This window comes from Alteromonas sp. KUL49 (assembly GCF_006538345.1).
Taxonomy (GTDB): domain Bacteria; phylum Pseudomonadota; class Gammaproteobacteria; order Enterobacterales; family Alteromonadaceae; genus Alteromonas.
Genome location: NZ_BJKL01000009.1, coordinates 1 through 57,671 on the forward strand (window position 1 = coordinate 1; position 57,671 = coordinate 57,671).

The window sequence follows — 57,671 nt, forward strand, 5'->3', positions numbered from 1 at the left end:
GGTGTTTTTTGAAAACCTCGCCATTATTGACCTATAAGGTTAGTAATGACTAGCTTTGCCAGGGAAGTTGTTTTGCTTTCCTGTCGAAGCGGATGCGCATTTTAGGGATTTAAACGGCCACGTCAACACTTATTTGAAAAAATACACAGGAATTGAACCAAACGTCTATTTAACGCTCAAATGTGATAAATAGTAGACAACCGATGGGTATTGCTACTAGGATGGCTGTCTAGTTTAGGAACGAACGTCTGTATAAATACCTCAGCTAACCATCATTATTATGAGTAGCTGAAATAATAAATAAGATAAAAGGTGAGTCCGATGTCTAAACAAGCTTTAACGGTATCGCGTAATAAAGTACTTTTCACAGCAGCAGTTTTCCTACTGTTGCCGTGTTCCTTTTCCTCTCATGCCATTTCCAATGAAGCTAGTGCGATAGACGAATCCAAAGACTCACAAATGGAAGCGTCGTTCCTTAAAAGACAAGTTGACCAGAACATGTCTATCAGCCGAGCCATTCGTTCCATCGCAAGCCATTATCCCGAAAACGTTGTTCCACTAGTCGATCTTGCACTAGATACCTACCCAGATAAATATCGCGAGATTATATTCGCTGCGATCTCAGCACAGCCAGCGTCAACTGAGGAAATAGTTCAACTGGCGATTGAGAAAGAAGTTAGTTCGTGCCCTAGTATTGTTGAATTAGCTATTGCAGCGGAACCAACCTACGTTGATTTCGTTGTAAAGGCAGCTGCATTGTCTACACCTGAAGAGCTTGATGAGATCGTTCGCGTGGCAGTACTCACCCAACCAGACTCTGCGGATACGATTGTTCAGACATTGTCACAGGAACATCCAAATAAGCTTGTTGATATCATGACTACGGCACTGAATACCGTTCCGTTTGTTGGAGAGTATGTAGTTGACGCTTTGTTAGCGGTATTCCCAAACCAAGCCGACGAAGTTGTCGAAACCGCAGTCAGAGAATCTTCTCAAAGAGAACATGTAGCAAGAATCCTGTCTACAGCGATGCACGCTGGTGTACCTCATGAAAAACTTAAAGAATACGCATTAAGTGCGGGCTTCTCTGAAGCTGAGTTTCAAGACGCTCTAGAAAATTAGTTGTCACTGATTAGACGCACTTAAAGTTCGACGAAATATTAACTAACACTCACTGTTTTTTAAGGTAATAGTTATGTAGGCTATTGCTGTATAAGGGACGTTTTCTACATTTTGAGGGACTATGAGCTCAACTATCGACTATTCTAACTACTCTATCGAAGAACTATTACAAGCGCAGGAAGCCATTAATAGAGACGCATTTCCAGACAGAGCTGCTGAAATTGATGCACGCATAGAAGCTCTTGTGAAAGCCTCGCCTGAATCAAACGAAAATCAAGTAATCAGAGAAGCTAATGTAAACTTTACAGGTAAAGCTGGAGAGTTCTTTTCTATTTGGATTGTTAATCTGCTACTAAGTATCGTGACACTGGGGATATACTCTGCATGGGCAAAAGTACGAACGCATCGCTACTTTTATGGCAATACAGAGATTGACGGACATCACTTTTCATATTTAGCAGACCCAATCGCAATTTTGAAAGGGCGTATTATCGCAGCGATACTGTTCGGTGCTTACTTTGCAACGTCAGCACTATACCCAGTTGTTTCGCTATTCCTGTTGTTGATAATTTTTATTTTGACCCCCTTCTTCGTGGTTCTCAGCTTGAGGTTCAATATGAAAATGACGGCCTATCGAAATGTTAGGTTTTCATTTAGAGGCAACTTTGGTGATGCATTCGTTTATTTTGTACTGCTGCCATTTGCCAGTGTATTCACTCTTTATTTACTAATGCCATTTGCACTTAAAAAAATGGATGAGTTTTTAGTTGACGAAATGAATTTCGGAAACGCAAAGTTTCGCTCAGACTTGTCGGCTGGTAGTTATTATATAGCTGCTATTGGTGCGACCTTTTTAGCCTTTGTTATTTTTGGCGTAGGTATCGCAGGGCTCGGTAGTTACATTTCTTTTGGTGAACAGCAAGCGGCGAGTCCACTAGCCACCGTTGTATTCATGGCACTTTATTTAGTCGTATTTGCTGTCTCATCATCGTTTTATACCTACAAGATTAGAAATCATATCTACAACACTAGCTCGCTACCTAACGTGGCGACTTTCACCTCTGATGTTAACTTTGGTGATTTATTAATACTCAGAGTGACTAACCTACTTGCTATAGTGTTTAGTCTTGGCTTGGCTATTCCATGGGTTAAAGTTCGTACTGCAAAGTTTTTTGCTGATGCGACTAGAGTACAGATAATGGCTGGTGCAGACGACGTAGTTGCGGGTGAAAGTGGTGATACCAACGCCATTGCGGAAGAAGCCTCGACCTTGTTCGATGTGGACGTTGCATTGGGTTAATAATTAAAAATGAGTAAAGGAACACTCTATTACAATGGCGGCGTCAAAAGCACTTCTGCCAATTACCATGTGGATGGTGAGCTGTTAATTTTGGAGTATGATGACGGCCAAAAGGTAGAGCGTCTTCATTCTGAATTAAATATAAAGCCAAAATTAGGACAGTTACATCGAGAAATACTCATCGCAGATATTGGCTTGTTGGTCTGTCCACCCACGCCTGCATTCGATCAATGGCTAGATCGTACAGATGGCACATTGGTCTTTGACATGGAGTCAAAAAAGCGATGGGTGTTAGCTAGCATCGTTTTAGTTCCATTACTGATCTATGGATTATTTGCTCATTTGCTTCCTTTCACTGCAATACATCTTGCAGAGTACGTTCCAGCGCCAATTAAGCAAGCAGCCTCACAACAAACACTGGCAGCGTTGGATTACGCGCTACTCTCTGAGAGTGAGCTAAGTAAAAAACAACAAGACACGATATCGCAGAGCTTTCGAGAAATCATAAGACAAATTGAAACGGATGAATTGTCGATAAATGTTCAATTTAGATCTTCGGAAGAGATTGGACCCAACGCTTTTGCGCTGCCAGATGGTACCATTGTCTTTACTGACCAAATAATCGAATTGATGGACTACGACCAGCAGTTGTTAGATGCAATACTGCTCCACGAGATTGGTCACGTTAAACACAACCACTCTATGAGAATGGTAGCTGAGTCAATGTTCGCCACCATGGCAATCACTTACTTTTTCGGTGATCTTAGTGGTGCAATCGAGGCCTTCTTTGGTATTGGCACTACCGTTGTGCAAAATTCGTTTTCTCAAGCTCATGAATGGGAAGCGGATAACTTCGCTCTTTCACACCTTAGTCATGTAAATCGTTCACCTGAAGACTTTGCACAAGCCATGGAGAAGCTCGCTACAATTTTAGGCGACACAGAAAGTGAGCAGAGTTGGCTTAGCTCGCACCCCATGATACGAGCTCGTATTGAGAATGCCGAAAACTATACCGAAAAGGACTGAATATTAAGCCTGATCTGCTTGTTGCAGTTGCGCTGTGATTTTAAACAACGCTAACTCTGCGCGATACACATCTACTTGAGATTCTATGGCTTTCATTCGAGCTTGAATCTCTTTGGTAACTCGCGCGTTAACGACGAACATATCCACATCACCTGCAACAAAACGGCGCCTTTCCACCATAGCTAACTCACCGGCGACTCGTGCAGTTTCCTCTAACAACGCGGCTACCTTGGTTGCTTGCTGCCAATTCACAACTGCTTGCTCAAACTCTTGAATTAACCGTTCTTGTGCTACTTGCGCGGTTAGTTCAACTTCATTCTGTTGAGACTGATTACGTCGGACCTCCGCTTCCGCTTTTCTATTACCAAGAGTGTAGGAGAATGTGAGGCCTACTTTACTCTCTGTACCTTCCAGTGAGAGAGGGCCCGAGCCAATATCTCTTGATAGCGAAACTTTGGCATCTAGCATAGGAAGTAGTTCACTTTGTACCAATGCCCCTTTATTCTCTAGCTCCGATTGCTTGATTCTTAGAGAGAGCAATGATGGGTGTGTCTCTAATGAACGCTTTAGTTCGGCCACTGCGATATTATTTACCGCGTAAGGCCAATCTATATCTGCGATAAAATCAGGGTCAAAGTCGAGAGCTCTCCCTTGTGAATCTCGCCAGAAGAAAGACAATGCACGAGCAGATGTTAACTTCTTTTGCTCAAGCTTGGCGAGCAGTGCGGTTTGCTCTAGTAGCGTAGATTGAAACTCGACAAGCGCGACTTCAGCCAGATCGCCGGATCTAACGCGAGTTGCTAGCGCTATTTCTTGTTCTCTAATTACCGCGATTTGAGAACGCAACGCTCTCTCTTGCGCAGCACTCTCATACCAAGCAAGGTAGTTGTATAGCCCCTCTGATAAGAAACTGTTCATTGAATATTGAATGTAGGCACCCGCCTGAGCACGTTCTAACTCAGCATTCAATAAACCAGTGCGTCGCTTATCAGCCTCACGATTTCGCAGTAGTGCGAACGACATGCCCACACTTGCCTCTCCACCGCTCAGCGTTCGATATTGCTCTTCGTAAACAGGGAAATCGCCCTCGGAAATTCGATATGACGAGAACACCTTGGCATTCATCGTACTTAAGGGCTGAACGTAACGTTGCTCTAAGCTTGCTCCGTCATAGTATCCGCTTACCCTTGCTCCAAAATCTTGCTCTATCGTCGGGTCAAAGGCACTTTGTGCTATATCTAACGAAGAATCGGCTTGAACGACTTTCTCTTCCAACGCAAAAACATAAGGGTGATGTCTTGTCATTGAATTAACGAGTTCTGATACCGTCGGGGCTGAGTGAGCAGGTTGACACAAGCATGCTAACCCACTCAAAACAATGATTAAACACGTCTTATTTGTCACTTTTGCTCCACCGATGCAAGTGTAGATGACTCGTCTGTAAGTGATAGCGCCGCCGTGCTCTTCGGTGGGAAATTATTTAATTGACGCCAAAGCTCATATCCCAATCTGACTTCCTCGAGTAGAATCCACGCTTTTACGCGGCTTCCGAGCCTTGCTACAGACTCAGCGGGCCAAGGAATATCGTCACTATCAGGCTTCAACCACACCGTAAATGCACCTGACGCTGCCGCAACAGGTTCTACGTAGACCACTTCCGCGCCGAACGTTCCTATTGAGCTTCCAGGCCAACCACTAAACTGAAACACCGGCCAGCCTTCGAATTGCAGCCTAGCTTTGGCTCCCGGCTTAACTAATGGTGCGTCTAAACCACTAATTGTCACTTGTACATGTCTTTGAACGCCACTTGGAATGAACTGCGCTAGCTCTGTTCCCGCTTTTACAAAGGTTGACATTCCACTCGAAAAAAGTCGAACCACTGTACCGTCGACCGGAGCGACCTTAGTTTGAGTTGATTGACGAGACAAAGACATACTTACTTCGTTGATATCAGAAACCGCACTGGCGACTTTCGCTTTCAACTCCTGCACTTTTATCTGAGCATCTTCCACCTGTTTACGTGAAACTAGGCCCTCTTGCTGTAACGCCATTTGTCGATTTAGGTTGTTCTCTGCATTTTGAAGCGCAACCTCGTTGGCTTCTCTCAACTGTCTTGCCGCAGATAGCTGAGACTCTAACTTTTCCAATCTCTCACTATCAACGTCGATCAGAGTAACAATTGGGTCTCCTTGACGCACCATCATCCCCTCTCTGACATGCCACGTTTTTATCTGTCCATCCAGAAGGGCCGAAATGGCTTGTGTACGGTCTAATGGATCAAGTGAATTGACCTTTCCAGCGCCCTGAGCAGTTTGAACCCAAGGGGTAAACCAAAGCGTCAGACCAGCCGCTAAAATCAAAACAGTAATAAGCCAACATATTACCAGGTGTAGTTTGGGCATAGGCTGTGAATTCAGCGTAGTTACCTTTGCCATAAATTTACGTTCAGCACTATTCACTGTTCGCTCTCCCTCTTTGATATCTCAGTGGTATCGTGCAGTCGAATGATCCCGTCTAGGCATTCATTATCTGGCGTATTCGAAAAATACAGAATAGTAAAGGGTACTGCTTCTAGTCGCTTCATTAGTGTTATACGAAGCTTATAGGGAATTGCATCAAAATGTTGATTGATTAACAGGACTTTTGGTTTTGCCAAAATTGCCGCCGCCAATTTGAGCAGTAAGAATTCCAAAGGTTGAAGTGGAGAACCCAGGACCGAGATTTTAGTGTTGAGATGCTCAGGTAAACTGTCTACTACACCATGTAGCTCAACAAGGCTCAGAGCTTCTCTTATTTCTGTATGGGTAGCTTTTGGCGCAGCCAATCGCAAGTAAGACTCGATACTTACCTCAACAACAAGTGATCTATCTAAGGTTGTTATTACTTGACGTAAATCATGAGTTTCGTAGTCGTAAAGGTTTAAATCGCCTAGCAGTATCTCTCCTTGTTTCGGCTTCTCATAGCGTTTAAGTAGACCCACCAGCTGTTTTTGAATCCAACTTTTCTCCGTAAGGACAAAGTACTTACTTCCTGAGGCTAGTGTTAAGTCCAATGAGCAACTGTCGCTCATATGGGTCATGTTGATATTTTTGAACTCCAAGGTTGAAGACTCTGGCACTTGTGAAGTTGTGACTTGATCTTCTTCTTCTTGAGGGATTACCATCGCGGATCCGATTTTGTCTGCCGCACCATACAATTCGTAATACAGCTTTAGGTATTGACTAAATCGGGACAACCCCCAGAAAACCGCTGACATAATGAGCTCAGCTGCGACAAGCTGGCCAATAGACAACTGACCTTGAACAACCAATACACCACCAATCCCAAGTAGAGCGGCACTTGCAACAGCATAAAGAAGTAAAAACATCACCGCTTGCGAAAAAGTGTACTTGAAATGGTTTCGATGCTTTTTAAGGTATGTGGCAATAAACTCGTCAGTGCTTCGACCTGCATACTCCATGTGACTCGAAGACTTAAAAAATTCATGAGCAGCCGCAATATCATTCAACCATTTTGCAGTGTTGTATTTCGCATGGGAAAGCTCGATGGCAGAGCGCTTAGCGCCCCTACCCCAAATTTTCCAAATGCCATACATAACTAAAATAATAACTAGGTTAAAAGCAAACAGTGCTGGGTGATAAAAAGAAACGAGCGTAAAGCCAACCAATAGCTGAAGAACCACTGCAAAACCGTCAACCATGAGTGCTGGAATATTTTTCTGTAACGTCATGATATCGAAATAGCGCTGAGTAATAGTGGTGTTTCGGCGACCTTCAAAGAAACTATGTGGAGCCATAATTGTTTTGAGACTGAACCCCGCCGTTAAGCGCGCATAGACTTTTCTCTCGTAGTGCTCCATCACCCTCATACGCAATGCACTAAAAATCCCTGAGAGAAATAGCGTTCCGAACAACACTACCGACAGTATGATAACCGCTCGCGTAGAACCAATGTTGGCAATACTATTAATCAAGGTTTGTACCGCGATAGGTACAGCCAAAGTAAGTAAGCTAATTGCCAAACCGTAGGCAATTGCAACAGTGAAGAAACCTGTTTCCGGTTTTAGTAGGCCAAGAAGGGTTTTCTTGGCGGCAACCAAATCAATCGTTTTTTCCATATCTTGCTAGTCTCTGCCCGAAAAGGTTTAAAAAAAGAACGCATATAAGGTACACAACAAATAACAACGATAAAATCTGTTATTATCTTATCTAACACTCGAAAAAAACTTATTTATGCATCATTTAAACTACCACCATCTTTACTACTTTTATCTCGTAGCTAGAGAAGGAAGTATAGCGAAGGCAGCATCTTTACTACACGTAACCCCTCAAACCGTCAGCGGTCAGCTTGCTAAGTTTGAGGAAAACCTAGGTTATTCTTTATTTGACCGAATAAACAAGCGATTGTTTTTAAATAGCAAAGGCAAACTTGCATATCAACATGCTACAGAGATTTTCCACAAAGGGAATCAACTATCTGAATTATTACGTACAGAACATGAACATACCTCAAGAGAATTTGTTATTGGCATAACGAATGGTATCCCCAAGGTACTTTTCTACGACTTTGTGCACAGTACCATGCGGAAACACCGCAACGTTAAATACGTCATAAAAGAAGGTAGCTTCGACTCACTATTGAAGGAACTCGCCATAAATGCATTAGATTTCATCATTTCTGACTGTGGTATCGCACCAGGAAAGCACATCAGTGCTAACAGTTATTTTTTGGGTGAATCACACATCAGCTTCTTTGCAAAAAATAAGCTCGGTGAAGCTCAAGCGTTTCCGGAATGCTTAAATGAGATGGCGCTACTCTTTCCGGGCGACACCTCAGGTATTCACCGCGGACTCCTTAGTTGGCTAGAAGCGGAACAGCTATACCCAACAATACTTGCAGAATTTGACGACAGTGCCTTACTCAAACTGTTCGGAAGCGAAGATTTTGGTGTATTTTGTGCGCCCTCAGCGATTGCTGAACACGTAGAGGCGCAATATCAGGTGCATTGTATTGGCCAAGTGACGAGTGTCAGCGAAAGATACTATGCGATAACAGGAAAAAGTAGAGCAGCTTATTCAGTGGGAGAAGAAATTATTGAAGCGTCTAGGAAAGTGTTGAGTTAGTACTCAACACTTTCCCTTTGGATCTTATAACTAAGAATCGGCACCGAACAAATCACGGCTATACACTTTGTCTAAAACATCTTCGATGTCTTCTGTTACACGATTTGCGACGATAACATCAGAAACCGACTTAAAGGCTTCGAGATCATTAATCACTTTTGAATTAAAGAAATCATCTTCTTTAAGTACCGGCTCATAAACGACAACCTCTATCCCTTTGGCCTTAATGCGTTTCATGATCCCTTGAATAGCGCTCGCTCTGAAATTGTCAGAACCAGATTTCATGATTAAACGATAAATACCAACGACTTTTGGGCTTCTGCTTACAATAGAATCTGCTATAAAGTCTTTTCGTGTACGGTTGGCATCAACAATAGCCTGAATCATATTGTTTGGAACTTCGCTGTAGTTTGCCAGCAACTGCTTAGTATCTTTAGGTAAGCAATAACCGCCGTAACCAAAACTCGGATTGTTGTAGTGCTTTCCAATTCGAGGGTCTAGTCCAACACCTTCAATAATCTGCTTTGAATCTAGCCCATGGCGCTCTGCATAACTGTCTAACTCATTAAAATAAGCTACGCGCATTGCTAAATACGTGTTAGCAAACAGTTTAATCGCTTCGGCTTCCGTACTATCAGTAAAGAGAACATCTATTTCCTCCTTAATGGCGCCTTGTTGCAATAGCTTTGCAAAGTTTTCTGCACGCTCGCTCTTTTCACCCACGATAATTCGACTCGGATACAAGTTATCGTAAAGCGCTTTACCTTCTCTCAAGAACTCAGGTGAGAAAATAATATTCTCAGATCCATGTCGCTGCTTCGCTTCTGCTGTAAATCCAACAGGCACGGTAGACTTGATGATCATCGCAGCATTTGGGTTGATTTTCATAACAGTACTAATGACTGCATCTACGCTGCTTGTATTGAAGTAATTAGTTTGCGGGTCGTAATCTGTAGGCGTTGCGATAACAACAAAATCAGCATCTTTATAGGCGTACTCAGCATCAAGCGTAGCCTCTAAATCTAACTCCTTTGAGGATAGATACTCTGAGATTTCCTTGTCTTCTATGGGAGATTTTTTGTTATTGAGTAAATCAACTTTCTCAGCGACCAGGTCAACTGCTTTAACTTCATTGTTTTGTGCCAATAGCACCGCATTTGAAAGTCCAACATAGCCTGTACCTGCAACGGCTATTTTGAACTTTTTGTTAGCGCCTTCCATTTAATTATTCTCCGATATAGTTGAACTCAAATACTGTTTTTATTGATACCCGAACTAGCGCTAAATAAGCATACTCTTGCGATATTTCGTTAACGTAGTACAACAATTCCTTTAATTAAGAATACTCTCTCGCATGCTTCACTGAGAAATTTTCGCTTCTTAATGTTAAATTTGGATTATATGCTGGATCACGTTTTATGATATCAGACCACGACTTTTGTAAATATTCAAGCTCACGATTAAACCGTGCAGCTTTTTCTGGTGACGTATCCAAGCCTCTGCTTACAGACTCATGATGAAAGAGCTCTGCTTCAGCACAATATAGGTTTCTGACACCTAACTTCCGAACCCTCAAACAAAAATCTACATCATTAAATGCTACTGACAAGTCTTCTTCATTTAATCCTTTGACCGATTCGAAATGAGATTTTTTAACCAAAAGACACGCTGCAGTTACAGCGCAGTAATTCTGTGTCGATACAAGCCGTTTTAGATAACCCTGGTGGTAGCGAGGAAAATATTTGTGCGCATGACCAGCCCCACCACCATAGCCAAGTACGACACCAGCATGTTGCACTCTACCGTCAGAATACAGAAGTTTTGCACCAACACACCCTATATCCTCACGCAACGCATGTCCTACCATGTGAGTTAACCAGTCCCCATCAATAACCTCAATATCGTTATTAACTAGTCCAATAATCTCGCCATTGGCTTCACGTACACCAAAATTATTTATTGCAGAGTAATTGAAAACCCCCGGATATCGCAAAACTCGAATCTGCTTGTGCTTTTCTAACGCCTTAAAATACTGCAGACTTTCTTTATCAGTGGAATCATTGTCTATTAGAATTATCTCGAAGTTTTTATAACTTGTTTTTTCAAGGATACTCTCTACACACGCTTGAACTAAATTTTTCGCATCTTTCGTTGGAATAATAAGTGATACCAGCGGTGAATCATCTGACGGCCAAATGAGTTTATTAATTGAGTCATCATTATTGGTGATTACTTTTGCTCGTGTAGAGCGACTAATTTCAGTAGCGAGACACTTAAGCTCGAATGCCGACAAGTCAGTTCTTTTCTTTGGTTTGTGGACTAATGTATATGGCTCGTGTCCCACAGAGTTTACGTACCTCTGAATCCATAAACGCGCTGTCATTTGAGAGATAGTTTTGACACCGTTGGCAATATCATCTTTTTTGATACGTGTGACTGTGCCTCCGCTCAATGCAACACCTGTATTTATATAACCGCTTGAGAAATGAAGATCCGGATTCCAATCGGGATAAAATTCGGGCTCTACTAGGCTCCCGTTTACATCTACGAGATCTGTATCACAATATACGATGTCATTTTGACTAAGAGCGTTGCTTAATACTATCGAGGCTTTTTCGTGTAATTTATCACCGCTGTTTATCATTATAACAGCGCGATTTGCCGAAACACTTTTGAATGCATCTTGTAAATTACTATAGCAATTGATAACTCTATCGTACTGACCACATTGGCTGTCAGAGATTTGGCCAATAACATGAACTTCAGAAATATCTGCTTTTTCAGTGATCGATAAAATAGTTTTCTCTAAATTTGAATTTCCCAGAATAATCAAATCGAGGTCTAGTCTGTCAGTGTTCACAATTGTAAGAGCACCAAGTTCGTCGTATTGACGTTCCAAATATTGTGTATACAACACCATGCGCTTTTTTTTGCTGGGAAAACCATAGAATAAGCCTGAGCGTTGCAAAGAACGGCTATAAAATTCTGTCAATTTGCCGTTTTTCTTCAGCTGACGCTTAATCCCAATGGGTAGAAGCCCTATGACACCCTTTATGACGAGCATTAAATACTTTTTCATACTATTACCAGAATACACGAGCCTACAACGGCGCACCTTCACAAAGCTCTATTGCTACACGCTTCCTGAACTCTTTTATATTTCGGTTCCTAGACGCTGCCCTTGGTAGGTTCCATCTAAAACTGCTCTCCACCAACCCTCATTGGCAAGGTACCACTCTATCGTTTTTCTAATACCGCTCTCAAACGTTTCCTCCGGAGTCCATCCAAGTTGACGTTTAATTTTGGATGCGTCTATGGCATAACGCATGTCATGCCCTGGGCGATCTTGAACATAGGTAATTTGCGCTGCGTACGACGTCTCTCTAGGTACAATTTCATCCAATATCTCACAAATTACCTTAACCACTTCGATGTTCTGTTTTTCATTATGCCCACCGATGTTGTAGGTTTCACCAATCTCACCGTTTAATGCTACAACAACGAGAGCTCGAGCGTGATCCTCCACATACAACCAGTCTCGGATTTGATTTCCTTTCCCATAAATAGGGAGCGGTTTTCCCGCTAGTGCATTCAGTATTACCAACGGAATAAGCTTTTCAGGAAAGTGATATGGGCCATAATTGTTTGAACAGTTTGTCACCAACGTAGGTAACTTGTAGGTGCGTAACCACGAACGCACAAGCTGATCTGAACTTGCTTTACTAGCAGAGTAAGGAGAACTGGGCGCATACGGGGTAGTTTCAGTGAACAATGGCAATTCAGTGCCAGGAGCCACCTCGTCTGGGTGAAGTAAATCTCCGTAGACTTCGTCGGTTGAAATATGATGAAATTTAAAGCCTGCTTTCTTATTTTCATCCAACATAGACCAATATGCCCGAGCCTGTTCTAATAGAACGTAGGTGCCTACCACATTGGTTTGAATAAATTCACCTGGACCATCGATGGAACGGTCCACATGAGACTCTGCCGCAAGGTGCATGATAATGTCGGGCTGATGGGTATTTAACACTCGCTTAACCTCATCGGCATCACAAATATCCACCTGCTCAAAACTGTAGCGAGAATTAGAAGATACACTCGTCAGTGATTCCAAGTTTCCCGCATAAGTCAGTTTGTCGAGGTTTACCACGGCGTGGTCAGTGTCGTTGATTAAGTGGCGCACCACAGCAGAGCCGATAAAGCCCGCACCGCCAGTAACTACTATTGTCTTGCTCATATTCTTATACCAATAACTGTATGGTGTTTTTATTGTTGGGCTTTTAATTCATCTAGCATAGATGAAAGCTGCTTGCGCCAGTGTGTTGGATTGAGAGAAGCGAAGGCTATTCGTGCTGATGATTTATCTAACACGCTATAATGAGGGCGCCTTGCGGGTGTAGGGTACTGACTACTCGGTATGGGCAAGACAGGAATTGACTGACTAAGTAACCCCTTCTCTATACCCAACTCTTGAATGGCTAAAGCAAAGTCATACCAACTCGCTACCCCCTCATCAGTCCAATGATAAACTCCCGCCGTTTTTTGCTGTGCCGCGCTAACACAGGCTTCGGCTAGTCCTTTTGCCCAAGTAGGCGTGCCAATTTGGTCATCAATAACTGTTAGTTGTGGTTTTTCTGCCATTAAACGCAGCATAGTTTTAACAAAGTTATTACCATAGGCAGAATACACCCATGCTGTGCGTATTAAACAACTGGCCTCGGGTAATATGTCGAATAAAGCTTTCTCACCATCTGCTTTGGTTTGACCATAAACACCTTGTGGCTCAATAGGGTCATCGGGTAAGTAAGGAGACCCTTTATGCCCATTAAAGACATAGTCGGTAGATACATGAACTAAAAATGCGCCAGCCGCTTTGCAGTACCTCGCAAGATTTTTGACTGCCGTTGCATTAATGGCGTGACATAAGACTTGGTCGTCCTCTGCTTTGTCTACCGCAGTATAGGCAGCAGCGTTAATCACGACCTCAGGAGCAAGTGATGACAATGTGGCCGACAGCACAGCTCCATCAGTAATATCGGTATCTTCTGGACCTAAGCAGACGATATCTTCACCTAATATACGAACTAATTCGTATGATAGTTGCCCTGCATTTCCAATAACTACAATTTTCATCATACTTTCTCTGCTAAAATGTGGGGGCATCAACGAAGGCAAGACCGTCTTCATCTTTGGCTGACAAGGATGGCTTTTCACCATTAACCAACGGCCATTGGATAGCTAAGATTGGATCGTCATACTTAACAGATACTTCCGATGCTGGATGATAATAATCGGTACACTTGTACACAAATTCAGCAGATTCACTCGTCACATAAAATCCATGAGCAAAACCTGCAGGTACCCACAACTGACGTTTGTTCTCTGCTGACAGTACAACACCTACCCACTTACCATAAGTCATGGAGTCTTTACGCATATCAACAGCGACATCATAGACTTCACCACTGACCACACGCACTAATTTGCCTTGGGTTTGCTCCAACTGATAGTGCAAACCACGAAGAATACCTTGGCTAGATTTAGAATGATTGTCTTGCACAAAATCAACATCAGCACATTTTTGTTTAAACCAATCTGTACGGAAAGTTTCGAGAAAAAAACCGCGTTCATCGCCAAAGACTTTTGGCTCAATAATTTTTACGTCAGGTATATTTGTGCTAATTACTTGCATGAAAAAATAGTTTCCACTTTTTACTTCACCCGGTCATTGATGACTTTTAGAAGATAGCTACCATAGCCGCTTTTCTTCAGTGGTGCTGCTAACTTCTCGAGTTGCTCGGCATCAATGTAACCCATACGGTAGGCTACTTCTTCCGGACAACAGACTTTTAATCCTTGGCGCTTTTCAATGGCTGCGACAAAATTAGCCGCATCCAATAGAGAATCTAATGTACCGGTGTCTAACCAAGCAGAACCACGGCCCATGAGTTCTACTTTCAAACTACCGTCTTGCAAGTACATATTATTGAGATCAGTGATTTCTAACTCACCGCGAGGCGATGGTTTAACTTCCTTTGCAAAATCAACAACCCGATTGTCGTAATAGTAAAGGCCAGTAACGGCGTAGTTTGATTTAGGGGCAATCGGCTTTTCTTCAATTGACAAAGCATTCCATTCGTCGTCAAACTCCACAACTCCATAGCGCTCTGGGTCATTAACATGATAACCAAATACCGTAGCACCATGAGGTTGCTGGCAAGCTCTTTGAAGTGAAAAGGTTAGGTCGTGACCATAGTAAATGTTATCGCCCAGTACTAAAGAGCATGCGTTATTACCAATAAATTGCTCGCCAATAAGAAAGGCTTGAGCTAAACCATCTGGAGATGGCTGAACCCCATACTGAATATTCATCCCCAAGGATGACCCATCACCAATTAAATCAAAAAAGCGTTGTTGCTCATCTGGAGTAGTGATAATGAGTATGTCACGAATACCCGACATCATCAGAGTTGTTAACGGATAGAAAATCATCGGTTTGTCATAAACCGGCATCAACTGTTTACTCACAACTTTAGTCAGCGGGTGCAAACGCGTGCCAGAGCCACCGGCTAAAATTATACCTTTTCGCATTTCAACCACCTGCTTATTTGTCTATCGCCGCCATCGAGTTCAAAATTACTCTCTAAATAACGTCTACTATTTTCTGTTATCAAGTTTATGGCTTTGTTTCCTCTTTGAGTAAAAACGTCGCGCATTTTTTTCGCAGCCGAACACTCGGAAGCGTAAGCCCATTGTAAACCACCACAGAACGGATACATTCCTTCTCCGATATCTTTCATTTCATAATCAACCAACCATGGATAATCATCAGGGAACATATCCATACTACCGGAAAAAGCAGTTGAAATAACGGGAATCTCTCTTTGTATGGCTTCCGCAATAGTTCTACCAAAACCTTCACTACAATGCAGTGAAACATAACAGTCTATCGACTGCCAAAAGAATTCTAGCTCTTCGCGTGTATACAACTTACTAATAATCTTTATTCTTCTGTCTGACTTGCCGACTCGACAAACTTCATCCCAATACACGCTACTACGTATATTCGAAGCCTTTACTACAAGCTCTACGGCTTGATTACTATGAAAAGCTGATTGAAATGATCTTATGACCGCCAACGGGTTTTTTCTAGCTTCGTAAGAGCCCGCGTCAAAAATAAATGCAAACCTAAAAAGACTGTCCCTAGATTTTGTTAAACGAGACCGATCTGACAAAGGTAAAACAACCGGAGCACTGTATTTGACATTCGGACAAACGTTCTTCAACGCACTTGTTGTAAATCTTGAAATACCCCAAACTTCCTCAAACTGGGAAAGCGTTGATTTCCATTCTATAGGTGCTTCACTTAATTCCCAGGGAGGGATAGCCACTGAACGCCCAAAACTTTTTGTAATGTCTCCGTAAGTACTTACAAACTTGGAAAGCTCTATAGCGTTCAGAAAAAATATCGACCTATCATACTTGATCTTATCTTCTTTAGGATGGTTGTAACTAATAGGGTCATCAGTTGGGTGACCAATATGGTAAACAGTATAGTTGACCTTTAACGAATCAAGAAGAGAGGCATAACCTCTGAGGTCCTCGCCTAGGCCCAACCTTCCTCGACTATAGCCAACTAAATTTACACCACCTGGAACAAGTTTCGGTTCATCACAGTGTCGACCTGCCAACACATCTTCCAAAAGGTCAATGTTGTATATGCTTCTACCGTAATCATCAAACCAACTAATCAACTCACATCGCTTTCGGAATGTAGAAAAGTCAGCTTTACGATTAATTTTCCCGTAGAGCAGAACCATTAAGTTAGTAATGGGCACGTTCTGGTCCTGTATAATATTTACACAAGGAGCCAGTAACTCTTTCCACAGCGAAGGCGATATTTGCTGAACTCGTTTTTTTGTCCATGGCAGGTAATGATTGAACACTTCCATATTTTGCCGCCTCTAGCGCTACGCTTTATTCAATATATCTCTTAACCGATGCACTAACTTTTTAGAGAGAGGAAGAGCATTTGCAACAATATCAAGTCTTTCTGGATACCGTTCAATAGATTGGTATTTCCATTCTCTCTCATATGCTGTGAGCATTTTTTTCTGAATACCAGGTAGCTCCAGAAACTTCTCCAGCATAGCCTGAAACTCATCGTTACTAATAGACTGATGAACTTTTGGTTTTTGGATCAATTCGTTACAAAGCTGTAAGAAATGTTCGCGATTAGTTACCTGGTGACTGTTACAAAATAGCGTCATTTGCTCGACAAATGCGCTCTTAAATATCTTAAAGACGGATGGAGGGATAAGCGAATAATTGGTTGTTCCAGACTGTTCACTCTGGAGGAAACGGTCCATATCACTTTGTACGGAATCTAAGTTTAACTGGTTAAACCATCTCTTAAACTCCAACCCCTCCAACGTATATGAAGGGTTTATTTTACGTGGTTCGATGTCATTAACCACAATATCGAAGTTAGTTAGAAAATCAGCAACCAAGTTACCCCCTTCAAAACACTCTTCGTGATATGGGCGTAGTATAAAATGCTCTCTACCGACTTTTTTAATCAAGCTGTCAAGAATCTCCAATTGGTAAGCTCGAGGCGTATTTGGAAGACCAAAGGCATGAATCTGTGCATGCCTTTTGACACCTTGATTATAAGAGGACTCTGCAACTTCCAATGGAAATCGCAAATATCCGATAAATGTTGCCTCGGGGAAGACATCAGACAACTGCTCTGCACGCTTGAAAAAGAATTCAGACGATAGCAAAAGTCGGGTAGCACCTGAGCGTGAAAACTCCTCTAAAAGAGACTTACACTTCTTTTTATCGACAACAAAGTCATCTTCACTACGAGAAAAAATGGTCAACAAGTTACCAGAGCTTACACCATTTTCATCGGTCGTATGCTCCGGATAATATATATTGTTTTCAACAAGGAATTGTCTATTTTCACTAAGCCACTTTTGTATGGCTGAGGTGCCTGACTTTGGCGGCCCAATATGGATAAAAATATTGTTCATATACTGCTTCTAGAGTCTGATGCTTACAGCAACACAGTGATTACCATATTTTTTATCCACATTACTAAAAGTCTTTGAAGGTTTCATGAAACTCAAATCTTTTTCAAGCAGTACGCAGCAATTGGCTCTCAGAAGCACGACTACTTTCGCTCCCCAACAGAAGATGCCAAATGCAATACGATATCAAGAGTAGAATGAAGAGATTTTTCTAGCTCTTTTATTTTATCAGCATTTAACCCCGACAAAGACTGCTTTACCTCTGTTGTAGAAATGTCTTTCGTTCTATCTAAGTATACAACTTCACAATTGTGTTTAAGTTCGTCGAATTTTCCTGTCCAATCGCTTCCCATTCCAAAAATGTCGACATTGTATTTTTTTACATCATCAACCTTCTGTTCCCAATTATTTTCGGGAATCACCTCGTCTACATATTGGGAAGCTAATAGTATATTTTTTCTCTCTTCGTAGGAGTAAAACGACTTTTTACCCTTTATTGCATTAAATTCATCACTTGATAATCCGACTATCAAACGATCACCTAAAGCTCGCAAGCGACGAAGAAGATTCACATGACCAACGTGGAACAAATCAAATGTGCCATAGGTCAAAACAGTCTTTGGCTTAATTGTTGGTTTCTCGAGCAGTTCATCCATGTTGACTTCGTGGCGATAGCGCAAATACTTTTCATCACGAATAGGGTAATCACCCTGCACCTTTAATTGCTCAATCTCAGGGAGAAAATGGTCAAAATTCATATGGCGCATGACAATTGCTTCATCGGTACGAAAGCCACTTCGTGAAAAATACCCACTATAGTCCCGAATACCTTTAACCGTAAAAGGACCAAAATCATAGTTTTTAAGTGGGTAGAGGCTATCAATTTCTATGTAGCGGTTGGGAAAACATTCACGGAAGTATTTAGACTGATAATGCAGTACCGTTTGATTTTTTAACTGTACTCGCTCACCAAGAAAAACGTCTATTTGCAGGTATATCTCTTGCCTAACAATATCTGATGAAGTGAAGTGTGTGCAGTAGAACTGCAAAATCCCTGGCGTATCTCGCTCTTTTAAAAGAATTCCTTTTGCCGCTAGTTCAGGTACGACAAGCTCCAACTTACTTTCAAAAAACTCTTCAACCATAACATCGATATCATCATCCCAAGGAATTAGTCCCTTATGACGAACCGCTCCTAGCATAGTTCCAGAGTGCATAAAAAACCTCAATATTGTTACTATCAAGTACTTCTTTGAATACTTTAAACATACGATAGTAACTTTCGACGTATCCCTTACTTAAGATAACGCGACTGAAAAAATCACTCAATGTCACCGACTGGCTTTTCATTGCTTCCATCTCGTCCTCGAACAACTGGCATTCCGCTTTCTGCGGCTTCTACATATCCCGGTAATATTAGTGTAACACTTTGAGCGTAGTGACACTATATCTTGTACCGTGAAGTCAGTTACATAGAAAACAATTAGTAAGCTATGTTTCTCTTTTCAAGAAACTTTTTATACGCGTTCCTGAGGAATTCTGGCTCTAACGAACGTAATACCTTAGCGTGGCCTTCATAATAGGTTTGTAAGTCAATGTCTTGCTGACGTAGGGCTAGTGTCCACTCTATGTCACCAAGTAAAACATCTTTAACACTTTGGTAAACTGGCAATCTCGTATTATCTAAATGTTCATAGTCCCCTCTCACGTCAGTGGAACTTTGACCAATTCTAGAAAGAACTTGGGAAGCAATATGATTCAGTACTTTTCGTTTTGGATGATTCATTGAAAAGAAAAGTATTTCTTCTCTCCAGTGCTTTTCAATGTAATCACTCACCGTTACATCACAACTCAACTCTCGGTTTTTCAGTTCCTCTAAGCTGTTTTTGGCATTCTCTATTACAAAATCTCTAGAGTAGGTGTTTGTATCGTTGGCAGCGTTTACAGCTTTGTTCACTGCATTAACCGGATCTTCCATGAAGAACGATAGAAACTTCTCGTCATGATAGTCACAAAATTTCGTCACATGAGGTTCACCATCTCGAAAATAGACAACCTCTGGCATATAACCTGAAAAATACGCATTAGGTATCCTAATGACCGTAGAACTAGGTTTCAGTAATTTTGCAAGATTATCTGAAGCAAAAACGCCATGGCTATCACCAACATTCTGAGTAACGAATAAGTCTAATTGCCCCACTAATTTTTCAATTTCTGGCAAATCGTTTTTACGTAGCTCGAAAGAGGGCTTGGGAAATTGAACAAACTCCCATTGCTCGTTGAAGTCGGGATTCGTCCGTAAAATATTCCCCAATGGATCGGCCTGGCAATTACCGTAAACGCTATACTTTTTTTTAACCACTGGTTCCGAATCAGACACCCTTACCACTCCTTTTTTAAAAAAAACATTCAACTTCTTGACTACATTAGTGGAAAACATTTTAGACAAACCACCGGAAATAACTTTTTTCAACACCCTCAACCATTCGACTATAACGTTTAACGGCATATGATACCATGCTATTCGATTCCAACATTAAAGGCTATTGCCACGCTTCACCTAGATTGGATTTTAGTTGCTGTATTTTTGTCAACTCACTCGCTGACAAAAAAGAGCTGACTTCAATTCTATTATGCTGTGGTGCAGAATTGAGAAGAGGATCCCATAACTGTGCAGGCCGGTCCTTATCAAAAACAACTTCCTCTCGTAGTTGCTCCACTTCAACATACTCAAATATACTCTGCATTGTTTCATCCGCAAACTCAGTTATCTGGCGATAGGGCACCACGAGTAATGAACATCTCCTAACGAGGTGATAGTGAATAATTTCATCAATTTCTGACAAATAGGCAGTAATCTCATGGAACGGACGATTTAACCATTGAACCTCTGGTGCTTCCTCACATACACCAAGGCTTACTTCTCTAGCAAAGCGTTTCCGGTGAGAAGCAACAATTTCACTTGGCTCACGAGTACAAACCAAAACTTTAGCTTTAGGAAACACCCTATATATTTCCGGTAAACTGCGCACATGCGCGGGTGTCTTTTCAACTAAACGCTTACTTCCCAAGTTCTGACACGAAAAATAAAAGAAAATCTTAAGTAGTTCTCCATATTTGCGTGCTTCCCATATTTGTTGTCTTTGCTCGTGATACAAATACTCTTTTGGTAACCCACTTTTATCTGCAATATTATTTGCATCTCTAATAAACTGAACACTTTCCTGAAACGCATCCCAGTTTTTTTGCCCTAAATATAGACGCATTTCATAGTTATTTGCACAGGGTTTATCGAGAAGGTGCCAAGGATATGAGAAACAAAAAGTTTCTACTGTTGCTTCGGAAAAATCACAAAAGGCTGGATGATTACTCACTAGCTGAAACAACAAACTTGTTCCACTTCTCTCCGGTCCAACAACAAATACAGGCGCGCTAGTTTTTGCCCACTCATTTACCTCTTCGAAGAATCTTCTTGGTTGCATAATTCCTCCGCAAATAACGATTTAAATTCATTGATGAACCTATCGTTATACGAATGAAATGTTGCAATTGAATTACGGTGAAGAATTTCGGCTCTCTCTTCAGTTAGCGCCTCCAGTGCATTGACCATAGACTCTAACGTTGAAAAGTTGTGAAACTCATCGATGCCATTAATACCTACCATGGCATCTTGAGTGGCTAGTAAAGACTTTCCATACGATAACGCTTCCAATGACTTGATCTTGAGCCCTGTGCCGCCGATCATCGGGTTAATGGCAATATCGATCTGACGATAAAACTCGTCAAGGTCGTCAACTATTCCTATTACGTCGAATATCTCATTAAACGGCTCAAAGGCTTTGCATACGGTGCCACCAAGTAAAAAGGTATAACGTTGCATAATGTTAGGCGCCTTCATTACCGCACTTTGAAATACTCTCAAACTTTCTAGGTTAAACGGGTTTCCAGATCCTATGTAACCAATAACTACCTTGTCACTTTCTTGACTAATTAAAGGTTGGAATGGAACAACATAGCCCATCACTTCAACAGCCTTCGTTGTAATGGATTTAAAGTAGTCCTTCTCTTCATCTTGAATAGCCAATATAAGATCCGCTCGCTCTAATGCATAAGCTTCAAGTTCTTTGGTTGTATAGAACCAAACGGGATCCAATCCTGCTTCCTTTGCAACGATATGCCTATCACCAAATACATCATGTGTATCAATAACTTTCCTTGTAGATTCGGGCAACACATCAAGCACCTTGGAAAACCAGACATAATTCACTAAACAGACATCGAAACGCCATGTTTGACATAACTTATCCACTAGATCAGAGACTCGTTCGTCATACCAATCATCAATGTCAAAATATTCCCCAAATGATGGGGCAGCCGCTGGCCCCTCAGGTTTAATATAGTGAAAAAAGTCCCATTGAGATTCCATTTGGCGACGTTGCTCTTCACTAAGTCCTTCCATTCCGAAATAAACAAAATGCAGTTGATAACCACACAACTGAAACATTCTATTTAACCGATAAATTCTAGCGCTATTACCTTGAAACTGAGGATGAGAAGGAATAGGGGAAACAACTAGTACATGCTTACTCATATTTACGAATCCACCCATTGCAAAGTAACCTCAGACAAAGAGCAACTTAAAAACTTACCATCTATGTAACATGCTTCTTCGGAAACCAGCAAAATCTCGGCTACCTCACCTGCTTCTCTAGCAAAATAAGAAACACTGAGCTCAGTACCCTCCTCTATCATATACGTAGTCATCAATCGTCCATTAATGAAACAGCGAAGCGTGGCATGTGATAACCCACTAGCTAATGAAAAAAAGTTGAAAGATAGTCTGAAGTAACCTTCAGAGTGGAGTGGTAGGAAGAGCCTAGCGCCATTTTTTCCGAGCCAACGCCAATAATTCTCTCCATCTGTCTCTATTGAATCCAGTCCAATATTGGCTAGAGAATCTAGGTAGTACCATGTTCTTTGGTTTGCTATCAAATCATACGTTTTTTTAGCTAAATTATCATTCGCCCCGAGAAGCTCAGGCCATGATTGTTGTATCAAGCGAACTAACGGTAACGACCTTTTTACCAAGCCCGAGTCCTTACCTAGATATCGGTAGGCTTGTTGTAGCATTGACTTAGTGGGGACTAACCAACAATAGGCCGAAACAGGAACCGACTGGATATCCTGTAGATCACTGTCCACTAAATGATAGCCATTTGTAATACACCACTCTGAGACATCTAAAATGCATTCAGGGCTAATGATACCGCTGAATAATGGGCGATGTGTCTGGACAAGCTCTTTAGCCCCCGTCAACTTGTCCAAAGTCAACTGTGAGAATACAGTCCAACTTACGTTTACCCTGCCGCTAAGATAAGAATCTAATTTTCGCACTTTGATGGTTTCGGCATTCTCTGCCAACCCTTCAAATCCAGCTTCAACTCTTGGTTCAACATTGATATCTATTTCATTGCCACCTAAAGCCACGGGCAAAACACCACAAGATTTTGCAGATTGAATATAATCAAGTCCATAATGATCACAGAGTGGTTGATTCATCAAATAACTGACTCGCGCACCAGCAGCGTTAGCCAACTTTGCCTCTAAACTCTGCGGAACAGTATCTAAAAATACATCTCCAAGTGTTATGAAACTCCTCAGAAAAGCCGATATTGCGAGGATTTCGGCATTAACATTGTGAAAGTCTCTAATTAATTCTATCGGTGGGCTAAAATTGATCGAAGGACTAGGCAACATTTTCTCCTCCGCTATCTCTTTGTGAGTCATACATCCATTTCAACTCACTCATGCCATTTTTATAGATCGGGGGATTTAGGTTAACCATACTGGATCGCTTCTTAGCACTGTAGACCCAATATTCATTATTAGTTCTTTCGTTGTTGTTCATATCAATATCTAACGGCCCAGCAATTGCTTTTTCTACTGAAAAACCGGCGGCCTCTATCATCTCACTTAAGCTACTGCGATCAATAGAATAGTCACTATATATGTCGGCTTGCACTCGAAATGATATGACCAATTTTGCTCCTAATTCAGCCACTTCATTAAGCTTTGATAACCACAAAACTGGCTCAGCTGAAATATCACTCAACAGCACATCAACGAGTATTAATGGGTATTTAGCTTTTGCGTTATAACCGCGTAAAAGTGACGTAGCCAAACTATCCACTTGCGGAGTTTCATAGCCAAACAAAGACGTAATTATTTCGGCGTTATATTCGTTCTCATCACTGATGCTTAATACCTTAGATTCACCGATTGGCAATAGGTTAGCTTCCCACCATAAGTTATTTTTTTCTGTATCAATGGAATGTGTTTGTCTCCACTTACGTACGTCATACTCTGGGAGAAATCTATATTGACGGTATTTGAACGATCTTTTCTCGAGCTGTTGAGAGTGCGAAAGCTTGTTCGCCTCCTCTAAGTAAGCGGTGGTGGTAGTAGCTATATTGTGAGTTCTTTCTATCCACTTCTGCGCATTTTTTCCTAACGACACTCTATAAACTTTGTCCCTTATAAGTTTATCTAACGCAGTATACAAATTATCATCAAACTCTTCTCCCCAATCTAGCTTTACTGCACAGTCATCAGGCAACTCACCAAAAGGCCCAATATTTACTACGACACAGCAAAGACCCATTCCCATCGCACGAGTTAACGTACCAGACGACTCCCCTCCCGTTGGATAGCGCAGATTCACAATAAAATCAGAAGACAACATGTATTTAAAGAATGCATCTTCATCAAGAAACCCCGTGACTATGACATTGTCTTGTAAACCACTGTCTGCGATGTCTTGATAAACATCATATTCGTGAGGCTTACATTGCCCTGCGAGCACATAGGTAAAATCAACGCCACTACGTTTGATAGCCGCTAGTGCGCTAAGTACAGATTTAATTTGTTTAGCTTTAGCAATGAAACCCATAGACGTTATCACTGGCTTGTTACCGGGCAACCCGAACTCGCCACGATATTGCATTTTCAACTTGGGTTGATACTTACGCGATGCGGGTGAAAAGTGGTGAGGAACAACGCATACATTTTTATGACCAAGCGCTAATATTTTTTCAGCCGAATATTGAGAGTGAACTAGAATACGTTCCGCAGCAGTTATAATACTCGCGTTCATCATAAGCTCATGAGGCATGAACCGCCCTTTCCAGCCCAAAGTATCAAGTTGCTTTCCAAGCGTGGTACCAGCACTACCGTAATTATTTGTCAAAGCATGTTGGTATCCAAGCTTATCACCTTGAGATAAATTGGTGAGGTCTATCAGATAGTGTAAATTCAGATCATGTACAACGACCAATCCCGGCTTTGATAACAGTACGGGCAACATATACTGTGTGTCGGGATTATTACCTACATGATAAATATGTGGAACAGATGCCAACTCAGCTTGCTGCCAAAGATACTCTTCTAAACGCAGTATATTTACGTTAGGTGCTATACCCTCAGGCTCTGGGTGCATGTTTTCAATAACCACGGTAACTTTTGTTGTTCTACAAAAATAAGGAATTTGTTCAACAAAGTAGTCAGCGATACCGTTAGGCTTCGGTGGTAGAGGGCAGAATACAACTACCTCAGACGGTATATTAGTCATTACTCACCTGATTGAAGTTGCTTTTTGATATAATCGAACTCGCGTTGCATTCTTTCGTTCTGAATTGCAAGTAGCGCATCCATTCTACGCTCTACTTCTATAGAAAACTCACCTAGAACGTCAGTAAAACTGCTCTGAAGTGATATGGGTTCTGACGTGACACGCTTATCATTGATATATAGATGGGCTTCACGAGCGTCTGCTGAAAACGGCAACATATCTAGCTGTAGCGTAAACCCATGACAACCATTACCTATACCTGCTGCGACGAGGTCTTCTCGAAGCGTTGCAGCTTTCGTTTTTGCGAGCACTTTGTCTTCGCAAACCAATCTTACTTCACAAGGTAAAGATGGGTTTACATTATTCACAGCCCATCCGGATACAATATCACCGGAGACAGTGTCTAGATGAAAGTTGACTTCGCTTTTCCCCAAAAAGCGCTTTACCAAATTTTTAACCTTGCGTTTCATTAAACTGTATGTCCTATAAGATAATTTCGCATTACTAAATTAAGTGAGCAAAAGGTCAGTATTCGTATCATTCAATTTACTAACCTTTATGTTTGTTAGCTGTATAATCAAAAATCATATCAGTTTTACCGAACTACTTATACTTCTCACGTTGAATGATGAATTAGGTCTCTAACTGAAACTCGATGTTACACGTTAAACATGCCAACAAATGCCCGTTTAAATTCATCCCTAAAAAAGAGGGCTATGAATAAGTACTCTTGCTTACCCGGATATCAACACAACGTACTTTTGTTACACAGCACAAAATAACTAACCGCGAAAGCAATTTTGGTTACTCACAAACCAATTGAACGTCTGCTGTAAACCTCTCTCCAACGTATAAGTATGCTTCCAACCGAGTGCGTGCAGCCGCGACACATTCATCAGCTTTCTTGGCGCACCATCTGGTTTAGATGTGTCCCAAACTATTTCTCCCTTGAAGCCCGTTACCTTTGCTACTGTTTCAACTAACTCATGGATAGAACAATCTTCACCTGTTCCGATGTTAATATGACTCAACATCGGTGCTGTATTTGCGTGATAAGTATCTTTACTCAAGTCCATTACATGGATAGTTGCACTGGCCATATCATCTACATACAAAAACTCTCGCATTGGAGTTCCACTACCCCAAGCCTTTACTTCACGGTCGCCGCGTTGCGCAGCCTCGTAAAAACGGCGCAACAACGCCGGAATAACATGCGAATTCTCCGGGTGGAAATTATCGTTGGGCCCGTAAAGGTTGGTAGGCATTACCGAGCGATAATCACGCCCATATTGACGATTATAACTTTCACAAAGCTTAATTCCGGCGATCTTCGCTATCGCGTATGGTTCATTTGTCTCTTCTAATACACCTGTTAGCAAGGCAGACTCTGTCATTGGTTGTTCTGCGAACTTTGGATAAATACAACTCGACCCCAAAAACAATAGCTTTTGGATATCATTTTGATGTGCAGCGTGGATAATGTTCGCTTCAATCATCAGGTTTTGATAAATAAACTCGGCAGGGAAAGTACTGTTTGCGTGAATCCCACCCACTTTTGCAGCACATAGAAACACTTCGTCTATATGATTGTTAGAGAAAAAAGCTGATACATCCGCCTGACAAGTTAAGTCTAATTCGTTTCTTGTGCGAACTATGAGGTTTACATCTTCCCTTGCATTCAATTGACGAAGGATGGAAGCTCCCACCATTCCGCAATGTCCAGCAACGTAGATATTTTTTACGTCCATCAATACTTAACATCCTGTATGTGTTTCAGATGAATTGTTTACTTAGTAGATTATACGTGAAGTCTTTCGAAACTTTATGCGAGACAAACATTCAATTTTCTTTCGAAAAAGAAACAGGATAACCGTGCGCTTTCAACAAAGTATGTTGCTTTGCCTCAGAAAGGTCATGTGCAACCATTTCTGCACACATTTCCTCTACAGATGTTTCGGGTACCCAGCCAAGTTTTTCTTTAGCTTTTGTTGGGTCGCCTAAAAGAGTATCCACCTCAGCTGGTCTGAAATAGCGTGGGTCCACTTTTACAATAACATCACCAACTTTAACACCAGGAGCATCATCGCCTTCGATAGCTTTTACTTTGGCGATTTCATCAATACCTTCCCCAAGAAATTCGAGGGTCAATCCAACTTGAGCAGCAGCCAATGTTACAAAGTATCTGACTGAAGTTTGCCGGCCAGTAGCTACAACAAAATCTTCTGGCTCACTTTGTTGTAGCATCATCCATTGAGCTTTCACGAAATCCTTCGCATGCCCCCAGTCACGGAGAGCGTTCAGATTCCCTAGGTATAAACATGGCTCAATACCTTGAGCAATGTTAGCTATCGCTCGTGTAATCTTGCGTGTAACAAATGTTTCTCCACGACGCGGTGATTCGTGATTAAACAATATCCCATTACAAGCAAACATACCGTAAGACTCTCGATAGTTTACCGTCATCCAATATGCATACAACTTAGCCACTGCATAAGGTGAACGCGGATAAAATGGAGTCGTTTCTTTCTGCGGGACTTCCTGAACAAGCCCGTATAGCTCCGATGTTGAAGCCTGATAAAATTTAGTTTTCTTCTCTAGCCCTAAAAAACGAATACCTTCCAATAGGCGTAGAGTACCCATCGCATCGACATCTGAAGTGTAATCAGGAGCCTCAAATGAAACTGCAACATGTGACTGAGCACCTAGGTTGTAAACCTCGTCTGGTTGAACTTCTGATAAAATACGATTCATGTTTGAAGAATCAGTTAAGTCTCCATAATGCAGATGAAATTTGGGACTTACACTATGAGGATCCTCATAAATATGATCAATCCGAGACGTATTAAACGACGAGGCTCGGCGCTTAATACCATGGACTTCATATCCCTTATCTAACAAAAGTTCGGCCAAATAAGACCCATCTTGGCCGGTAACACCAGTGATTAGTGCTTTCTTCATTTAAGAGACCTTAAGACTAAACCATCAAAACAATCTTAAGGCTAACAGTTTTAAACTTTGCCTTAAAGTTAGGCATACCGGCTTCACACCAGACGTTTAGGTAGGCTCCGATTAATCCATCGATTACAGGTAACCGAAGCCCCTCCATAAAGCTTACTGATAAACTTAAGTTCAACAAACCGAAGTAACTTCTGAAAAGCCCGGTAAAAACCTTTCTACTTTGCTTCTCAAAGCGAAGCTCATGGCAGAAACGGGCATATCACGTCCATTTCCAAAACGCTTTACTTCTCTCTGAAATGATTCGCTCAGTGGCTTTTTATTCTTCGCAAACTGCAAATCAAGCTTCTCCAAGCCAAATTTCTTATTCAACTCTACGATAGCTTTGTGGAATCCATTCGCCTGATTCTTCAAGTAGAAACAAGCAAACAATCTTACAACTAGTTCACTCAATTTTCTTTCATAGGTGGGAAAACTACCTTTGACAGAATTCAAACCATGGAAAAACTCAGCACTACCGTCAATGTCGTCCTCAGAGAAATATACACGACTTATTATATCAAATAGGCTAATGATGTGATTCTCGGGAGATTTCTTAGTAGCGGATGAAGCATGTATGGAATAAACCGTATAAGGCTCATTACAAAACACTAGCTCTCCCCCCCCTCTCAGAACTCTACTTAAGAATAACCAGTCTTCTCCGTACCTTATACCCTCAGGAAAAGTAATACCATCAACTGCTTGACACTTATAAAGAATGGAAGAAATATGAGCTGGAGCATGCACATTTTTGTACGAATACCTATAGTCAGGTTTTCCATAATTATTTGCTACGCTGATTATTTCCTTTGATTCAACGTTTACTAACCGAGTTTGAGAAAAAGCTCCCACCACATCATCATTGCTGTTTTTGAGTGCCGCAACTTTTTCTCGAAGGCAATTCTCAGAGAACAAATCATCGGCATCCAAAAAGCCCAAATATGTTGAGTTGTTCAACGCCAAACCAATATTTCTTGCACATGAAACGCCCAAACCCACTGTGTTTACTACAACCAAATCACCTGATTTGACTTGTTCATCAAACTCTCTACCTACCACTTCTAGGGTATCGTCTACAGAACACTCATTTATCAATACGACTCGACACGAAAGGTTTGCATCCTTAGCACTTTTGAAAACCGAGCGAACACTCTCAGCCAGTGTATCCGCCATATTATGGCTAGGCATTATAATACCTACATCTCTTTGCTGGTTATCCAAGAGAGCTATTGATTCATGCAAATCCAAACGCTCGGCCAACGCAGGGATATAAGAAGGTGTGCAAGTAGAAATGCGATACCCCATCTGCTCTAAAGAAGCAACTTGAGATGCTACAGTTTTACAGTGCTCCGCATAATAATTATCATAACTAATATCAAAGAAACCTTTAAATTCCTTCTTGATATCGTCCATTTGATTATTCAACTGGGAAGATTTATCGTGCTCCCAAAAATACGAGGAGGGATCTTTTTTACCATCACAACCACCGACCAAAATTTCTTTCGAAATCGTAGCAGCGATTGGAAGCATAATATTCGTCAAAACATTGGGTTTTGGTGCAGATCTTAAAGACGCGATTAGATCCGTATTAATGACTTCAATTGAATTATCGAACTCATAAGCACCAATCCTGTGATGTAAGCTAGACGGTAGAGTATTTAAATATATGTGTACATCTCGATGGGGGACAACTAAGAAAAAATCGTGCTTCTCCATCGACTTGATCAACTGTGTACGAAACTCGTCACCGTACTGCCCCCAACCTGCATGAAAAATAGGGTCGGTTGCACAAACAATCTCTGGTTTCAAAAATTCCAACATTGTTGGGTTTTTGACTACGCTGTTACACGTGATAACGATACTTTCTTGCGCATCCTCATTACAGTAACTGTATTTCAAACTGGGGCCGGTACCCAAAACATAACACTTATTGTTATAGTTTTGAGCTTTAAGTTCCTGTAATTTACATCTTAGCTGCTCCTGATACTTTTCAGATGAAAAGTGGTCGCTAAGTGACTTCAGAAAAAAGGAGCCGTGGTGTTGTACGAGATCACTAACCCGCCAAATATTACCTGATTTTTTTGCCAGAGCACGAAGTAGCTGTCCGTCAATAGCTATGTCATCCGGTATAGATTTTTCATGATAAATATACGCTACTGTATTATCACTTAATGCTTCGACAAAAGACTTATTAAAGTCTTTCGACTTGATCAAGTTAATTCGCTGACAAAGGCTAGCATAATCGGATTTAATTAGACCAACATCAAGTGAACTAAATGAGTCGCTTACAATGTATACATTTTGTACGATGGGACCAAATGGAGATATGTAGAATAGTAACTTCTCAATTTGCTGCTCATTTTCAAGCTCAAAGTCTGCACCTTGAATAAAAACAATGTCTCGCGACTTGTCGCCGCTGAATAAATCCACTTCTTGTTCGGTTACGCTGTCAACTTTTGGACTGAGGTCAGTTGATATACCTAACTTTCTCCTACAATAGAAGATATTGTATGCGTATAAGTCTCGATGAGGTGAATTCTTATCGTCTGCAAGAGTTTGATATAACTTTAAAGCATCTGCAAAGTTGTTCTCTAAAAATAGAGAGTTGGCTTCCTTTAGTAACTCAATTCTGTTCATTTTTTTAGTTAACTCATTTTAAATTTAATCAGGGTCACTTAGGCAGCCGTGAATCCCACCAGTAGCATTTAGGCATGTTCCATGGATGAAAGAGGACTGCTCGGAGCACAAAAATAATGCCAACTGAGCCACCTCTTCAGGAGACGCAATTCTTGCTATTGGGTGAAACGCTTCAAGTAATCTAAATTGTTCCTCTTTCCCTTCAAAACCAGCACGAAGCATGTCGGTACTCACAGCAGCTGGTTCAATTGCGTTAATCCTAACCGCGTTACCAAGATCTACTGCCATATTGCGAGTAAGGGAGCTTAAAGCTCCTTTTGAAGTTGCATAAGTAACAAAGTTACGCTTCGTTTGAAGAGCGTGAATACTACTTATATTCACTACAGCACCGCTGTTACTCTTCAAGGAATCTAAAAAGAGCTGAGTCACAAAAAATGGAGCTGAAACATTAACATTCATACTCCTCAACCAATCTTGGCGCGTTACTTCCTTCACATTTCCCAATATTTGAATAGCTGCGTTATTTATTAAAGCAGTCAACCCTTTATCATTTGTTATGTCGTCTACCTTTGACTTAAACTCGTCTGCGTAGGCTTCATCTAATACAATTCTTTCAAGGTCGATTTGTAAATTAACAATATTTGATGACGTCTCGGAAGATTTAGTAATATCAGTAGCAATGACTGAATACCCATTTTCTACAAAGCAAGATGTTAGCGCTTTTCCAATGCCTCCATTCGCACCAGTAACAAGGCACCATTTCATATCGCTATTTTCCATGAAGAAAACTCGCTATTTCATCAAGAGCTTTAAATGTGGCTCTATCCACTCCTTCTATTGTGTTTGATCCATTATGAGAACCAAAAATACACTGAGGCATTGTGCGTAGAGGTGACTCCATCGGTAAAGGCTCAACTTCAAACACATCTAATGCAGCAGACGAAATATGACCGCTTTCAAGAGCTTGTATTAGCGCAACCTCGTCTATGAGTGGTCCCCTTGCCACATTTACAACGTGGGCTCCCGGTTTCATTAGGGCTAGAGTTTGTTCATTTAACATATGGTAGTTGTGCTTGTTAAGCGCACAAGTAAAAATTAAAAAGTCACACTCTTCTAATCCATTGGGAAACTCTGCTCTTTTGACAAAGTCAAAACCCTCATCACCCTCAACGCCTGGATCATATACCGTTACTGTGACGTCAAAGCCACTTAACCGCTTCACAAGACTTCGACCAATATCTCCAAACCCAACAACACCAATATGCTTACCTGAAACACTCAAACCTGCAGGCTTTGGCCACTTACCATCTCTTACGCCCCTATCTATAAAATACGTTTGACGGGCTAGGCCTAACATGAGTGCCATACCAACATCAGCAACTTCACCACCAAACATATTAGGAGTATTAATAATAGGAATACCTAAATCTTTACACGCATTAAAGTCGACATTATCAACCCCGATGCCCCATTTAACAGCAGCTTTCAGTTTTCCGTTTTTTCCAGCCTCAAAAACTGCCTTTGAAGCTGGATCGTCACCGATGATCCACCCATCGTAGTTTGGTAGCAATTCAATGAGCTCTTCTTCACTCAACACCTGAGTTGTTTGAGCAGGGACCAGTTCGAGCCCCAACTCATTCGCTCGATTAACAAATTTATGAAATTGCCCCAGCATAGGGGGACATGTAACTAGTACTTTATGCATTGTTTTTCCTAAACTCAGCGAGAGCTGCAACCATTTCCCAATCATGGGGCTCATCAATATCCAGAGACTCCAAAGGTGGTGTTACCATCATCATCGGGTTTTCTCCGATTCGAGCAGACGTTTTTGCAAAAGAATCTGCCGAAAAGTAAAAAAGACAGGAGTTTTCTTCGAACCAAGGTTCTAAATCTTGTGTCCGTATCAAATTATCGGGGTCGTGATTTACCGCACTGCAGTCTTCACGGTAGAAACGAGTTTGAATCTTATTAACCGTGAATAAAGAGTCTTTGTCATTTGCGGCGTGGTACTCGTTTAAGCCTTTCTCTATGGTTGCAGCACTAATTAAAGGATTAGTTGTGTGCGTCATGATGTAAGTATCAGCTTCAATGGCTTTAATATCATCCTCTAAAATCAGATTCATCGAGACGAAGTCACCACAAAGTTCTGCCTTACGGTCTCTGATAATTATTTTGTCTGTTTCTACCAATCCATTCTCTTCGAGGATACTTCTTGCATCAGTGTTGATAACGATTAGGTCTATTTCCTTTACGGCAAGCAGCTCATCTAAAATCCATCTGAATAGAGGTTTCCCTGCCAATTCTCTAAAATTCTTGCCTTTTACACGCTCACTATTTGCCTTCATAGGTAAGAGTGCAACTACCTTATTAGTCATAATTTGATTCTCGTTCCGTGTCTAATGGATAAAAATATTGTTTCTTCATCTTTGTGGAAAGCTTTCGATGTTCATGATTGCCTTTGAACGTACCCCAGTAATGGTAGAATCGGAAGAGAACTATCTCCCCAAATTTACGCAGGAATACCTTATCTCTAATTGCTGATGCACTGTCTGCCATTACGCCCGATATGAAATATCTTACAAAGTCGGAAAAGGAGAATTGAACTTCAGGCATAATTCGTTGAAGAGCATAAGCTTCTCTTTCATAGCGAATCTTCACTTGCTTCCACGTTTCATCGTGTATGTGGTAGACCGGAGCGGTCGCGACGTAAGCGACTTTGCGCCCCGTTTCAACAAGCAATTTAGCCAGATACATATCTTCTAGCCCAGTAAGTTCCTCGTTGAATTTAAATAAGTCCCAAGCACTTCTTCTTACTGCGGCGTTTGCGTTATTGCAAAAAAAGCCTTCCTGGGGGATCTTTGAATAATCTGGAAACCATTTTTCAAAATGGCGATCTTCAGAGTATTTGGTTGTGTCACGACCCACTTGCCTACCATAGGTGTAATCAGCTATGCCATCAACCATAGGCTTACACAACTCATCAAGCCAAGAGTCGCTAGCGGGTATACAGTGTCCGCTAACGAACACTAGAAAATCACCTTTTGCAAATTCGCATCCCATATTCAAAGATCGCCCGAATGTAAATTCGGACTTCTCTATATGAGTGATTCTACAATTGTGGGAACGTGCGATTTCCAAAGTTGCATCTGTAGAACCAGAGTCAATTATCACCACCTCTCGTTCTACTACATGATTTTTCTGATTTGCTATAGCACTCAAAAGTTCATTGAGATAGCGCTCTTCATTGTAAGTTCTTATAACAACACTAGCTAACATTCTTGTTCTTCTATTATAAATTCTGGCAATACTTTGCCTTTAACATCCATATTTAAGTGAATAACACGACCTGAATCGGGGAAGTCATCCAACTGCTGAACACTTAGGTCCTCTGTAGCAGTTGTAACTAGCAATTCGTTCAAATCGGTCCCTCCAAAAGCACAAGAGGTGGGCTGCAATGCTCTCAGAGATAGCTTGTCCAACAGTACCCCATCGGGAGAGTATTTTTGAACTGCAGCTCCTCCCCATATAGCAATCCAGACATCGCCATTTTCATCTAAGGTGCCACCATCAGGCGTACCATTTGTATTTCTTAAATCTAACCAGACCTTCCTATTATCCCAATCTAACTTACCACAATCGAGTAAATCAACCTCATAGGTTATCTTTAGGAAGGAATCTGATATTAAGATGCTCTCACTATTTAGCCAAACAAACGTATTAGGGATACCTATTCCTTCTCCTTGGAGACGTAGTTTCCCGTTTGAGCTCAGTGAGTAAATCTTTCCATGCAAACCTGAGGGGTTCTTCTCCATAGTACCGAACCAATATCGACCATCCGGACCTACTGAGCCATCGTTTGTGCGCAAATCCGAAGATTGAGCAATTTTTAACAACAACTTTACATTATCCGTATCAGGAATTACTTGTAGTATCTGGTCTTCAGCAGTAGCGAGTAAACCTTTTTGTGTATTCACAAGGTTTGAAACATTTTGATGGCTATCAGAAACAACCGTAGTAACACCGTTCTTTCGTCGAAATACCACTCCGTTAGCTATATCGACGTAGTACCAACACTGCTCCTTGCTGCTCCAGAGTGGACTTTCGCCTAATGTGGTCAGATTATTCATTTTCATCTAATATTTTCAATCTGTCTCGCGAAGAGACACTCCTTCAACATCTATCACTTCAAGCCGAATATATTTTTATAGTCAACTTTTTCAAATACGCTGCAATTTCCGTCTATTGTTGCGTCAAATATACGCCTACCGTGCTCTTCAAACCTGTCTTTGGCTATTTTGTAATATCTTTCCGAATTAATTAGATCGGGATTGTCCCAGGAATGCCCCTTAAAGTATTCAGTAGAAAAATGGTTCGTGTCGTTCCCTTCCATAAGCTTTGCTTCGTTGGGCTCTCCTTCAAAGTCAAACTTGTGGTCCATACCTATAATTATTACTTCGTTAAACCCTAGGTAATATGCCACTTGAAGTGCAGCGTATGTAACAGTGTAACCTTCTTGCACCCCTGTTCTTATATCATGAGAGAAATCACCTTGATAATCCTTTGTTTTTAATATGTGAGTGAGCGCATTCTCTTTATAAACATCAGGACATCTATCGCTCAGAAATTTCACTGACGAGAGTTTTTTAATCTCGCTCTCCGACTGTGTCAAAACCTTTGCATTGACCGCAACAAAATAATTTGGGTAAAAACGAAATTTCTTAAAACCCAAGTAAATTTTATTGAGCCCGACAACGTATTCATTCTTTAAGAAATCAAGCTCCATTTTATTTAAAGACGGACCGTTGCATACAAGAACACACCGTTCTCCCTTATGGCGATTTTTCAAGTGAATCACTTTAATTCATATCCATTATCAATGAGCCATGCGTAATTATTACGCTCTATCTCAATAATATCCTTAAGCTGTAAAGTAGATGAAAAACTCTCTTTCCTTTCTGGATCAGTAATATGCTGAGGAGTTAGGAGCGTAGTAGCGTAGTTATCGGTTGGTAAATCAGAAACCATCTCACAAATTTCAGCACTCATCCCCCCTTTGATATCCAAATATTGGAGGATATTATCTACTTCTTTTATTCCGTCTTTGATAAATTTTTCATAAACAAAGTTATAATCTGAAGAGCTTGACCAAAAACTGTGTAGCAAGCGATTATACTTCGAATACTCCACCACTGAATTTAGTTGTTTTAATAAGTAAAAACCTCTCCGCACGGCGGATGCCACTGTGTCTCTTAAATCTCTGGTCGTCGTTATTACTACATCAGCCAATTCAACCATATCGTCGCGTGGTTCATGTATTTTTATGAGTACGACGTCATAATCATTAATATCAAGTGACAGTAGATCTATGCGCTCACAATAATCTGAAAAAATCTTTTTACCCATACTTTCATATGCGAGTCTTAATATATTGAATAATGCTGTAGAGCCAGAATGTCGCATACCAGCAACTAAAATCACTTTACTTTTTTAGCCACAATGAATAAACCTTGTCGTGGGGTTAATCGAGTAGACTCTTAACTGTATACTAGAACTAATTGTTTTGTTTTTTTAGAAGGAAGTATTTCCGCTGCAATTTCAACTCCCTCTCCAAGTATAGTTTTTGCTCACTTTTCAAATCATCAATGGTTTTCTGCCTTAATACATCTTTTTCATTTAGTGCATCGAGCTCATCCTTAATCTCAATAATTTTATTGCTCTTTTCTGCTATTTCTTTTTCGAGTTTGGCAGTTTTAGCTTTAGTATTCTCAAGTTCTTTGAATAAGACGGCTTTCCTCCTATCCAAGTGATATAAAACCACCGTTTCTTTGTCATATTCGAAAGAGCAGATCGGAATATACAATTCTGATTCAAGTTTTTTTGACGTGATATCGTACATTCCGTCTCTAGGTTCAATTACGCAAATATAATCAAAGAGATGAACCAAAGTATCTATATTATTATTTATATAAGAATACTCAGAACCATTTGAATTAATTAATAAAAGATTGATTGTAGAGCTAGATAAAGAAAGAGACTTCAAATAGGTATCAAAAGCAGTACCGTCGTTTACTAATTCTGTGCTGTAACTGAGATTTGTATTTTCGAAAAAGTCTGCCCGTGGTTCACAAAGTGACGAATACCGAGGGTTGTTACATGAATACAGACTGTACTTGTTATCAGAACCGGGCAATAGCCATTCACTAATTACATTTACATTATCATAGTCATCATACTTCTTGCGCGACAACTCGTATAAGGCTCTATCCGATTCCACAACATTGACTTTTAGGTCATCATTCTGAGGGAGTACTTTAATAATTTTCGTTACACTTACCCCAATTAATACAACGTGCTCAATAGCCATTGGGATTGCATCAAACATAAAACTTAGTTTATTTTTGTAGCTTTTCATGATTTCAAATACTAATTTAGTAACCACTGTGTAAGGTTTGAAAAAATTGCATCCTTGTAAGTGTTTTCAGCCCTATTTGATTCCACATCCGTGTTTAGCTCGATACTTTGCAGTTCATCACTAATACCGTATGTATTCCCTAGCCTTTCAGTTTCCCTCTGAAGCCAACATTTCCCTCGCAAAAAAATCGGTACATCAAAGAAGCTACAGAGCCATGCCAGCCCGGAACTCTTATATTGATAAACTTGAGTATCATAAGTACAGATAACCGCATCTAATTGACAGAACTCTTCAACTAACCTTTCAGTTTTCCAAAATCCTTCGAACACAGTTATATTTGAATACTTCGCTCCCAATCTGTTAATTTTATCTCTTTGTTCAACTAATGAGGGAGTTTCCCAATGCATAGTGAATTGAATTAAAAAATTAACTCTATCCCCATATTTTAGAGACAGCTTTTCTACTACCTCTGCCACAGTAAAAAAACCTTTGTCTTCTTTAGCATCACCAAAATAAACTAAAACATTTTGGGCACCTTGCTGAATTTTTTTACTAAGCTTTAAATTATGCCAAGGTAATAGGTAACAGGGGTGGGTACCACTGATTTCTATTCCAAGCGATTCATAGTAGTTCTTGGTCTCAAAATCTGTTGCGTATAGTTCAACACTATCTCTACTGCACAATCCTTTAAATGACATTCGATAGAACGGATTCATATCACTGTGCTTTAAATCTTTTGGGCAAAACATACAACATATCTTATGAGTAACACCGCCCGTAGGTACTTTCCTGCGTCTCAAGGCAAGCTCTAATGCTAAAGCATGCTCCCAATTAAGGCAGGGATAAAAAAAAACTATAGAACTATCATTGTGATTTTCAAGAATCGAATCAAATACATGACCATATTCAATTGCTAAACTACGAATATACGCTTGAGTGCCCTTTAGCTTTTTTGAAGCCCCATCATGATAGTATTCGTAAAAATAGTTACTGAAATGCGGCACCAAAGAAATATTACTGTTCCCCCGAGACTTTGTAATAAGAGTCTTACTAATATCTTTGTGGCTGTAATAACTATATTTTGCTGAATCAGTGGCACTGCTAACTAGCGTTTCCATAAGTGCAGCGTGGTGACCACCATCTTCCAGTAATCCGGGGTCAATGATGCAAACATGCTTCACTATGAGTTAATCTCTAATTGATTGTTTAGCATGTTAATCCATTGCTTTTTAACCAAAGGTTCGATTTCGCTTCCGCCAGCTATCAGTTTTAAGACCTGCTCATAGACATCTATCAACCAAACAAACTGCTCTCTTTGATTTGGTATTAAATCAGAAAGCAGAACCTCGAATGGGACAAGAACACGAGGCCCATATTCATCTTCTCCAAAAAATTCAGTATCGTTATAAATTATTTCATTACTTCCATTTCTTAATTCAATAAATATCTCGGCGAAAAGGGTTTCAAGGTTAATATCTTTAGCTTTCAGTTTGACTTTAGTATTACTATTCTCTTCAACAAATAGAATATGCTCATAAGTGCCCATGCTGATAACTTCATCGAGCACAAAAGAATATGGGCTATCCTTGACCTGCTGACTCGCGGCATCATTAGAACCCTCTAATAGTGCGTTTATCGCCTTTTTCCAGTCACCTTTAGACCTTACCAACTTACTACTTTTATCGTCTATTTTGTCGACGATACTAGATAAGTTTTTAGCAATTTGCTCTATGAGCGACCTGTCTGAAAATGCAAGTTTATTTAGATCATCCAAACCATTCAAAAACACTACGAATTTTGGCCCGTACTCATCCGCTTCAACAGGTGGCCAGGTAACTAAAGGAGCTGAACCGTCATCTAATTCTCTAAATTCTAAAGAAATATCATCACTAAAAATGTCATCGTCGTCATTGCTTACATTTCTTGCAGCTACTTTTAACTCTAAATTATTTCTCCAAACACCGCCGATTAGAACACTGTCGAACGCCAACCATAGATGCTCATAATTATCTATTCGATACTCCTCTTTTAACGTAGCAGTATCAAAGGACAAACGACTAGGAGCTTGTTGTACGGTTTCGGCTAAGCGGAATGCGGTAAGACGCCAGTTACGCCACTCTTCGTTACTAAAATCTGCAATACATGTGACATCCTGTTCTTGTATCAGGTCTGCGATAAGTAAAATACAACTCATCACCATAATTCTTTCACTAGCCGTCATACGACTATCAACCAGCTCCTGCTGCGCCAAGCTTGCTTCCGATGGATTCGCAAAAAATCTTAGATATGGCCCATATTCGTCCGTCATATCTTCGTAATGAGTGAATAAACTACCATCTTCATCTTCGCGAAATTCAATAGCAACATGTCCCCCGACGTTGATAAGTTTAATGGGAAGTTCCTTGAAAACCCTTCCGTCAGCCAATTGAACGTCAGTAAGCAACAAGTGCGCGTCGTTATAACCATCCGTAGTGTATTTACCGTTAATAGTTAGTGAATCTGACGTAGCTTTACTAAAAACATCTTGATAGTACTTAGGTACTTCTGATGGTTCTCGACTCTGCGTATGAGCATTTTTTAGCGCAGCGAAATAATACTCCAACTCGTCTTGTAATTGGTTTATTTGAAGAGATGCAAGTTCCAATTCAACTTGCTGGTATTCACTTTGGTTGTTCATTGCTACCTCAAAAGTATTAAGCTGTTCCTGTAACTCATTTTTTTCGTGTTGTAATCGCTTAGTCAACTCTCGCTCTTGTGTTAGCTGTGTAGTCATTTTTTCAGTATTATGAACAACACCTTTAGCTGTTTGTCGCTCCGCGGCAAGCTTTTCTTCAGTAGATCTTTTTTCCTCCATTAACGTTGTATATTGTTCTTGGAGGTCTTTATTTTTATCCAATAACTTAGTTACTTTCTCATGAGCAGACATCTTCTCTCTGGTTTCACAAGCTAGTTTGTTAGTTATGTTATCAAAGTCAGACACCTTATTTTTTAAAATCTCAGAGGAGTACTTTGTAGTTTTTAGCTGTTCATGAGTAACTTCTAGTTCATATTGTAATTGAGCCATATGCATCTTTAGAAGCTCATACTCGGCATTAGTGATCTCTAGCGCATTTAAAAGATCGGCATTCGAATCACTTTGAACCTGTAAGGCTTTTTGTGTCTCAACTAGCGAATTCGAGATTTTTTTTGATTCTTTGTCTTTGGCAGTAAGCTTTTCTTCGTACGCCCTTGTTAATTCTGATACTTGTTTTTCTAGTTCACTATTTCGCTGACTTTCTGACTTAATATCATTTTCTAACTTACTAATTACTTCGGTTCGAGTTTTGAGTAGTACATCGTTATCAGTAATCTTATTCTTTAGAGAATTTCGGTCTTCATTTAGTGTTTTTAAATCAGAGTTTAGCGTTTTAATTTGCTCATTAAGTTCTTTGTGCTGAATTGTGAGCTTTTGATGACTTGACTTTAGGGCTTCCTCTTTGGTGGCTAGCTCTGACGATAAAGCATTAACTTTGCTTCTAGTTTCTTCGAAATCATTTGTGACAGATTCAAGCTCGGATTGAATTGATTCTTTGCTAGCCTGTTGGGCATTTAACTTACCGGTCAAATCCTCGACCAGTGATTTATGTTCAGTGAGCTCTTTAGTCAATTTAGACTCGTTGGACTGTTTTTCCTGTTCCAATGCATCAAGTTTGACCGACATTTGCTCGGCTAGTGATTTTATGTTCAGTGAGCTCTTTAGTCAATTTAGACTCGTTGGACTGTTTTTCCTGTTCCAATGCATCAAGTTTGACCGACATTTGCTCGGCTCGTGATTTTTGTTCATTAAGCTCTTGGTTTAATTTTGACTCGCCAGATTGCTTATTTTTCTCTAGAGCATCGAGCTCACGTTTTAGTTGTTCTGCTAATGCTTTTTTACCGGTGAGGTCTTTATTTTCACTTAAAAGAGTATTGACTTCATCTTGCTTCGATTTTAACTCTAGCTCATTACTTGCAAATTCAGTGAACATTGTTTTACCGAGCGCTAAAGCTGAGAGCTTTAAGTCATCTACACTAATACCCAAATGTGCATTAAAGTTTCCGTAAAGCCTACTTACTGCTAACGCTTCATCATAAAGCTCAAACGCTTCATGATTTTCGGTTAGGGTAAGTTCAGCAATATGATCAGTAAGAAGGTTCTCAATATCGTGAATTTTGTCTTTATTCTTCGCTTTGTCAACATCGAACAACTCTGCCAAAAAAGCATGAGGATGACTCATGACGTCGCTAAAATCACACAGTTGGTAATTCTTATCTTTGCCGACGTAATCGATGATCTCAGATAGATTAGCTGACCAAGATTCAACGACATGTTCGGGTTCAATGGAACCTTTTGACACTTTTATAGCGTGGCTTAGTGTTATGGTAGGTGAAGCAAACAAAAAAACAACACTATCGGCTAAGCCTGGCAAGCTTGTTAGTATCTGTTTATAAGACTCATCTATATTACGAACGAGGAAACAGCTTTTATTATCTTCAGCGATGAGTTTAGGAAGCTCACCAACAGAAAGTTCAGACCCATCGATAACACTTGCAGGTATAGTATTGTATTCTAGCAAGTCACATAAAAGTTCGAGAGGTATGTCTCCCACTGCGAGCATAATGGCTTTGCGCATAGTGTCTCCATCTACTACGAATATAGAAAGCTCTGTCTATATTGAAAAATTAGTCTAGCGAGTTTTCCAAAATTTTTAAACCCGCAATGTCGAGGATATTACTACTCGCTCTGGAACTTTTTTGGCCTTAGTGTTAAGCAGGTAGTTTTATAAATTTTCTGATAATCTTTAACGCGCATATGAGCAAAAAGAATGGAGAGACCATTTTAGTCCGTTTTTCATGTAGCTAATCGGTTTGTCGAGTTGCCTACTTGGCAACCCGCCCATACCTATCAGAAAAGCGAACAATATCATCTTCCCCCAAATACGCTCCAGATTGAACTTCAATAAGTTCAAGAGGAATCTTACCCGGGTTTTCAAGTGCGTGTACTGCTCCAATTGGGATATACACAGATTCATTCTCTGTAACTAACTGTGTTTTTTCATTGATGGTAACATTGGCACTACCAGATACAACAATCCAATGCTCAGCACGATGATGATGCATCTGGACCGATAATTTTTCGCCAGGTTTTACAGTAATACGCTTAACTTGAAACCTATCACCGCTGTCGATTGAGTCGTAGCTTCCCCAAGGGCGGAATACTTCTCGATGAAATTCAAATTCAGGACGCTGTTCCGCCTTGAGTGTATTTACAACGCTCTTGATGCTTTGTGCATCATCCTTGTGAGCAACCATCACGGCATCTTTTGTTTCAACAACAATAACGTCTTCTAAACCTATTACCGAAACTAGACGTTGCTCAGCATTGACGTAGCTGTTCTTAGTGTTTTCTAAAATTGTATCGCCGACAGAAACGTTACCATTTTCGTCTTTACTCGCAGTCTCCCAAAGCGAAGTCCAGCTTCCGACATCGCTCCATCCTGCGTCCAATGGAACCATAGCTGCGCTATCGGTTTTCTCCATTACTGCGTAATCAATAGAATCATCAGGACAGGTAGAAAAAATATCATGATCGACACGGATAAAATCTAAGTCAGGTGTCTCTGTGTCGATTGCTCGTTGACATACGTCAAGCATTTCAGGATGGAATTTCTTCAGTTCTTCCAAGTATCGGCTAGCTTTGAACATGAACATACCACTGTTCCAAAAATACTCTCCAGATGCGACATATTTTTCAGCAGTCGACAATGCAGGCTTCTCAACGAATTCGGAGACAGAAAAGCCACTCTCGACTTTTTCTCCAGCACGAATATATCCATAGCCAGTGTGAGGTTGGTCAGGAACGATACCGAAAGTAACTAATTTCCCTGACTCGGCGAGCTTTGATGCTTTTTCGATTGCAGCATGGAACTCAGAAGTGTCTTTAATTAAATGGTCAGCTGCTAGAACTAGTAAAACAGGATCTTCGCCATTTTTAGTAGCATGAAGTGCCGCGAGCGCAATTGCCGGCGCAGTGTTTCTACCCACAGGTTCTAGCAATATACCACCGTGCTGAATGCTTTTCTGGCGTAGTTGTTCGGCGACCAAAAAGCGATGAGCATCATTACAGATAAAGATTGGGCTGGACTGTTTAGTTCCTTCTAAACGCGTAACTGTATCTTGAAGCATTGTACTGTCAGACGTTAGTGACAAAAACTGCTTTGGAAGTGCTGCGCGAGACTTTGGCCATAGACGACTACCAGAGCCTCCAGCCAATACAACTGGTTTCATTATGAATTCCTTGATACGTGGGTAATCACCCACTTCCTGATAACTGTTTATACTCTTGTTAGTATACAAAGGAATGTACAACGATTAAATGGCAAAGATCATCATAGTCTAATGTTATAACCTTGAGACTAGCGAAATAACAAAAAACCCGGCGTAAGCCGGGTTTTTTTAATATATTCTAAAACTCAGAATAATGAGTAATAATTACTCTTCAGTTGCTTCTACTGCTTCTTCTTCAGCTTCGACAACTGGACGGTCAACTAGCTCAACGTATGCCATAGGGGCATTATCGCCTGCACGGAAACCGCATTTAAGAATGCGAGTGTAACCGCCTGGGCGAGCTTCGTAACGAGGACCAAGCTCGTTGAACAATTTACCTACCACTTCTTTATCACCTGTACGGGCGAAAGCTAGACGGCGGTTTGCAACGCTGTCTTGCTTAGCCAAAGTGATTAGAGGCTCAATTACGCGACGCAATTCTTTCGCTTTAGGCAACGTCGTTTTGATCACTTCGTGCTTAACCAAAGAACCTGCCATGTTACGGAACATAGCTTGACGATGGCTGCTGTTGCGATTCAACTGACGACCACTCTTACGATGGCGCATAAGTTTTATCCTTCTCTACAAATCAGTTTATTAAAAACCTGATTAATCTTTTTCAGCGATGCTCTCTGGCGGCCAGTTTTCTAGGCGCATACCTAGAGACAAACCACGAGATGCAAGAACATCTTTGATTTCAGTTAGCGATTTCTTACCAAGGTTTGGCGTTTTAAGTAGCTCAACCTCAGTACGCTGTACCAGGTCACCAATGTACTGGATAGCTTCTGCTTTCAAGCAGTTTGCAGAACGTACAGTTAGCTCAAGGTCATCAACTGGGCGAAGTAGAATCGGATCGAATTCTGGCTTCTCTTCTTTCGCTTCTGGCTCAGACACATCGCGTAAGTCTACGAATGCATCTAGCTGTTCAGCTAGGATAGTTGCAGAACGGCGGATCGCTTCTTCAGGATCCAAAGTACCGTTCGTTTCCATATCAATGATTAACTTGTCTAGGTCTGTGCGTTGTTCAACACGAGCAGACTCAACAGAGTATGCAATACGCTCTACAGGGCTGTATGAAGCATCAACTAATAAACGACCAATTGGACGATCATCTTCTTCAGAGGAGCGACGAGTAGATGCAGGTACGTAACCACGGCCAGTTTCTACTTTGATGCGCATGCTGATTTCAGCTTCACCAGTCAAAGTACAAATTACATGGTCAGGATTCACGATCTCTACGTCGCCATCATGCTGAATATCACCAGCAACAACAGGGCCAGCACCAGATTTCACTAGAGTTAGGGTCGCTTCAGTTTTACCTTCAAGGCGAACCGCCAAACCTTTAAGGTTTAGCAAAATCTCGATTACGTCTTCCTGTACACCTTCTTTGGTGCTGTACTCGTGAAGAACGCCGTCGATTTCAGCTTCAGTCACTGCGCAACCAGGCATAGATGACAAAAGAATACGACGAAGTGCGTTACCTAGGGTATGGCCAAAACCACGCTCCAACGGTTCCAAAGTTACTTTGGCACGAGTAGGAGAAACGTTTTCGATCTCTACTAATCTCGGTTTTAGGAATTCAGTCACAGAACCCACAATGCTTCCTCTTTAGTTAGCTTTACTTAGAGTAAAGTTCGACGATCAACTGTTCGTTAATTTCAGCAGACAGGTCAGTTCTTTCTGGAATGCGCTTGAAAGTGCCTTCCATTTTGCTGTTGTCAACTTCAATCCAGGTTGGCTTCTCACGTTGGTCAGCCAGTTCCAAAGCAGCAACGATACGCGCTTGCTTTTTAGCCTTTTCACGAACAGAAACCACGTCTTCGGCAGAAACGTTAAACGATGGGATGTTCACAACTTGACCATTTACCATGATCGCTTTGTGGCTAACAAGCTGCCGTGCTTCAGCACGAGTGCTAGCAAAACCCATGCGATAAACTACGTTATCTAGACGCTGCTCTAGAAGTTGCAACAAGTTTTCACCAGTGTTGCCTTTTAGACGCGCAGCTTCTTTATAGTAGTTACGGAATTGTTTTTCCAATACGCCATACATACGACGTACTTTTTGCTTTTCACGCAACTGAACACCGTAGTCAGACAAACGGCCACGACGGGCACCGTGCTGACCAGGCGCAGTATCGATTTTACATTTAGAATCGATTGCGCGAACGCCGCTTTTAAGGAACAAGTCTGTACCTTCGCGACGGCTAAGTTTGAGTTTTGGACCCAAATATCTTGCCATGTTCTTTCTCCAACTGTCCGTCGATTAAACGCGACGTTTTTTCGGTGGACGACAACCGTTGTGAGGAATAGGCGTCACATCGGTAATGTTTGTGATCTTGTAACCAGTTGCGTTAAGCGCACGGATCGCAGACTCACGGCCTGGACCTGGACCTTTAACGAAAACTTCAAGGTTCTTAAGACCGTATTCTTGTGCAGCAACACCTGCACGCTCAGCAGCAACCTGTGCAGCGAATGGGGTAGATTTACGTGAACCACGGAAACCTGAACCACCAGACGTCGCCCATGCTAGTGCATTGCCTTGACGGTCTGTGATAGTCACAATTGTGTTGTTGAAAGACGCATGGATATGAGCCATACCGTCTGCAACCTGACGTTTAGCGCGCTTACGCGTGCTACGAGCTGGTGCTTTAGCCATAACTTATCTCCCCGCTTACTTCTTAATTGGCTTACGAGGACCTTTACGGGTACGCGCATTAGTTTTAGTGCGCTGACCACGTAGAGGCAAGCTACGACGGTGGCGAATACCACGGAAGCAACCCAGGTCCATCAAACGTTTGATGCTCATAGAGACTTCACGACGCAAATCACCTTCAACAGTGAATTTCGCCACTTCGTCACGAAGCTTATCGATAGTCGCTTCGTCTAGCTCTTTAATTTTTGTATCTTCTGCAACACCAGCACCCGCACAAATGCTTTTCGCACGTGTAGGGCCTACGCCGTAGATCGCTTGGATAGCGATTACAGCATGCTTGTGCTCAGGAATGTTAATGCCAGCGATACGGGCCATTAACAGCACTCCTCTAATTTATTGTCGACGACCTAAAAAGCCCGATAGGATACTTACCCGTCGACTAAATTGCAAATAAAGGTTCAAAATACTGCAACACAAAGAGCAGAACCCGATGTTAAACTGTCAGGTTCTGCTTACAGTGAATAGGTATTCTTTACCGCGTAGATTAGCCTTGCCTTTGCTTATGCTTAGGATCAGAGCTGCAAATTACGCGCACAACACCGTTGCGCTTGATAACTTTACAGTTACGGCAAATCTTTTTTACTGATGCACGAACTTTCATTACATCACTCCGTAGTAGGCTAACTTATCGGCCATAGCCTTTAAGGTTAGCTTTCTTCAGAACAGACTCATATTGACTACTCATCAAATGTGTCTGCACCTGTGCCATAAAGTCCATGATAACCACCACAATAATTAGAAGCGACGTACCACCGAAGTAGAACGGCACATTCCAGGCAATTAGCATGAATTCAGGCACCAAACAAATAAAGGTTATGTACAGTGCGCCAGCCAGTGTTAAGCGAGTCATTACCTTATCGATATAACGAGACGTTTGCTCACCTGGACGAATACCAGGAATGAACGCGCCAGATTTCTTCAGGTTGTCTGCTGTATCACGCGGGTTGAAAACCAACGCCGTGTAGAAGAAGCAGAAGAAGATAATCGCTGCTGCGTATAACATCACGTATAGCGGCTGTCCAGGAGATAGCATAAGCGCTACGTCTTGTAACCAAGCCGTTGATTCATTCTGTCCAAACCAACCAGCAATCGTGCCTGGGAACAGAATAATGCTGGAAGCGAAAATCGGAGGAATAACACCTGCAATGTTCACTTTAAGCGGTAAATGCGTGCTCTGTGCAGCAAACACCTTACGGCCTTGCTGACGCTTTGCGTAGTTTACCACAATGCGACGTTGTCCGCGCTCTACGAATACCACTAAGTAAGTAAGCGCGATAACGATTACGCCGATTAGCAACAAGAACAACATGTTAATGTCGCCTTGTCTTGCTTGTTCCGCAGTCTGACCTATCGCTGTTGGTAGACCGGCAACAATACCAGCAAAAATCAATATAGAAATACCGTTACCGATACCTCGTTCAGTAATTTGCTCACCTAACCACATTAGGAACATAGTTCCTGTGACCAAGCTCACCACTGCTGTAAAGTAGAATCCGAAGCCAGGGTTTATCACCAATCCATTAATCAGGTTAGGCAGGCCGGTAGAGATCCCAATTGATTGGAAAATAGCAAGTACCAACGTTAGGTAACGTGTGTACTGGCTAATCTTACGCTTGCCTGCTTCGCCTTCTTTTTTAAGCTCCATCATCGGTGGATGAACCACCGAGAGCAACTGCATGATAATGGACGCAGTAATGTATGGCATAATGCCCAAAGCCAGAACGGATGCTCGCTCAAGCGCACCACCAGAGAACATGTTAAACATTTCTACAATGGTGCCTTTTTGTTGCTCGAATAAGTCTGCAAGTACAGCTGGATCGATGCCTGGAATAGGTACATAAGAACCCAATCTAAACACAATGATCGCACCTAGTACGAACAACAATCTTGCTTTAAGCTCACTCAAGCCGCTTTTCGCGCCTGAATCCAATCCTGGTTTAGCCATCTAGCTTATTCCTCTACTTTACCGCCAGCAGCTTCAATCGCTTCTTTAGCGCCTTTAGTAACCTTCAACCCGCTTACTGTCACAGCACGTGATAATTCACCGCTCAAGATAACTTTAACGAACTGGATTTCTTTCTTGATAAGACCAGCTGCTTTTAAAGTTTCTAAAGACGCAGTATCACCGTCAACCTTGGCGATTTCCGCAAGTGTTACTTGATCAGTAACAAAGCTCTTGCGTGAAGTGAAACCGAACTTAGGAAGACGACGCTGAATAGGCATCTGACCACCTTCAAATCCGGCTTTAACACGGCCACCTGAACGGCTTTTTTGACCTTTGTGACCTACGCCACCTGTTTTACCAAGACCTGAGCCGATACCACGACCAGTACGCTTACCTGAATGTTTAGCTCCTGGTGCAGGAGCAATAGTATTTAAACGCATCTCTTACTCCTCCACTATCTCAACCATGTAATTTACACGGTTGATCATGCCACGAACTGAAGGGGTATCTTCTAGTTCACGAACATGGTTGATTTTACGAAGGCCTAGGCCTTTAAGCGTCGCTTTGTGCTTTGGCAAGCGGCCAATTGCACTTTTAGTTTGCTTTACTTTAATCGTTGCCATGTCGAATTACCCCAAAATTTCTTCTACAGACAATCCACGCTTCGCTGCAACTTTCGCTGGAGAGTTCATCTCAGTCAGCGCGTTGATTGTTGCACGAACAACGTTGATTGGGTTTGTAGAGCCGTAACATTTTGAAAGTACGTTTTGTACACCAGCTACTTCAAGTACTGCACGCATTGCACCGCCGGCGATGATACCGGTACCTTCTGATGCAGGCTGCATGTAAACTTTAGAGCCAGAGTGACGACCTTTAATAGGGTGTTGCAACGTGTGACCGTTCAAATCTACGTCAACCATGTTGCGACGTGCTTTTTCCATTGCTTTTTGGATTGCAGCAGGAACTTCACGTGCCTTACCGTAACCAAAACCAACGCGACCAGCGCCGTCACCCACTACTGTCAATGCAGTGAAACTGAAAATACGACCACCTTTAACCACTTTAGAAACGCGGTTTACAGCAATCAATTTTTCTAACAGTTCACCGTTCTGAACTTCTTGTTTAGCCATTATAAACTCCTAGAACTGAAGGCCAGCTTCACGAGCTGCATCAGCTAATGCTTTAACGCGACCGTGGTATTTAAAACCACTGCGATCGAAAGCAACATCTTTGATGCCTTTTTCGATTGCACGTTCTGCGATTGCTTTACCAACTACCGCCGCTGCTTCAGCGTTGCCTGTAGATTTAAGATCTTTTGCAAGATCTGTTTCAACAGTAGAAGCCGCTGCCAATACTTCAGAACCGCTTGGTGCGATTAACTGAGCATAGATGTGGCGAGGTGTGCGGTTTACAACCAAGCGATGCGCGGCCAGTTCACGAATCTTTGCACGTGCGCGAGTTGCGCGACGAATGCGAGCTGATTTTTTATCCATCGTATCACCCACCTACTTTTTCTTAGCTTCTTTACGACGTACGATTTCGTCTGCGTAACGAACACCTTTACCTTTGTAAGGCTCTGGTGGACGATATGCGCGAATGTTCGCCGCAACCTGTCCTACCTTCTGCTTATCGGCGCCTTTAACGACGATTTCAGTTTGGCTAGGAGTTTCAACCGTAATGCCTTCAGGCATTTCGTATACAACAGGGTGTGAGAAACCAAGCGTCAGGTTTAGTTTGGCGCCCTGTGCTTGCGCACGGTAACCAACACCATTTAGCTGAAGCTTCTTCTCAAAACCTTGAGAAACACCTTGAACCATTGCATTAAGAATTGCGCGAGCAGTACCTGCTTGTGCCCAACCGTCAGCAAAACCTTCACGAGGAAGAGTTTTAAGTTGGTTTTCTTCTTGAGCAATTTCAACTGCGTCGTTGAAAGTGCGGTTCAATGTGCCTTTACTACCTTTAACAGTAACTTCTTGACCAGCGATAGTAACTTCTACGCCTGATGCCAAGTCTACTGGAGCTTTTGCTACACGTGACATTTCAACTCCTCCGTTATGCTACATAACCGATGATCTCACCGCCCATGCCAGCGTTACGCGCTGCACGGTCAGTCATCACACCTTTAGAAGTCGACACGATAGCGACACCTAGACCACCCATAACCTTTGGAAGCTCATCTTTTTTCTTATAGATGCGCAGACCAGGGCGACTAACACGCTCGATAGTGTCAATTACTTGCTTGCCTTCGAAGTACTTAAGCGTAACTTCTAAAACAGGCTTAACGTCACCAGAAGCGGCGAAGTCAGTAATATAACCTTCAGCTTTCAATACTTCACAAATAGCAACGCGAAGTTTTGAAGAAGGCATAGTTACAGAAACTTTCTGTGCCATCTGGCCGTTACGGATGCGGGTAAACATATCCGCGATAGGATCTTGCATGCTCATTATCAGCTACTCCTTACCAGCTGGCTTTTTTCAAGCCAGGGACTTCACCGCGCATCGCTGCTTCGCGAAGCTTGATACGGCTAAGGCCAAATTTGCGTAGGTAACCATGTGGACGACCAGTTACACGGCAACGGTTACGTTGGCGTGATGAACTAGAGTCACGTGGAAGTTGTTGTAGCTTAAGAACAGCGTCCCAACGTTCTTCTTCAGAAACGTTAACATCGCTGATAGTCGCTTTAAGTGCGGCGCGCTTTTCAGCATACTTAGCTACAAGCTTAGTACGCTTAGCTTCACGTGCCTTCATTGATTCTTTTGCCATAACCCTACACCCCTACTTTTTAAATGGGAAGTTAAACGCGTCCAGCAGAGCACGTGCTTCATCATTAGAGTTCGCACTGGTAGTGATAGTAATATCCATACCACGAACTTTATCCACTTTATCGAAATCGATTTCAGGGAAAATGATTTGCTCACGCACGCCCATGCTGTAGTTACCACGTCCGTCGAATGATTTGGGATTCAAACCACGGAAATCGCGAGTACGCGGGATAGCGATTGAAATCAAACGCTCTAGGAATTCCCACATACGCTCGCCACGTAGGGTTACTTTACAGCCAATCGGATAACCTTCACGGATTTTGAAACCCGCTACTGATTTTCTCGCAACTGTAACAATAGGCTTCTGACCAGCGATAGACGCCATATCAGCTTGAGCTGCCTCAAGTACCTTCTTGTCTGCAATTGCTTCACCTAAACCCATGTTTAAGGTGAGTTTTTTCAATCCGAGGGACTTGCATGACGCTTTTGTACCCGAACTGCTTAGCAAGTTCAGCTACTACTGTTTCTTTATAGAAATCATGCAGTTTCGCCATCGTACTCTCCAATATAATTAAACAAGTTCGCCGTTAGACTTGAAGAAACGTACTTTCTTCTCATCTTCGAAACGGAAACCAACGCGATCTGCTTTGCCCGTTGCCGGGTTAACAATCGCAACATTAGAAACGTGAATAGAAGCTTCTTTCTCAACGATACCACCAGCAACACCCAACTGTGGGTTAGGCTTCTGGTGCTTCTTGACAAGATTGATGCCTTCTACAACTAAACGGTTTTCAGAAGTAAGCACGCTAATTACTTTGCCTTGCTTACCTTTATCTTTACCCGCTAATACGACTACTTCATCATCACGACGAATTTTATTAGCCATTATCGTGACTCCTTATAGTACCTCTGGGGCCAATGAGATGATTTTCATGAAGTTATCACTTCTCAACTCACGGGTTACCGGTCCAAAGATACGCGTACCAATTGGTTGCTTGTTTGCATTAAGCAAAACAGCCGCGTTGCTATCGAAACGGATGGTAGAACCATCTGCACGACGAACGCCTTTTCTAGTACGCACCACCACTGCGTTCAGTACGTCACCTTTTTTAACTTTACCGCGAGGAATTGCTTCCTTAACAGTAACTTTGATGATGTCACCGATACCTGCATAACGGCGATGCGAGCCACCAAGAACCTTAATACACTGAACCCTGCGAGCGCCGCTGTTGTCTGCAACGTCCAGGTTAGTTTGCATTTGGATCATGTTAGTGCTCCGCTCTAAAAATTAAGACTCTGCCGAGCCATTATTGCTGCTAAAAACAACAGTTATTGCTGCTTTTATATACTTACCCCCATAAAAAGGGCGCGAAATAATAACAGATAAGTTTGGGAAGTGATAGTTTAAAGTTGAATTATTTTTAAGCGATGTCGATTGCACTTAATACCTGTGTATGACATCACATACTAGGGTCTATATTTGTTGAGCATTAGGGCTTACTACTGTGTTTTTACAATTGTCTTATACCGCTTGCGACTTCATTAAGTGGTAACGGATACACCTACCTAGCGCTTCAGCACCAACCGGCTTTGTAATGAAATCATCCATCCCAGCGTTAAGACATTTGTCTCGTTCACCAGCGAAAGCATTAGCGGTAAGTGCTACTATTACCACACGTGTACCAGCAATACCCATTTCTCGGATATGTCTTGTGGCAGTGATGCCATCCATCACTGGCATCTGACAGTCCATTAGGATGAGGTCATAAGGTTTGCGTTTTGCGATCGCCATTTTCACCTGCTCAACACCTTCCTCGCCGTTACTTGCTATATCGGCACTCGCACCAAGTTCTTTCAGCTGTTCCCGAATAACGATCTGGTTAATGTCATTATCTTCCACCACAAGAATACGGGAGTTTTTCAGTCGCTCTTCATCAAAGTGATGAGAGAATGAATCAGACGAGTGATCAATGCGTGTTCTTGCTTGGTTTGCAGAATCGAGTAAAAGGTTTACAACGAAGCGTGTTCCCTCACCCAGAGCACTAGAAAGCTCAATCTTACCGTGATAATGCTCAACAATTTTAGTAACAATAGCAAGTCCTAAGCCCGTACCGCCGAATTTCCGTGACGTATTATCCTCTGCCTGAAGAAAAGGCATAAATATGACTCTTTGCTGTGCTTCACTAATCCCAATTCCAGTATCACTTACAATTATTTTGACTCGATAATTACCACCATTTAACGGTTTACATCTCACGGCGAGCTTAACCCGCCCTTTAGGCGTAAATTTGATGGCATTATTGAGTAGGTTTATTAGAATTTGAGAGAGCCTCAGAGGATCAGCGCTAAAATGAACATTTTCCGCAGCATCTGCGTCAACAATCAAGTCGAGCCCTTTGTCCTTGGCTAGTTTTTCAAACATTGGTACTTGCGCTTTTACCACGTCAGTCAAACACACGGGAACACTCTCGTAGCTCATTTGCCCCGCATCAATCTTGGAAAAATCGAGGATATCATTCACGATCTCCAATAGAGACTTAGCACTTCGCATAGCAACATTGGCGAACTTGCGTTGAGATTCGTTAAGACTGGTGTTAAGAAGCGTTTCGATCATCCCCTGCACACCATGTATGGGCGTTCTTATTTCATGGCTCATATTCGCTAGAAACAAACTTCGAGCTTGCAGTGCTTTCTCAGCAATTTCTGTTTTTTGACGCAAAGAAATGTTGTTGAATACACGTTCGGTAATGTCTTGTGTCGCACCAATAACCTTGATGGTTTTACCATTCTCCACAATGGGATGAGCGAGAGATTCTACCCACTTAGTCTCGCCATTGAACGTCACTATTTCCATTTCGTAGGCGCCATCAACACCCGACTTAATAATGTCTTTGAAACGTTGCTCGTACGCTTTGCGTTCCTCATCATGTTTAATGATACTTAAGACAGTATCTATGGTAACCACAGTGCTAGAGGGCAACCCTATCATTTTCTTGAGTGACTCAGCCCAGGTTAAACGCTGAGTCTTAACGTCCAACTCCCACGTTCCAACGCCAGCAAGCTCTGTGATTTGTTTGAGCAACATATTTTGCTCTGTGAGTTTGACCTGCTGAACTTGAATATTTTCTAGAGATTCACGCCGTGCCAGTTCAATGCCAATCCATTCGGCAAGCAACAACAAGTAGTCACATTCTAAATCGGTGAATGGCTGCTCTCTTACGGATACAGATGAGAAGTTAAGTGTTCCATAGCGCTCCCCATTCACATGAAGTGCTGTAGAAAAATAGCTTCTTAGTGGAAACTGAGAATAACAGGGATGTGACGCACCGGGATGTTCATTAATGTTGGGGTAGGCAATGATATCGTCCGCTTTGAATGCATCGATACAATAAGTTTCGCTAGCTACGAATTCATCATTTTTATGTACGTTGCTCTCAGGCGTGACCGCTTGAACAACCCTGTATTTGTTACCCTGTATGTGACTGACGATCCCCCACTCTAAGCCCAATACCTTAGTACCCAACGTGAGAAGACGAATAAGTTTTTCATCGAACGATAGCCCCACGTCACTAGAAATGTTGTGAAGGGCTTTAATCACACTCATAACTATCTCGGCCTTATACCTAAGCTACACATGCAGATGCGGCCAATGTTTACGCATTGGCCAATCGAGCTAAGGTACCCTAATTAACAGAGGGAAAAAAGGTTTCCCGCTCGTTAATTAGTATAGTTATCAGTGCCTATTAGTAGAGAATATTTATCTCGTAGCCTGTTGGTGTATCTGCCGCTTCAACGGTAACAATATAATTTTGCTCCTCGTTAAAACCAAATAGCGACGTACGGTCCAGAAGGACTTGCTCTTCGTTGCTATCCTCATATACGGCGATCACTTCGTAGTAATCTGAGGGAAGTACTTCCGTGTTTGTCTCACCAAATTCTACGTTTTGAATATCATACTCAGCAGTGTCGATAGTTTCATCGTTGCGTACTAAATAGAAATCCACGTCATCAAAGTCAGTCACCAAGTTTACAAAGTTAACTGTCTTGTCGTACGCCTGTGGAAGGCCACTTTCGACAAAGGTAACCGCACCAAGCTCTCCGTCGGCTTCGTAAACCAAAATTGCCTTACTCTCACCTTGATTCAGTGTCACTAGCTTATTGCTCAAATCGGTGATGTCATCTTCAGAAGTTTCCACTGTCACTCGATAGTCACCGTAGCGAATTGCCGTAAAGTCCGACAACTCTCCGCTGTCTAGAGTGAAAGTCACATCAGTTTCGTCGTCATTACCGCCAAAAGTTACTTGTAGTGCGGATGCTAGTTCCGTTGAATTGTAGATACGGTATTGAGAATCCGCTTCAACATCAGTGATAGCAGTTACTGTAGAGGAGTTAAGAATAGTGTCGACTATGGTTCCTTCTTGAATTGCACCACTCACATCTCGAATAGCCATTAAATACTCAGTTTCATAGATGAAATTAAGTGTTTGAGATTCGAAAACTACGTCAGTGCTACCTGGCTCAGTAAGGTACAGTGTATATTCACCCTCGTCGAAGTCACTGCTGTCGTCATCTTGATTCCAGTACTCAAACTCGACCATGTCACCTGTGGTTAGCGTACCCAAGTAATTGGCACTCTCGAACGGATCCCCCGCATCACTCAAGTAAAAGTCATATGACGTAGATTCCATAGTTACGGAAAGGCCAAATAAACGAAAGTGGTCCTCTAATGTCTCTCGCTCATAGGAATATTCAATAAACTGAGGTGCGTCAAAATCACCGCTCATGACTACAATAGTTTTGTAGCCTTCGCGAAGTGTGATAGTCAAAGTATCAATTTCTACTTCTTGGTCATCGGCATCGGTTCGAATAAATTCTAATTCAATTTCACCCGAATCCATTGAGCTCATAGATGTGGTATCACCGAATTGAGCTGACCCAAAACTATCACCGTCTACTTCTCTCATTTCAACGTTTGCGCCATTAGGAGACGCGTTGTAAAACTGTAGGTAGGCATAAGTGTAGTCTGACGACGAATCATCACTGTCGCTACTACAACCTGATAGTATTGAAATACCCACAATACTCAAACAAAGTTGAGTAAGCCACAACGAACATATTTTGCGCATAGAAAGAAATCCTTTAAGCTTTGATTTAGGGGTTAGCACCTCGAAAGGCGCTGAAGCATACTGGGCTATGGCAAATAGAACAGGCAGGAGTTCTTGTCTTTACGGTTACTTTGCAAAACTGACAATGCGCTGACGTAACGTGTTGAATTGAAGTATCTAATTTGTGAATTTTTTGAAACCAGTGGGCAAAATTTCGCCCACTGTAAGAAGAAGATTAAAGAGACGTTTGATTAGCCTAGGCGTTGACGGACAATTTCGTACAGACAAATACCCGTTGCTACAGAAACGTTCAAACTAGTAACACTGCCAGCCATTGGCAGCTTGACTAACTCATCACAAGTTTCTTTGGTAAGTCTACGCATACCCTTTCCTTCCGCGCCCATTACCAAAGCGATGGGTCCCGTAAGAGATACGTCGTAAAGTGTCTTATCGGTTTCACCCGCTGTACCAATAATCCAAACACCTTGATTTTGTAGCTCTTTTAACGTCCTTGCCAAGTTAGTCACTTGAATAAGAGGCACCACTTCCGCCGCTCCACAAGCCACTTTACGCGCAGTTGCGGTTAAACCTGCTGATTTATCTTTGGGAACAATAACAGCGTCAACACCTGCACCGTCTGCATTTCGCAAACAAGCGCCTAGGTTGTGTGGGTCAGTCACACCATCCAGTACTAACAGTAAAGGTTGGTTAGTGTTCTCTAAAATTCTATCGAGGTCATTCTCTGTGAGCGCTCTAGCAGGCTTAGCTCTTGCCACAACCCCTTGGTGTTGCTCACCGTTCACTTTATCATCGAGGGTTTTTCGGGCACAGAACTGCACAGAAATACCGTTCTTTCGCGCCTGATTAACCACATTGACTAACCGGTCATCATTACGACCTTTGAGTACCATTACTTCCAGCACCCGTTCTGGTTCATTCTCTAATACGGCTTGCATCGCATGTAAACCGTAGAGCCATTCTTGCTGCGCCATTAGCGCCTGCCCCCTTTATTCTTATTGCTAGTAGTACCTTTTTTGGTACTGAATTTCTTACCACTTTTCGCGGCTTTGCCACCCCGACCCGGTTTAGGCGGTGCTTTCTTAATAGTTTTTACTTTTACTTTTCGACCGCCCTTTCCTTTGAGAGAAGTCTGCTCCAGGAGTAGATCAATCTTTCGCTCATCAAGGTTTACTGCAACGACTTTCACTTCTACCGCGTCACCTAAACGGAACTGACGATGCCCTGACTCACCTACCAAACACTGCTTAACATCGTCAAAATGATAGTAATCGTCTTCTAACGATGTAATGTGTACCAAGCCATCAATATGGTATTCAGTTAATCGAATGAACAAGCCAAAACTCGTCACAGAACTGACTACCCCATCAAAAGTATCGCCCACATGATCGAGCATAAACTCGCATTTTAGCCAATCAGACACATCTCTTGTGGCATCGTCGGCGCGACGTTCAGTCATTGAACATTGTTCACCCAACTGCTCAATTTCTTCGATGGTGTAGTTCTTAT

At 41.7% G+C, this 57,671-nt stretch carries 57 protein-coding genes and 2 pseudogenes (1 of these 59 running past the window's edge); 4 read left to right on the forward strand and 55 right to left on the reverse strand.

Features of this window, described 5'->3' with window-relative positions; genetic code table 11:
* Positions 1–321: 321 nt before the first annotated feature.
* The 3 genes from EYS00_RS15290 to EYS00_RS15300 all read left to right on the forward strand — a co-directional run bounded on the left by EYS00_RS15290 (position 322) and on the right by EYS00_RS15300 (position 3,448).
* Positions 322–1,122, forward strand: a complete 801-nt coding sequence (locus tag EYS00_RS15290; RefSeq protein ID WP_242618790.1) for a hypothetical protein — start codon at positions 322–324, stop codon at positions 1,120–1,122.
* 121 nt (positions 1,123–1,243) lie between these two features.
* The gene (locus tag EYS00_RS15295) at positions 1,244–2,422 is read left to right on the forward strand and encodes a YjgN family protein (RefSeq protein WP_130638155.1); all 1,179 of its coding nucleotides are present in this window, start codon (positions 1,244–1,246) and stop codon (positions 2,420–2,422) included.
* Between the two features lie 9 nt (positions 2,423–2,431).
* Complete coding sequence (locus EYS00_RS15300; protein WP_130638157.1) at positions 2,432–3,448, forward strand: M48 family metallopeptidase; 1,017 nt, start codon at positions 2,432–2,434, stop codon at positions 3,446–3,448.
* 3 nt (positions 3,449–3,451) lie between these two features.
* Here the strand turns inward: EYS00_RS15300 and EYS00_RS15305 are convergent, their stop codons facing one another.
* Genes EYS00_RS15305 through EYS00_RS15315 form a run of 3 tightly spaced genes read right to left on the reverse strand, consistent with a single transcriptional unit; the run spans position 3,452 to position 7,565 of the window.
* Complete coding sequence (locus tag EYS00_RS15305; protein ID WP_130638159.1) at positions 3,452–4,852, reverse strand: TolC family protein; 1,401 nt, start codon at positions 4,850–4,852, stop codon at positions 3,452–3,454.
* On the reverse strand, positions 4,849–5,907 hold the full coding sequence (locus EYS00_RS15310; protein WP_130638161.1) for an efflux RND transporter periplasmic adaptor subunit: 1,059 nt from the start codon (positions 5,905–5,907) through the stop codon (positions 4,849–4,851). Before EYS00_RS15310 ends, EYS00_RS15305 begins: the two co-directional genes overlap by 4 nt.
* A complete protein-coding gene (locus EYS00_RS15315; protein ID WP_130638163.1) occupies positions 5,904–7,565 on the reverse strand; it encodes an ABC transporter ATP-binding protein in 1,662 nt (553 codons plus the stop codon). The genes EYS00_RS15310 and EYS00_RS15315 overlap by 4 nt, the downstream gene beginning before the upstream one ends.
* 115 nt (positions 7,566–7,680) lie before the next feature.
* Between EYS00_RS15315 and EYS00_RS15320 the strand changes: the two genes are divergently transcribed.
* The gene (locus EYS00_RS15320) at positions 7,681–8,571 is read left to right on the forward strand and encodes a LysR family transcriptional regulator (protein WP_130638165.1); all 891 of its coding nucleotides are present in this window, start codon (positions 7,681–7,683) and stop codon (positions 8,569–8,571) included.
* Between the two features lie 30 nt (positions 8,572–8,601).
* On the opposite strand, the gene EYS00_RS15325 is transcribed toward EYS00_RS15320, so the two are convergent.
* The 52 genes and pseudogenes from EYS00_RS15325 to rnr all read right to left on the reverse strand — a co-directional run.
* Positions 8,602–9,792, reverse strand: coding sequence for a nucleotide sugar dehydrogenase (locus EYS00_RS15325; protein WP_130638167.1), 1,191 nt, complete (start codon positions 9,790–9,792; stop codon positions 8,602–8,604).
* A 115-nt stretch (positions 9,793–9,907) separates the two neighbouring features.
* Positions 9,908–11,650: a glycosyltransferase gene (locus EYS00_RS15330; protein WP_130638169.1), complete on the reverse strand. Its 1,743-nt coding sequence runs from the start codon at positions 11,648–11,650 to the stop codon at positions 9,908–9,910.
* Positions 11,651–11,725: 75 nt separating this feature from the next.
* The gene (gene rfbB / locus EYS00_RS15335) at positions 11,726–12,808 is read right to left on the reverse strand and encodes a dTDP-glucose 4,6-dehydratase (RefSeq protein ID WP_130638171.1); all 1,083 of its coding nucleotides are present in this window, start codon (positions 12,806–12,808) and stop codon (positions 11,726–11,728) included.
* Positions 12,809–12,837: 29 nt separating this feature from the next.
* Positions 12,838–13,704: a dTDP-4-dehydrorhamnose reductase gene (rfbD, locus tag EYS00_RS15340; RefSeq protein WP_130638478.1), complete on the reverse strand. Its 867-nt coding sequence runs from the start codon at positions 13,702–13,704 to the stop codon at positions 12,838–12,840.
* Positions 13,705–13,717: 13 nt separating this feature from the next.
* Positions 13,718–14,263, reverse strand: a complete 546-nt coding sequence (gene rfbC / locus EYS00_RS15345; RefSeq protein ID WP_130638173.1) for a dTDP-4-dehydrorhamnose 3,5-epimerase — start codon at positions 14,261–14,263, stop codon at positions 13,718–13,720.
* Between the two features lie 20 nt (positions 14,264–14,283).
* Positions 14,284–15,162, reverse strand: coding sequence for a glucose-1-phosphate thymidylyltransferase RfbA (gene rfbA, locus EYS00_RS15350; RefSeq protein WP_130638175.1), 879 nt, complete (start codon positions 15,160–15,162; stop codon positions 14,284–14,286).
* Complete coding sequence (locus EYS00_RS15355; RefSeq protein ID WP_130638177.1) at positions 15,147–16,523, reverse strand: glycosyltransferase; 1,377 nt, start codon at positions 16,521–16,523, stop codon at positions 15,147–15,149. Before EYS00_RS15355 ends, rfbA begins: the two co-directional genes overlap by 16 nt.
* 18 nt (positions 16,524–16,541) lie before the next feature.
* A complete protein-coding gene (locus EYS00_RS15360) occupies positions 16,542–17,606 on the reverse strand; it encodes a hypothetical protein (protein ID WP_130638179.1) in 1,065 nt (354 codons plus the stop codon).
* Positions 17,607–17,746: 140 nt separating this feature from the next.
* A complete protein-coding gene (tagD, locus tag EYS00_RS21025; protein ID WP_242618794.1) occupies positions 17,747–18,259 on the reverse strand; it encodes a glycerol-3-phosphate cytidylyltransferase in 513 nt (170 codons plus the stop codon).
* A 495-nt stretch (positions 18,260–18,754) separates the two neighbouring features.
* Positions 18,755–18,820, reverse strand: a pseudogene (locus EYS00_RS21030) (LicD family protein); the annotation flags it as partial.
* A gap of 266 nt (positions 18,821–19,086) precedes the next feature.
* Positions 19,087–19,983: a WcbI family polysaccharide biosynthesis putative acetyltransferase gene (locus EYS00_RS15370; protein ID WP_130638183.1), complete on the reverse strand. Its 897-nt coding sequence runs from the start codon at positions 19,981–19,983 to the stop codon at positions 19,087–19,089.
* Positions 19,984–20,146: 163 nt separating this feature from the next.
* Complete coding sequence (locus tag EYS00_RS15375) at positions 20,147–21,085, reverse strand: sulfotransferase (protein WP_130638185.1); 939 nt, start codon at positions 21,083–21,085, stop codon at positions 20,147–20,149.
* Positions 21,055–22,194 carry a glycosyltransferase gene (locus EYS00_RS15380; protein WP_165399401.1) on the reverse strand — a complete coding sequence of 380 codons (1,140 nt, stop codon included), beginning with the start codon at positions 22,192–22,194 and terminating at the stop codon, positions 21,055–21,057. Before EYS00_RS15380 ends, EYS00_RS15375 begins: the two co-directional genes overlap by 31 nt.
* 2 nt (positions 22,195–22,196) lie before the next feature.
* Entirely contained in the window at positions 22,197–23,360 is a 1,164-nt protein-coding gene (locus tag EYS00_RS15385) for a hypothetical protein (RefSeq protein ID WP_130638189.1), read from the reverse strand.
* The gene (locus EYS00_RS15390) at positions 23,350–25,230 is read right to left on the reverse strand and encodes a glycosyltransferase family 4 protein (protein WP_130638191.1); all 1,881 of its coding nucleotides are present in this window, start codon (positions 25,228–25,230) and stop codon (positions 23,350–23,352) included. The genes EYS00_RS15385 and EYS00_RS15390 overlap by 11 nt, the downstream gene beginning before the upstream one ends.
* Positions 25,230–25,700, reverse strand: a complete 471-nt coding sequence (locus EYS00_RS15395; protein WP_130638193.1) for a hypothetical protein — start codon at positions 25,698–25,700, stop codon at positions 25,230–25,232. Before EYS00_RS15395 ends, EYS00_RS15390 begins: the two co-directional genes overlap by 1 nt.
* Before the next feature lie 312 nt (positions 25,701–26,012).
* Positions 26,013–26,978, reverse strand: a complete 966-nt coding sequence (locus EYS00_RS15400; protein ID WP_130638195.1) for a GDP-L-fucose synthase — start codon at positions 26,976–26,978, stop codon at positions 26,013–26,015.
* A 91-nt stretch (positions 26,979–27,069) separates the two neighbouring features.
* On the reverse strand, positions 27,070–28,188 hold the full coding sequence (gene gmd, locus EYS00_RS15405) for a GDP-mannose 4,6-dehydratase (protein ID WP_130638197.1): 1,119 nt from the start codon (positions 28,186–28,188) through the stop codon (positions 27,070–27,072).
* 171 nt (positions 28,189–28,359) lie between these two features.
* Positions 28,360–30,861: a glycosyltransferase family 2 protein gene (locus EYS00_RS15410; protein ID WP_130638199.1), complete on the reverse strand. Its 2,502-nt coding sequence runs from the start codon at positions 30,859–30,861 to the stop codon at positions 28,360–28,362.
* A gap of 24 nt (positions 30,862–30,885) precedes the next feature.
* Positions 30,886–31,641 (reverse strand): SDR family NAD(P)-dependent oxidoreductase, encoded by a 756-nt coding sequence (locus tag EYS00_RS15415; RefSeq protein ID WP_130638202.1) that lies wholly within the window; start codon positions 31,639–31,641, stop codon positions 30,886–30,888.
* Positions 31,631–32,566: a phosphoglycerate dehydrogenase gene (locus EYS00_RS15420; protein WP_207301716.1), complete on the reverse strand. Its 936-nt coding sequence runs from the start codon at positions 32,564–32,566 to the stop codon at positions 31,631–31,633. The genes EYS00_RS15415 and EYS00_RS15420 overlap by 11 nt, the downstream gene beginning before the upstream one ends.
* Entirely contained in the window at positions 32,559–33,236 is a 678-nt protein-coding gene (locus tag EYS00_RS15425; protein ID WP_130638204.1) for a cytidylyltransferase domain-containing protein, read from the reverse strand. Before EYS00_RS15425 ends, EYS00_RS15420 begins: the two co-directional genes overlap by 8 nt.
* Positions 33,229–34,137: a glycosyltransferase family 2 protein gene (locus tag EYS00_RS15430; protein WP_130638206.1), complete on the reverse strand. Its 909-nt coding sequence runs from the start codon at positions 34,135–34,137 to the stop codon at positions 33,229–33,231. The genes EYS00_RS15425 and EYS00_RS15430 overlap by 8 nt, the downstream gene beginning before the upstream one ends.
* Positions 34,131–34,994, reverse strand: a complete 864-nt coding sequence (locus EYS00_RS15435; RefSeq protein ID WP_130638208.1) for an SMP-30/gluconolactonase/LRE family protein — start codon at positions 34,992–34,994, stop codon at positions 34,131–34,133. Before EYS00_RS15435 ends, EYS00_RS15430 begins: the two co-directional genes overlap by 7 nt.
* Positions 34,995–35,041: 47 nt before the next feature.
* On the reverse strand, positions 35,042–35,707 hold the full coding sequence (locus EYS00_RS15440; protein ID WP_207301717.1) for a 6-hydroxymethylpterin diphosphokinase MptE-like protein: 666 nt from the start codon (positions 35,705–35,707) through the stop codon (positions 35,042–35,044).
* A 5-nt stretch (positions 35,708–35,712) separates the two neighbouring features.
* Entirely contained in the window at positions 35,713–36,339 is a 627-nt protein-coding gene (locus EYS00_RS15445; protein ID WP_130638212.1) for a hypothetical protein, read from the reverse strand.
* Between the two features lie 73 nt (positions 36,340–36,412).
* Complete coding sequence (locus tag EYS00_RS15450; RefSeq protein ID WP_130638214.1) at positions 36,413–37,273, reverse strand: hypothetical protein; 861 nt, start codon at positions 37,271–37,273, stop codon at positions 36,413–36,415.
* 11 nt (positions 37,274–37,284) lie between these two features.
* Positions 37,285–38,454 carry a glycosyltransferase gene (locus EYS00_RS15455; protein WP_130638216.1) on the reverse strand — a complete coding sequence of 390 codons (1,170 nt, stop codon included), beginning with the start codon at positions 38,452–38,454 and terminating at the stop codon, positions 37,285–37,287.
* Positions 38,454–40,973 carry a hypothetical protein gene (locus EYS00_RS15460; protein ID WP_130638218.1) on the reverse strand — a complete coding sequence of 840 codons (2,520 nt, stop codon included), beginning with the start codon at positions 40,971–40,973 and terminating at the stop codon, positions 38,454–38,456. Before EYS00_RS15460 ends, EYS00_RS15455 begins: the two co-directional genes overlap by 1 nt.
* On the reverse strand, positions 40,957–41,925 hold the full coding sequence (locus EYS00_RS15465; RefSeq protein ID WP_130638220.1) for a hypothetical protein: 969 nt from the start codon (positions 41,923–41,925) through the stop codon (positions 40,957–40,959). The genes EYS00_RS15460 and EYS00_RS15465 overlap by 17 nt, the downstream gene beginning before the upstream one ends.
* A gap of 247 nt (positions 41,926–42,172) precedes the next feature.
* Positions 42,173–43,579: a mannose-1-phosphate guanylyltransferase/mannose-6-phosphate isomerase gene (locus EYS00_RS15470; protein WP_130638222.1), complete on the reverse strand. Its 1,407-nt coding sequence runs from the start codon at positions 43,577–43,579 to the stop codon at positions 42,173–42,175.
* Positions 43,580–43,783: 204 nt separating this feature from the next.
* A complete protein-coding gene (gene rplQ, locus EYS00_RS15475) occupies positions 43,784–44,185 on the reverse strand; it encodes a 50S ribosomal protein L17 (protein WP_130638224.1) in 402 nt (133 codons plus the stop codon).
* A 42-nt stretch (positions 44,186–44,227) separates the two neighbouring features.
* Entirely contained in the window at positions 44,228–45,217 is a 990-nt protein-coding gene (locus tag EYS00_RS15480; RefSeq protein ID WP_130638226.1) for a DNA-directed RNA polymerase subunit alpha, read from the reverse strand.
* A gap of 19 nt (positions 45,218–45,236) precedes the next feature.
* The gene (rpsD, locus tag EYS00_RS15485; RefSeq protein WP_070125760.1) at positions 45,237–45,857 is read right to left on the reverse strand and encodes a 30S ribosomal protein S4; all 621 of its coding nucleotides are present in this window, start codon (positions 45,855–45,857) and stop codon (positions 45,237–45,239) included.
* A 24-nt stretch (positions 45,858–45,881) separates the two neighbouring features.
* Positions 45,882–46,274: a 30S ribosomal protein S11 gene (gene rpsK, locus EYS00_RS15490; protein ID WP_013786215.1), complete on the reverse strand. Its 393-nt coding sequence runs from the start codon at positions 46,272–46,274 to the stop codon at positions 45,882–45,884.
* Between the two features lie 15 nt (positions 46,275–46,289).
* On the reverse strand, positions 46,290–46,646 hold the full coding sequence (gene rpsM, locus EYS00_RS15495) for a 30S ribosomal protein S13 (RefSeq protein ID WP_071816100.1): 357 nt from the start codon (positions 46,644–46,646) through the stop codon (positions 46,290–46,292).
* 169 nt (positions 46,647–46,815) lie between these two features.
* Entirely contained in the window at positions 46,816–46,932 is a 117-nt protein-coding gene (rpmJ, locus tag EYS00_RS15500; RefSeq protein ID WP_012519217.1) for a 50S ribosomal protein L36, read from the reverse strand.
* A 24-nt stretch (positions 46,933–46,956) separates the two neighbouring features.
* The gene (gene secY, locus EYS00_RS15505; protein ID WP_130638228.1) at positions 46,957–48,276 is read right to left on the reverse strand and encodes a preprotein translocase subunit SecY; all 1,320 of its coding nucleotides are present in this window, start codon (positions 48,274–48,276) and stop codon (positions 46,957–46,959) included.
* Between the two features lie 5 nt (positions 48,277–48,281).
* Positions 48,282–48,716, reverse strand: a complete 435-nt coding sequence (gene rplO, locus EYS00_RS15510; protein WP_130638230.1) for a 50S ribosomal protein L15 — start codon at positions 48,714–48,716, stop codon at positions 48,282–48,284.
* A 3-nt stretch (positions 48,717–48,719) separates the two neighbouring features.
* Positions 48,720–48,899 (reverse strand): 50S ribosomal protein L30, encoded by a 180-nt coding sequence (gene rpmD / locus EYS00_RS15515; protein ID WP_130638232.1) that lies wholly within the window; start codon positions 48,897–48,899, stop codon positions 48,720–48,722.
* Positions 48,900–48,905: 6 nt separating this feature from the next.
* The gene (gene rpsE / locus EYS00_RS15520) at positions 48,906–49,406 is read right to left on the reverse strand and encodes a 30S ribosomal protein S5 (protein WP_130638234.1); all 501 of its coding nucleotides are present in this window, start codon (positions 49,404–49,406) and stop codon (positions 48,906–48,908) included.
* Positions 49,407–49,415: 9 nt separating this feature from the next.
* Positions 49,416–49,769: a 50S ribosomal protein L18 gene (rplR, locus tag EYS00_RS15525; RefSeq protein WP_130638236.1), complete on the reverse strand. Its 354-nt coding sequence runs from the start codon at positions 49,767–49,769 to the stop codon at positions 49,416–49,418.
* Positions 49,770–49,781: 12 nt separating this feature from the next.
* On the reverse strand, positions 49,782–50,315 hold the full coding sequence (gene rplF, locus EYS00_RS15530; protein WP_130638238.1) for a 50S ribosomal protein L6: 534 nt from the start codon (positions 50,313–50,315) through the stop codon (positions 49,782–49,784).
* Positions 50,316–50,328: 13 nt separating this feature from the next.
* Positions 50,329–50,721, reverse strand: coding sequence for a 30S ribosomal protein S8 (gene rpsH, locus EYS00_RS15535; protein ID WP_012519224.1), 393 nt, complete (start codon positions 50,719–50,721; stop codon positions 50,329–50,331).
* A 13-nt stretch (positions 50,722–50,734) separates the two neighbouring features.
* Positions 50,735–51,040, reverse strand: coding sequence for a 30S ribosomal protein S14 (gene rpsN, locus EYS00_RS15540; RefSeq protein ID WP_130638240.1), 306 nt, complete (start codon positions 51,038–51,040; stop codon positions 50,735–50,737).
* 12 nt (positions 51,041–51,052) lie between these two features.
* A pseudogene (rplE, locus tag EYS00_RS15545) lies at positions 51,053–51,593 on the reverse strand (50S ribosomal protein L5).
* Between the two features lie 17 nt (positions 51,594–51,610).
* Positions 51,611–51,925 carry a 50S ribosomal protein L24 gene (gene rplX / locus EYS00_RS15550; RefSeq protein ID WP_130638242.1) on the reverse strand — a complete coding sequence of 105 codons (315 nt, stop codon included), beginning with the start codon at positions 51,923–51,925 and terminating at the stop codon, positions 51,611–51,613.
* A gap of 12 nt (positions 51,926–51,937) precedes the next feature.
* Positions 51,938–52,306, reverse strand: a complete 369-nt coding sequence (gene rplN, locus EYS00_RS15555) for a 50S ribosomal protein L14 (RefSeq protein WP_130638244.1) — start codon at positions 52,304–52,306, stop codon at positions 51,938–51,940.
* Positions 52,307–52,561: 255 nt separating this feature from the next.
* The gene (locus tag EYS00_RS15560) at positions 52,562–54,643 is read right to left on the reverse strand and encodes an ATP-binding protein (protein WP_130638246.1); all 2,082 of its coding nucleotides are present in this window, start codon (positions 54,641–54,643) and stop codon (positions 52,562–52,564) included.
* 139 nt (positions 54,644–54,782) lie between these two features.
* Positions 54,783–56,165: a DUF4397 domain-containing protein gene (locus EYS00_RS15565; protein ID WP_130638248.1), complete on the reverse strand. Its 1,383-nt coding sequence runs from the start codon at positions 56,163–56,165 to the stop codon at positions 54,783–54,785.
* A 230-nt stretch (positions 56,166–56,395) separates the two neighbouring features.
* A complete protein-coding gene (gene rlmB / locus EYS00_RS15570; RefSeq protein ID WP_130638250.1) occupies positions 56,396–57,136 on the reverse strand; it encodes a 23S rRNA (guanosine(2251)-2'-O)-methyltransferase RlmB in 741 nt (246 codons plus the stop codon).
* Positions 57,136–57,671 carry the 3' portion of a ribonuclease R gene (gene rnr / locus EYS00_RS15575; RefSeq protein WP_130638252.1) on the reverse strand. It continues 1,792 nt past the right edge of the window, so the window shows 536 of its 2,328 coding nt (coding positions 1,793–2,328); the start codon falls outside the window, past its right edge; its stop codon occupies positions 57,136–57,138. Before rnr ends, rlmB begins: the two co-directional genes overlap by 1 nt.

Excerpts from the sequence above, each read along its gene's own strand:
- rfbA (WP_130638175.1), bottom strand. The coding sequence starts at position 15,162 with ATGCGAAAAGGTATAATTTTAGCCGGTGGCTCTGGCACGCGTTTGCAC.
- EYS00_RS15465 (WP_130638220.1), bottom strand. The coding sequence starts at position 41,925 with ATGCGCAAAGCCATTATGCTCGCAGTGGGAGACATACCTCTCGAACTT.
- EYS00_RS15470 (WP_130638222.1), bottom strand. The coding sequence starts at position 43,579 with ATGAAACCAGTTGTATTGGCTGGAGGCTCTGGTAGTCGTCTATGGCCA.
- rplQ (WP_130638224.1), bottom strand. The coding sequence starts at position 44,185 with ATGCGCCATCGTAAGAGTGGTCGTCAGTTGAATCGCAACAGCAGCCAT.
- rplF (WP_130638238.1), bottom strand. The coding sequence starts at position 50,315 with ATGTCACGTGTAGCAAAAGCTCCAGTAGACTTGGCATCAGGCGTAGAA.
- EYS00_RS15450 (WP_130638214.1), bottom strand. The coding sequence starts at position 37,273 with ATGAAAAGCTACAAAAATAAACTAAGTTTTATGTTTGATGCAATCCCA.
- EYS00_RS15435 (WP_130638208.1), bottom strand. The coding sequence starts at position 34,994 with ATGAAAATGAATAATCTGACCACATTAGGCGAAAGTCCACTCTGGAGC.
- EYS00_RS15380 (WP_165399401.1), bottom strand. The coding sequence starts at position 22,194 with ATGAGTAAGCATGTACTAGTTGTTTCCCCTATTCCTTCTCATCCTCAG.
- rpsH (WP_012519224.1), bottom strand. The coding sequence starts at position 50,721 with ATGAGCATGCAAGATCCTATCGCGGATATGTTTACCCGCATCCGTAAC.
- rpmJ (WP_012519217.1), bottom strand. The coding sequence starts at position 46,932 with ATGAAAGTTCGTGCATCAGTAAAAAAGATTTGCCGTAACTGTAAAGTT.
- EYS00_RS15565 (WP_130638248.1), bottom strand. The coding sequence starts at position 56,165 with ATGCGCAAAATATGTTCGTTGTGGCTTACTCAACTTTGTTTGAGTATT.
- EYS00_RS15415 (WP_130638202.1), bottom strand. The coding sequence starts at position 31,641 with ATGGAAAATAGCGATATGAAATGGTGCCTTGTTACTGGTGCGAATGGA.
- tagD (WP_242618794.1), bottom strand. The coding sequence starts at position 18,259 with ATGGATGAACTGCTCGAGAAACCAACAATTAAGCCAAAGACTGTTTTG.
- EYS00_RS15375 (WP_130638185.1), bottom strand. The coding sequence starts at position 21,085 with ATGCAACCAAGAAGATTCTTCGAAGAGGTAAATGAGTGGGCAAAAACT.
- EYS00_RS15390 (WP_130638191.1), bottom strand. The coding sequence starts at position 25,230 with ATGACTAATATACCGTCTGAGGTAGTTGTATTCTGCCCTCTACCACCG.
- rpsE (WP_130638234.1), bottom strand. The coding sequence starts at position 49,406 with ATGGCTAAACAAGAAGTTCAGAACGGTGAACTGTTAGAAAAATTGATT.
- rplR (WP_130638236.1), bottom strand. The coding sequence starts at position 49,769 with ATGGATAAAAAATCAGCTCGCATTCGTCGCGCAACTCGCGCACGTGCA.
- secY (WP_130638228.1), bottom strand. The coding sequence starts at position 48,276 with ATGGCTAAACCAGGATTGGATTCAGGCGCGAAAAGCGGCTTGAGTGAG.
- rplN (WP_130638244.1), bottom strand. The coding sequence starts at position 52,306 with ATGATCCAAATGCAAACTAACCTGGACGTTGCAGACAACAGCGGCGCT.
- rpsN (WP_130638240.1), bottom strand. The coding sequence starts at position 51,040 with ATGGCAAAAGAATCAATGAAGGCACGTGAAGCTAAGCGTACTAAGCTT.
- EYS00_RS15560 (WP_130638246.1), bottom strand. The coding sequence starts at position 54,643 with ATGAGTGTGATTAAAGCCCTTCACAACATTTCTAGTGACGTGGGGCTA.
- EYS00_RS15315 (WP_130638163.1), bottom strand. The coding sequence starts at position 7,565 with ATGGAAAAAACGATTGATTTGGTTGCCGCCAAGAAAACCCTTCTTGGC.
- rpmD (WP_130638232.1), bottom strand. The coding sequence starts at position 48,899 with ATGGCAACGATTAAAGTAAAGCAAACTAAAAGTGCAATTGGCCGCTTG.
- rfbB (WP_130638171.1), bottom strand. The coding sequence starts at position 12,808 with ATGAGCAAGACAATAGTAGTTACTGGCGGTGCGGGCTTTATCGGCTCT.
- EYS00_RS15320 (WP_130638165.1), top strand. The coding sequence starts at position 7,681 with ATGCATCATTTAAACTACCACCATCTTTACTACTTTTATCTCGTAGCT.
- EYS00_RS15360 (WP_130638179.1), bottom strand. The coding sequence starts at position 17,606 with ATGAACAATATTTTTATCCATATTGGGCCGCCAAAGTCAGGCACCTCA.
- EYS00_RS15290 (WP_242618790.1), top strand. The coding sequence starts at position 322 with ATGTCTAAACAAGCTTTAACGGTATCGCGTAATAAAGTACTTTTCACA.
- EYS00_RS15330 (WP_130638169.1), bottom strand. The coding sequence starts at position 11,650 with ATGAAAAAGTATTTAATGCTCGTCATAAAGGGTGTCATAGGGCTTCTA.
- EYS00_RS15385 (WP_130638189.1), bottom strand. The coding sequence starts at position 23,360 with ATGTTGCCTAGTCCTTCGATCAATTTTAGCCCACCGATAGAATTAATT.
- rpsD (WP_070125760.1), bottom strand. The coding sequence starts at position 45,857 with ATGGCAAGATATTTGGGTCCAAAACTCAAACTTAGCCGTCGCGAAGGT.
- EYS00_RS15425 (WP_130638204.1), bottom strand. The coding sequence starts at position 33,236 with ATGACTAATAAGGTAGTTGCACTCTTACCTATGAAGGCAAATAGTGAG.
- rfbD (WP_130638478.1), bottom strand. The coding sequence starts at position 13,704 with ATGAAAATTGTAGTTATTGGAAATGCAGGGCAACTATCATACGAATTA.
- EYS00_RS15395 (WP_130638193.1), bottom strand. The coding sequence starts at position 25,700 with ATGAAACGCAAGGTTAAAAATTTGGTAAAGCGCTTTTTGGGGAAAAGC.
- rplX (WP_130638242.1), bottom strand. The coding sequence starts at position 51,925 with ATGGCTAATAAAATTCGTCGTGATGATGAAGTAGTCGTATTAGCGGGT.
- gmd (WP_130638197.1), bottom strand. The coding sequence starts at position 28,188 with ATGAAGAAAGCACTAATCACTGGTGTTACCGGCCAAGATGGGTCTTAT.
- EYS00_RS15420 (WP_207301716.1), bottom strand. The coding sequence starts at position 32,566 with ATGCATAAAGTACTAGTTACATGTCCCCCTATGCTGGGGCAATTTCAT.
- rlmB (WP_130638250.1), bottom strand. The coding sequence starts at position 57,136 with ATGGCGCAGCAAGAATGGCTCTACGGTTTACATGCGATGCAAGCCGTA.
- EYS00_RS15325 (WP_130638167.1), bottom strand. The coding sequence starts at position 9,792 with ATGGAAGGCGCTAACAAAAAGTTCAAAATAGCCGTTGCAGGTACAGGC.
- EYS00_RS15410 (WP_130638199.1), bottom strand. The coding sequence starts at position 30,861 with ATGAACAGAATTGAGTTACTAAAGGAAGCCAACTCTCTATTTTTAGAG.
- rfbC (WP_130638173.1), bottom strand. The coding sequence starts at position 14,263 with ATGCAAGTAATTAGCACAAATATACCTGACGTAAAAATTATTGAGCCA.
- rpsK (WP_013786215.1), bottom strand. The coding sequence starts at position 46,274 with ATGGCTAAAGCACCAGCTCGTAGCACGCGTAAGCGCGCTAAACGTCAG.
- EYS00_RS15300 (WP_130638157.1), top strand. The coding sequence starts at position 2,432 with ATGAGTAAAGGAACACTCTATTACAATGGCGGCGTCAAAAGCACTTCT.
- rplO (WP_130638230.1), bottom strand. The coding sequence starts at position 48,716 with ATGCGTTTAAATACTATTGCTCCTGCACCAGGAGCTAAACATTCAGGT.
- EYS00_RS15400 (WP_130638195.1), bottom strand. The coding sequence starts at position 26,978 with ATGGACGTAAAAAATATCTACGTTGCTGGACATTGCGGAATGGTGGGA.
- rpsM (WP_071816100.1), bottom strand. The coding sequence starts at position 46,646 with ATGGCCCGTATCGCTGGCATTAACATTCCTGAGCACAAGCATGCTGTA.
- EYS00_RS15295 (WP_130638155.1), top strand. The coding sequence starts at position 1,244 with ATGAGCTCAACTATCGACTATTCTAACTACTCTATCGAAGAACTATTA.
- EYS00_RS15355 (WP_130638177.1), bottom strand. The coding sequence starts at position 16,523 with ATGGAAGTGTTCAATCATTACCTGCCATGGACAAAAAAACGAGTTCAG.
- EYS00_RS15430 (WP_130638206.1), bottom strand. The coding sequence starts at position 34,137 with ATGTTAGCTAGTGTTGTTATAAGAACTTACAATGAAGAGCGCTATCTC.
- EYS00_RS15460 (WP_130638218.1), bottom strand. The coding sequence starts at position 40,973 with ATGTCGGTCAAACTTGATGCATTGGAACAGGAAAAACAGTCCAACGAG.